Here is a 56,029-nt window from a genome sequence, read left to right on the forward strand (position 1 = left end):
GTGCCGGGCAGGGCTTTTTTTACTTCAGTAACGCGAGCGCTATTACAACAGCGGGATCGAATAGCTGAGGATCAGGCGGTTTTCGTCCTGCGAACGGGTGTTCGGCAGGTCGGTGCGCCAGGTAGCATTTTTCCACATGAAGCCTACGTTTTTCAGCGGGCCTTCTGGTACCACGTAAGCCAGGGTGAAGTCGCGTTCCCACTCGGAGGCACCCGAAGCGGCCTGCTGACGGTTTGCACCAACGGTGTCGATATCGTCACCCTTGAGGTACACAGCACCAGCAGTCAGACCAGGCACGCCGACTTTAGCGAAGTCATAGGAGTAGCGTACTTGCCAGGTTTTCTCGCCAGCACGGCCGAATTTCTGGATCTGCATGTCAGTGATGGTGTAGTTCGACGAACCGTCGCCCTGGTTCAACCAAGGGAAATCGCTACTGCCGTTGCTGACCTGGTAACCGCCACCGAAGGTGTGACCGGCAACGGTGTACAGGAACAGGCCGCTGTACAGGTTGTTATCGACCGGGCCTTTACCGCTTGGCACGCCGTTGTAGTTACCGTTGCTGAAGTAAGCAGCGGTATTGGAGTTGGCACCGTCATCCGAGCTATTGAAATAACGCAGGTCAGATTTCAGAACGCCCGGGCCGATTGCCCAGTTGTGCACCAGACCCAGGAAGTGTTGCTTGTAGAAATCTTCCAGGTTGCCGTAGTAGTACTGGGCAGTCAGGTCTTTGGTGATCTTGTAGTCACCGCCGGCATAGATGAACTTGTTGCTGTTGGCGACACGAGCGTTGGCACCGCCGATCGACAGTTGTTCATTGTTGCTGGAGTTACGACCTTTGACGTGCTCGATCTGGCCACCGACCAAGGTCAGGTCCTTGATCTCGCCAGAAGTGATCTGGCCACCCTGCCAGGTTTGTGGCAGCAGGCGACCGTCGTTAGTGACAATGACCGGGTTCTTCGGCTGCAAGGTACCCAGCTTCAATTCAGTCTGGGAGATCTTGGCCTTGGCCGTCAGGCCCAGGCTGGAGAAGTTATCGACCGCTTCACCGTTGGATTTGCTAGGGAACACGGTGCCGCCATAGGAAGTGGCCGTCGCACCGTTAGTACCGCCACCGGAATCGAGGCGTACGCCCAGCAGGCCAATGGCATCGATACCGAAGCCAACAGTTCCTTGGGTGTAGCCGGAGATGAAACGCAGGTCGAAGCCTTGGCCCCATTCTTCGTTTTTATTGGCGCCGGTACCGTCACGGTTATCGGTGTTGATGTAGAAGTTGCGCAGGCCCAGGGTGGCCTTGCTGTCTTCGATGAAACCGGCGGCGCCTGCCTGCTGCGCCAAAACCCCTACGGCCACAGCCAGGGCCAAAGTGGACTTGTTCATTGTTTCGCTCCTATCGTCTCTAATTTTTTTTCGGTCCAGAGTCGAATGCTCTGGATCCTGAAATGCGCGGTGACCGCAAACCACGGGTCATCGCGTGATGCGTCTACCCCGGGCGTCTGACCAAGGGAAATGGGGCCCGCATGGTAAACGGATAAAAAATAATTTCATTCTTTTAATGCCATTCAGGAATAAGGGATGGCATTTAATCGTGTCAGGCCACCGGTATCGGCCCCAGCGGGACGCACTTTAGGGCTTCGCGTTAAAAGCCAAAAGGAATAATAAATTACATAGTAAGACCCAATTTGAATATAAGAAAAAATCCGAAAAAAAGCCCCGCCAGCTGGCAGGGCTTTTTCCGCGCTGGGTGTTACAGGAAGCTATAGGTGTAGTTGAAAATCACGCGGGTCTGGTCTTGCGCGGAGATGTTGGTGTCGCCGCGGTAGGTGCCGTGACGCAGGGTCGTGCCGAACCCCTTGAGCGCGCCGGTTTGAATCACGTAGTCCACGCGCAGGTCGCGCTCCCACTCGGTCTGGTCTTTGCCAACGCCGTTGGTGGCCTTGATGTCCTCGCCGCGCAGATAAGCGGCCGAGGCCTTCAGGCCTGGAACGCCCAGGGATGCGAAGTCGAAGGTGTACTGACCGAATGTGGTGTTCTCACCTGCACGCACGAAGCCGTTGATCATGGCGTCGGTGAACGAGTAGAAGCTCGAACCGCCGGCTCCTTCGTTGCGACCATTGCCGTCGACCACGCTGCCCTGGTTCAGGTAGACGAAACCACCGTCATCGCTGACTCGCTGATGGCCCAGCAAGAATGCGTTCGGACCCAGGGTGTAGGTGAACATGGCGCTCCAGGTCTGGTTATCCACCTCGCCCGGGTTCTTCGCATAACCGCCGTTGTTGTTGAAGCGGTAACCCGCATCACCGTTCTTGCCGTCGGAGCTGCTGTCGAAATAGCGCAGGTCAGTCTTGAACGACTGGGTGGCGCTGATCGGGTAGACGTGTACCAGGCCCAGGAAATGCTGCTTGTAGTAGTCTTCCAGATTGGCGTAGTAGTACTGCAGCATCAGGTCTTTGGTGACCTTCCAGTCAGCACCACCGTAACGGAATTTGTTGCTTTCTTCAGTGCCGCCAGCGACTGCCAGACCGGTGGTGTTCGACGACGCTCGACCCGCGGCGTGCTCGAGCTGGCCGGCGTTGAACGTGACGTTGTCGATTTCCTTCGAGGTGATGGTGCCGCCTTCGAAGGTCTGTGGCAGCAGGCGGCTGTCGTTCGCGATCAGTACCGGCATGCTCGGTTGCAAGGCACCACCGAGGTGGGCTTCGGTTTTCGAGATACGTGCCTTGACGTTACCGGCTACCCGGCTCCACGGGTCGGATGCCGAGCCGTCAGTGTCACTTGGGAAGAATGAGTTGTTGTCCGGGTGATGACCGCGACCACCGTCCAGATGAATGCCGACCAGCGCCTGGGCGTCAAAGCCGAAGCCGACCGTGCCTTGGGTGAAGCCCGACAGGTAGTCGAACTTGAGACCCTGAGCAGCTTCGCGCTGATCATTGGCGGCGCCTTCGCGAGTGTCGGCGTTGTAATACATGGTGCGAGAACTGACGGAAGCCTTGCTGTCTTCAATGAATCCGGCGGCGCCTGCCTGCTGCGCCATTACCCCTACGGCCACGGCCAAGGCCAAGGTGGACTTGTTCATTTTTTAAGCTCCTCTCGTTTCTAATTTTTGTATTCCTGGCCCTGGGTCAAATGCCCGGGATCCTAGGATTTGCGATTAGCGCCAGACCGTGACCTGCAAGTCAATCGTAACCGTATGTGACTACGACCATGGTCTAATCCCCGTGAATCCAGCGTCGGCAGATAAATGCGCTTTGCATAAATCCAATACGAAGCATCCGATGTTTTTTAATAGCCTTTAGGAACTGACCACAGCGCGCGGTCCGGTGAACGCGAGCCTATAAGCTAATACCTAAAAGATATTTATTGGCCGTTTTTTAGATCGATTAGATTTAACGGAAATCCGTATTCCCTCTCATCGAAGACCAGGCCATGACAATCAAGCGCGCACTATCCAATCCAATTGTTACAGTTTGTGTATCGGCTTTAATTTCTTTTAACGCCGTCGCCGCCAACCTCACCGTGGGATATCAGACCGGGATTGATCCCAGCAAGGTGCCGCAGGCCGACGGCCTGTATGAGAAAACCATTGGCCAGAAAATCGATTGGCGCCGCTTCAACAGCGGGCCGGAGGTGGTCACGGCCATTGCTTCCGGGGATGTGCAGATCGGGAATCTGGGCTCCAGCCCGCTGGCCGCCGCGGCTTCGCGGAACCTGCCAATCGTTGCCTTCATCGTTTCGGCGCAGATCAATGCCGCCGAGGCGCTGGTGGTCCGTAACGGGAGCGGGATCAATAAACCGGAAGATCTGATCGGCAAGACCATCGCCACGCCCTTCGTTTCCACCTCTCATTACAGCCTGCTCGGCGCACTGAAGCATTGGGGCCTGAGTGCTTCGCAAGTGAAGGTGGTGAACCTGCAGCCGGCGGAAATTGCTGCTGCCTGGAAGCGTGGTGATATTGACGGGGCCTTCGTCTGGTCGCCTGCCTTGGGCGAAATCCGCAAGACCGGCAAGACCCTGACCGATGCGGCCGAGGTTGGCCAATGGGGCGCTCCGACTTTCGAAGTGTGGGTGGCGCGCAAGGATTACGCGGAGAAGCACCCGGAAGTGATTGCCAGGTTCGCCAAGGTCACCCTGGACTCATTCGCTGACTACGCCGCGCATAAAGACACCTGGACTGCCGATTCGGTGCCGGTGCAGAAAATCGCCAAATTGACCGGGGCCAATGCCGCCGATGTGCCTGAACTGCTGGCCGGCTCGGCTTTCCCGGACGCCAAGGCACAGCAGACCACCGCGCTGCTGGAGGGCGGCACGGCCAAGGCGATTGGCGAGACCGCGAAGTTCCTGAAGGAACAGGGCAAGGTCGAGACGGTGCTGCCGGATTATTCGGCGTACGTCAGCTCTAAATACGTGGAATAAACGCGATCCCCCGTAGGAGCTGCCGCAGGCTGCGATCTTTTGACTTGTTTTTAGATCAAAAGATCGCAGCCTGCGGCAGCTCCTACAGGGGGATTGCGTTACAGGGTTTTTTCGAAGATCTTCGAATTACGCTGATAGTTGTACAGCGACGCTCGCGCCGACGGCAGCCGGTCCACGCTGCTTGGCACGAACCCGCGCTCGCGGAACCAGTGGGCGGTACGGGTCGTGAGGACGAACAGGGTTTTCAGGCCCTGGGCCCGGGCGCGGGTTTCGATGCGCTCCAGCAGTTCATCGCCACGCCCGCCGTGGCGGTACTCCGGGTTGACCGCCAGGCACGCCAGCTCACCCGCATCCGAATCGGCAATCTGATACAGCGCCGCGCAGGCGATGATCATGCCTTCGCGCTCGACCACGCTGAATTGCTCGATCTCGCGCTCCAGCACCTCTCGGGAACGACGCACCAGGATGCCCTGCTCTTCCAGCGGGCTGATCAGGTCCAGCAAGCCACCGACGTCCTCAATCGCCGCTTCGCGCACGATTTCGAATTGCTCCTGGGCCACCAGGGTACCGCCACCGTCGCGGGTGAACAGCTCGGTCAGCAGCGCACCGTTTTCGGCATAACTGACGATATGACTGCGTGCTACACCGCCACGGCAGGCCTCAGCAGCGGCATCGAGCAGTTCCCCCTGATAATTGCTGCCCAGGCGCAGCAGGTGCGCCGGCACTTGCTGAGGACGCAACTCACGCACCAGGCGTCCGTTTTCGTCGATCAGGCCCAGGTCGGCACCAAACAGCAGCAATTTGTCGGCGCCCAGGTCGATGGCGGCGCGGGTCGCGACGTCTTCGCAAGCCAGATTGAAGATCTCGCCGGTTGGCGAATAGCCCAAAGGCGACAGCAACACGATGGAGCGCTCGTCCAGCAGGCGATTGATGCCTTTGCGGTCGACCCGACGCACCTCACCGGTGTGGTGGTAATCAACCCCTTCGAGCACGCCGATCGGCCGTGCAGTTACCAGGTTGCCGCTGGCCACCCGCAGGCGCGAGCCCTGCATCGGCGAAGATGCCATGTCCATCGACAATCGCGCTTCGATGGCGATCCGCAGCTGGCCGACGGCATCGATCACGCATTCAAGGGTGGCGGCATCGGTGATACGCATCCCATGGTGGTAATGCGGGGTCAGGCCACGGGCAGCCAGGCGCGCTTCGATTTGTGGACGGGAGCCGTGAACCAGCACCAGCCGCACGCCCAGGCTGTGCAGCAGCACCAGGTCATGGACGATGTTGCCAAAGTTTGGATGCTCCACGCCATCGCCGGGCAGCATGACAACGAAGGTGCAATCGCGGTGGGCGTTGATGTAGGGGGAAGCGTGACGAAGCCAATTAACGTATTCGGGCATGAACCTGGGCCTGTAATAAATAGCAGCCAAAAAATGGGCGAAACGGAACAACGCACAGCGGGCTGATGGTTATCGTCGGAACAGGCTTGGCGACACGCGCGCTCTCCTCATGAATACGGGATTGATGACCGGCAATTTACACGGCGAACGGTGTAGGAGCTGCCGCAGGCTGCGATCTTTTGATGTTGCTCCTAAAAACAAGATCAAAGATCGCCGCCTGCGGCAGCGCCTACGGCGATAGCGTTCAACCGACAGATTTGGCCGGTGTCAGGCAGTAATGTTCAATCAGTTGTCGTAATAGATGCACCGTAGGCTGCAAACGTGACATTTCGAGGTATTCCCCCGGCTGGTGGGCACAGGCTATATCCCCAGGACCAAGCACCAGCGTTTCACAACCAAGGCGCTGAAGATAAGGCGCTTCGGTGCCGAACGCCACTGCTTCGGCTATGTGACCTGTGAGCTTTTCGGCGACGCGTACCAGTTCAACGTCTTCAGCCTGCTCGAACGGCGGCACTTCAGGGAATAGCGGCGCGTAATCGATTTTTACCTGATGCCGTTCGGCAACCGGCATGAGCCGCTGCAAAATCTCCGCGCGCAAGGCCTTCGGGTCCATGCCTGGAAGCGGTCGCAAATCGAACTCCAGGGAGCACTGCCCGCAAATCCGGTTGGGATTGTCGCCGCCGTGGATGCACCCGAAGTTCATCGTGGGCGTAGGTACGCCGAACTGCGGGTTGCGAAACTCGCGTTGCCAGAGCAAGCGCAGGCCACGCAGCTCACCGATGGCATCGTGCATCGCTTCGAGGGCACTGTGTCCCAGGCGGGGGTCGGAGGAATGGCCACTCTGCCCGAGTATGTCGATGCGCTCCATCATGATGCCCTTGTGCATGCGGATCGGCTTCAGGCCGGTCGGTTCGCCGATCACTGCCGCGCGCCCCAGCGGCCGTCCGGCTGCGGCCAGCGCGCGGGCACCGGACATCGAGCTTTCTTCATCGCAGGTGGCGAGGATCAGCAGCGGCTGTTTGAACGGCTGGTCGAGCAAGGGTATGACGGCTTCGATCGCCAAAGCGAAGAAACCCTTCATGTCGCAACTGCCCAAACCCACCCAGCGGCCGTCGACTTCGGTCAGCTTCAGAGGATCGGTCTGCCACAAAGCGCCATCGAACGGCACGGTGTCGCTATGCCCGGCCAATACCAGGCCACCAGGACCGGAACCGAAGCTGGCGAGCAGATTAAATTTGCCGGGGCTGACCTGCTGGATGTCGCAGGCAAAACCCAGGTCGCCCAGCCAGGTGGCCAGGAGGTCGATGACAGGGCGGTTGGTCTGATCGAGACTGGCCTGGGTGCAACTGACGGACGGTGCAGCGATCAGCGCAGCGAACTGATCTTTCATGGACGGCAAAGGCATCGCTGACTCCAACTCCCGAATTGAAGTCCATCATAGAGCTATCTGGCGGCAGGAATAAACCGTCGCGGGGCGTAGGATGGACGAGTCCTGTACACTGCACGGCCTTGGCAGCCACACATTCCCCCGGCTGCGCTCCCGATCCTGGATTTTCCGGCCATGCAGAAAGAAACCGAAATCAAACTCCGCGTCAGCCGCGAAACCCTCGCAGCTCTGCGCGAGCACCCGCTACTGAAAAAACGCAACAAAAGTGGCTGGGAACGCCGTGAACTGATGAACCAGTACTTCGACACGCCTGAGCGCGACCTGGCCCGCGCCAAGGTTGCCCTGCGCCTGCGCCGTGATGGCGAAGAAGTGATTCAGACCCTCAAGACCCGCGGCCACAGCGTTGCCGGTCTGTCCGAGCGTAACGAATACGACTGGAAACTGCCCAAAGCCAAGCTCGATGTGAAAAAACTCGACGGCGAATGCTGGCCTGAAGAGTTGGCCGAACTGGACAAGAAGACCCTGAAAGCCATCTTCACCACCGACTTCGTTCGCGAACGTGCCGAAATCGCTTGGGGCCGTGGCAAAACCAAGGTGGTCATCGAAGCCGCGCTGGACCTGGGCCATGTAGTGGTCGGCAAGCAGAAAGAAGAAATCTGCGAGCTGGAACTGGAACTGCGCGAAGGCGAACCTGCTGCTCTGCTGGAACTGGCTGCCGAACTGGCCGCAACCCTGGCGTTGATGCCGTGTGACATCAGCAAGGCCGAGCGCGGTTATCGCCTGTACGACGCCAACAGCTATTCACTGAGCCTGCCGGCACCGCAAATCAGCGCCGAAATGTCGCTGGACGACGCATTTGCCGCGCTGTGCTGGCATTTGCTGGGCAGTAGCCAGCGCCTGGCCGAGCAGTACCGCTTCAATGGCCACTGGCGTTTGCTGCAGGACTGGGTCGAGAACCTGGCTGAAATGCGCGCACTGCTCAGCAGCCTGGGGCAAGCCGCACCGCGTCAATCGACCCACGACCTGCGAGTCGCGCTGGACGCGTTGCTCGAAGACTGGCGCCCACTGGTCCAGGCCGGGGTGGATGACGAGGATGTGCGCAAAGCCGCGCCTGAACAATTCCTGGAAGAGCTCGAAGACCCGCGCTGGGGTCTGTTCTCCCTCAACACTTCGCGCTGGTTGCTGGCCCGTACCTGGACCGCCGAGCGTAACGTACGAGGCAATCGCCAGGGCGCGGCGCAACTGGGCAGCTGGCTTCCACGCCTGCTGGGCGAAGAGGCAACGTCCTTGCAGCTGCAGCGCTATCAGCAGCAACCGGAAGACCTCGCCGAGCAACTGCCGCGCATCGAGCGCATCCAGTCCTGGCTGCACCATGCCCGCAGCGTGCTGGAGATCCCGGAAATGGATCGCCTGTACGGTGAGCTGAAACAGCTGGCGCAACTGGCCAACGAGCCGATTACCGACGAATCCCTGGATGCGCGCAAGCAGCAGGCGATTGCGGTTTATCAGAATCGTGCCTGGAAAATGTTGCTGCGAATGTAACATCGTTAAAGATCGCAGCCTTCGGCAGCTCCTACGGATATACACATTCCCCCGCAGGCTGCGATCTTTTGCTTCACCGCAACACGGGCAAACTGGTCGTCGACTTGATCTCCGATAACGCCACAATCGAGTTCACCTCCTGAATCCCCGGCACCATCGACAACTTCTCGAAGAAAAACCGCTCATACGCCTCGATGTCCGCCGTGACGATCCGCAACAAAAAATCCACCGAACCCATCAGTACATAACACTCCAGCACCTCGGGGAAACCGCGAATCGCCTCGGTGAATTCGGTGAAGTTCGAGCGCCCATGGGCGTTGAGTTTGATCTCGGCGAAAATCTGTGTGTTCAGCCCGATTTTTTTGCGATCCAGCAGCGTCACCTGGCCGCGAATGATCCCCTCCTCTTTCATCCGCTGGATACGCCGCCAGCAGGGCGACTGCGACAATCCCACCTGCTCGGCGATCTGCGCACTGGAGAGCGAAGCATCTTCCTGCAGCAGGGCAAGAATCTTGCGGTCGTAGCCATCCAGATCACTGTGCATAAATAAACCCGCTAACCCTATTAAATTGAATTGTACGATTCGAAGAATCGCCAATTAGGTCCATCATAGATAAGAAATACCCGGCTTCGAATGTAAAAATTCCTCCATTGATCCTGGAGCCTGCCCCATGCCTCACCTCGAAGCCGTAAAAAGTCCACACTTGCGCCCCGATGTCTGGAACGTCCATACCGCCCATTGCCGGGTGCACTACCAGTTGCTGGCCGAGGCCGAACCCGACCTGCTGTGTCGCGCGCTCAATCTGTTTGCCCTGCAATGCCTCACCCCGCACCAGGTCAATGTGCAGCGCAGCGACGATTTGTTGTCGATGCATATCGTCATTGATGGCTTGAGCTGGCATCGTGCCGAGGTGATAGCGGAAAAATTGCGTAATCTGATCAGCGTCTGCTCGGTCGATCTGCAAAACGCCGATTCCTCCTGGAATATCGCGGCTCAAGCGACAGGCTGAAACCCCTCGATACGGCTTCGTCGGGTAGTGGCCCAACGATTGGCGGCTGCGCGTCTATCCTTTGCGCACTGTTGTTCATGAGGAGCCCGCATGTCCGTTCAACTCGCCATTCAGGACCGCTGGCTGGATCTCAATGATTTGCTGCGCGAACTGGTCGCCCAAGGCTTTATCAGCCAGGACTCGGCCGAACTCGCACTCAATGCCAGGCGGCGCCACGCGGCTAACGGCCAACTGCACCCACTGGAGTTCATCGCCGGCCAGCATCTCGATGACCTCAGCCGCCCCGGCAAACATCTCGACCTGGAAAGCCTGACCCTGTGGCTGTCGCAGCAGGCCGGCCAACCCTACCTGCGCATCGATCCGCTGAAGATCAATGTTGCGGCCATCACGCCGCTGATGTCCTACGCGTTCGCCCAGCGCCACAAGATTCTTGCCGTCTCGGTCGACCGCGACGCCGTTACCGTGGCCAGCGCCCAGCCGTACGTCAACGGCTGGGAAGCCGACCTGACCCATGTCCTGAAGCTGCCGATCAAACGGGTGGTGGCCAACCCGGTGGACATCCAGCGCTTCAGCGTGGAGTTTTTCCGCCTGGCCAAATCAGTCAGCGGCGCGACCACCGGTGATCAACAGATCAATTCCATGGGCAACTTCGAACAGTTGCTCAACCTCGGCGCCAGCGACCAGGAACCGGACGCCAACGACGCGCACATCGTCAACATCGTCGACTGGCTGTTCCAATACGCCTTCCAGCAGCGCGCCAGCGATATTCATATCGAGCCGCGGCGTGAGCAGGGCACCGTGCGCTTTCGCATCGACGGTGTGCTGCACAACGTCTATCAATTCCCGCCGCAGGTGACCATGGCAATCGTCAGCCGCCTGAAAAGCCTGGGCCGGATGAACGTTGCGGAAAAACGCAAACCCCAGGACGGCCGAGTGAAAACCAAGACCCCGGATGGGGGTGAGGTCGAGCTGCGCCTGTCGACGTTGCCGACGGCGTTCGGCGAAAAAATGGTCATGCGGATTTTCGACCCGGAAGTGCTGCTCAAGGACTTCGATCAGCTGGGTTTTTCCGCCGAAGACCTGCGCCGCTGGCAGGACATGACTCGCCAGCCCAACGGCATCATCCTGGTCACCGGGCCGACCGGTTCCGGCAAGACCACCACGCTCTATACCACCCTCAAGAAGCTGGCGACGCCCGAGGTTAACCTGTGCACCATCGAGGACCCGATCGAAATGGTCGAGCCGGCGTTCAACCAGATGCAGGTCCAGCACAACATCGACCTGACCTTTGCCGCCGGCGTGCGCGCGCTGATGAGGCAAGACCCGGACATCATCATGATTGGCGAGATCCGCGACCTCGAGACCGCTGAAATGGCGATCCAGGCGGCGCTCACCGGCCACCTTGTGCTGTCGACGCTGCATACCAACGATGCACCCAGTGCCATCAGCCGCCTGCTGGAACTGGGCGTGCCGCACTACCTGATCAAGGCCACGGTGCTCGGCGTCATGGCCCAGCGCCTGGTACGCACCCTTTGTCCGCATTGCAAGGCGCCGCTGGCCCTGGGCGAAGAAGACTGGCAAACCCTGACCAGACCATGGCAGGCACCGCTGCCAGGTAACGCACAGCGCGCCATCGGTTGCCTGGAGTGTCGTGACACCGGCTACCGCGGACGTGCGGGCGTGTATGAAATCATGCAGCTGACCGACGGAATCAAGGCGCTGATCAGTCCCGATACCGACTTGCTGGCGGTGCGCAGGCAGGCCTTCAAGGAAGGCATGCGCAGCCTGCGATTATCCGGGGCACAGAAGGTCGCGGCGGGGCTGACGACCATCGAAGAGGTGCTGCGGGTCACGCCACAGAGCGAGCAGAAGTAATCCTTTTGTGTCTCTTGATGATGCGAGGGCCCGGTTCCGGTTCATATCCATGACCTGCACCGCTACACTTCTGCGGTCGAGAATTCATTGATGCACTCAACAGGGAATTGTTATGCAGATCGGTACCGTGCTCCTGCTTTTTGTCGGCCTGGTGGTCGCCATTCTTTTCATGGGTTTCAAAGTCGTGCCCCAGGGTTACCAATGGACGGTCGAACGATTCGGCCGTTACACCAACACCCTCAAGCCCGGCCTGAACATCATCATTCCGGTCATGGACCGCATCGGCCGCAAAATCAACGTGATGGAAAGCGTGCTGGATATTCCGCCGCAGGAAGTCATCACCGCCGACAATGCCACGGTGCAGATCGATGCGGTGTGCTTCTTCCAGGTGGTCAATACGGCGCAGGCGGCCTATGAGGTCAACAACCTCGAACACGCGATTCGCAACCTCCTGCAGACCAACATCCGTACCGTCCTTGGCTCCATGGAGCTGGATGCGATGCTCAGCCAGCGTGACGGGATCAACGAAAAACTGCTGCGCACCGTCGATGAGGCGACTGCACCGTGGGGCATCAAGATCACCCGAATCGAAATCAAGGACATCAGCCCACCCGCCGACCTGATGGCCGCGATGTCCGGGCAGATGAAGGCCGAGCGGATCAAGCGCGCCCAGATCCTCGAAGCCGAAGGCCTGCGTGCCGCAGCGATCCTGACGGCCGAAGGCAAGAAGCAGGCGCAGATCCTCGAAGCCGAGGGTGGTCGCCAGGCCGCATTCCTCGAAGCGGAAGCCCGGGAGCGTCAAGCCGAAGCCGAAGCCCAGGCCACCAAGGTGGTGTCCGAAGCGATCGCCGGCGGCAACGTGCAGGCGGTCAATTACTTCGTCGCGCAGAAGTACATCGATGCGCTGGGCAAGCTGGCCTCGGCCAACAACAGCAAAGTGATCCTGATGCCGCTTGAGGCCAGTTCGATGATCGGTGCGGTCGGTGGCATCGGCGAAATCGTCAAGGCGACGTTCGATAACAAGAAGGCCTGAGGCATACCATGTGGGCATTCCTGCAAAATCTGTCGTTCTGGGACTGGCTTGCCGTCGGCACGCTGCTGCTGATTCTTGAAGTGTTCGGAGCCGGCGGCTATCTGCTGTGGATCGGCATGGCCGCCGCGGCTGTTGGCGTGCTGACCTTCCTGCTACCGGGGATGTCCTGGGAGGTGCAGTTCCTGCTGTTCGGCTTGTTCTCGATCGCCACGGCGCTGTACTGGTGGCGACGCCAGCGCAGCGCAGTACGCCAGAGTGACGAGCCGAACCTCAACTTGCGAGGGCAGGAGTTGATCGGCAGGACCTTTGTCGTGCACGAAGCGATCGTCGACGGACGCGGCAAGATCAAGGTGGCCGACGGCGTGTGGATGGCCCGCGGACCCGATGCGGACCCCGGCAGTCGGGTGCGGGTGACCGGGCAGCAAGGGGCGATCCTGCTGGTTGAACCTACCGAGTGAGCCACCACGGAACTGGATTGCCAGATTGGCGATCAAACGGGGTAGTTAATCCAGCGGAGTCACCCATCATGCGTTTCAAGTTTGCTGTCGCTACCCTCGCCTTGCTGTCCCTTCCAGTCGGATCGGCGATGGCCGACAGCTTTTGGCGTAACGTCATCTCGTCCGGCGCCACCACCGGTTCGACTTACCTGACGTTCAAGGATCACAAGCTGATTGTCGCGGCTCAAGATGACGCAGGTAGCTTCGTCGCCAGCGACGGCGGCATCCGCGGCCCGTACCTGGAAGCCGCCATGCAGAAAGTCCGCGCCGACAATCCTGGCCTGCAGGCCACGGACATGGAACTGGCGAATGCGATTTTGGCGAAGAATGCCATTGCCTCGGAATAAGCCTGTTGGCTGAACAAAATGCCGCTCCCATGAGCGGCATTTTTTTGCCTGACATAACCTCTGCGTCCCCCGTGACATTCCTCTGTGATGCCCCATGTGCCAAGGGTTTATCAGCGGTAATCATCCACCGGCACGCACGCGCAAAACAGGTTGCGGTCGCCGTACACATTGTCCACCCGATTCACCGCCGGCCAGTATTTGTGCGCCTTGGTATGGGCATCCGGCGTCACCGCCTGCTCGATACTATAGGGCCGCTCCCAAACCCCGGTGATATCGGCCAACGTATGTGGCGCGCCCTTGAGCGGGTTGGCTTCAGCTGGCCAGTTGCCGTTCTGTACCTCGGTGATTTCCGCGCGAATGCTGAGCATCGCACCGATAAAGCGGTCCAGCTCCGCTTTCGATTCGCTTTCGGTAGGCTCCACCATCAAGGTACCGGGCACCGGAAACGACATGGTCGGGGCATGAAAACCGTAGTCCATCAAACGCTTGGCAACGTCCTCCTCACTGATCCCGGTCAACGCTTTCAAGGGGCGCAAGTCGAGAATGCATTCATGCGCAACCCGGTCGTTGCGCCCGGTGTAGAGCACAGGAAAAGCCCCGGACAGATGTTGTGCCAGGTAATTGGCCGCTAAAATCGCCACCTCGCTGGCATCGGCCAACTGTGGCCCCATCATCGCGATATACATCCAGCTGATCGGCAGAATGCTCGCGCTGCCCCAGGGAGCGGCACTCACGGCGTCATTCTGTGGCAGCGGCCCGTCAATCGGCACGACGGGGTGATTGGCCACGAACGGCGCCAGGTGCGCCCGCACGCCGATCGGCCCCATGCCAGGCCCGCCCCCGCCGTGGGGAATGCAAAAGGTCTTGTGCAGGTTCATGTGCGAGACGTCCGCACCAATGTCGGCCGGGCGCGCTAGCCCGACCTGGGCGTTCAGGTTGGCGCCGTCCATGTACACCTGGCCACCCTGGCTGTGGACAACTTCGCAAATTTCGCTGATCCCCTCCTCGTACACACCATGCGTTGAAGGATACGTCGCCATCAGGCAGGCGAGTTTGTCCCCTGCGGCGGCGGCCTTGTCTTTCAGGTCGTCGAGATCGACATTACCTGCCTCGTCGCACTCGACGATTACCACGCGCATCCCGGCCATCTGCGCCGAAGCAGGATTGGTACCGTGGGCCGAAGAGGGAATCAGGCAGATATCCCGCGCGCCCTGCTGCCGGCTCTCATGGTATTTGCGAATCGCCAGTAGCCCGGCGTATTCGCCTTGGGCACCGGAATTGGGCTGCATGCAAATAGCGTCGAATCCGGTGATCGCGCAGAGCCAGCGCTCCAGCTCCTCGATCATCAACGTATATCCCGCCGCCTGCTCCCTCGGCACGAAGGGATGCAGGTTGGCGAACTCGGGCCAGGTGATGGGGATCATTTCACTGGTAGCGTTGAGCTTCATGGTGCAGGAGCCCAACGGGATCATCGACTGGTTGAGCGCCAGGTCCTTGTTCTCCAGCTGCTTGAGGTAGCGCAGCATTTCGGTTTCGCTGTGATGGGCGTTGAACACCGGGTGGCGCAAGTAGGGAGAGGTCCTGAGCAGCGCCTCTGGAATACCGCTCGCCAGGGCTTGCGCGTCCATTTCCTCGACGATGAGCCCATGATCGGCACCCAGGAACACATCGAACAATCGGGCTACGGTAGTTTCATCGCAGGTTTCGTCCAGGCTTAGACCCAGTTGCCCGCGCCCCAGGATGCGCAGGTTGATCTGCGCCGCCCGGGCGCTTTCGATGATCGCCGTCTGGGTACCGCCGACCTCCAGGGTCAGAGTGTCGAAGAAGTGCTGATTGAGACGGATGATGCCGTGGCGCTCAAGTCCCGCAGCCAGGATGCAGGTCAGGCGATGAACCCTTTGGGCGATGCGCTTGAGCCCTTCAGGCCCGTGGTAGACCGCGTAGCAGCTGGCAATGTTGGCGAGCAGGACCTGGGCGGTGCAGATGTTCGAGTTGGCCTTTTCGCGGCGAATATGTTGCTCGCGGGTCTGCAGGGCCATGCGCAAGGCGACGTTACCGCGCGCATCCTTGGACACACCAATGATGCGCCCCGGAATCGCCCGTTTGTACTCTTCGCGACTGGCAAAGAATGCCGCATGGGGCCCGCCGTAGCCCATGGGCACGCCAAATCGCTGGGACGAGCCGAACACCACGTCGGCCCCCAGTTCTCCCGGCGCTGTGAGCATCAGCAGGCTTAACAGGTCGGTCGCGACGCAGGCCAGCGCCTGCTGTGCATGCAAGTGATCAATCAGCGGGCGCAGATCGCGAATTTCGCCATGGGTGTCGGGATATTGCAGCAGCGCGCCGAAGACCTGGTGCTGCCTGAGGTTGTCCACCGAGTCGATGATCAGCTCGAAACCGAAACCTTCTGCGCGGGTCTTCACCACCGAAATAGTCTGCGGATGACAGTTTTCATCGACGAAGAACAGGTTGCTTCGCGACTTGGCCACGCGCTTGGCCAGCGCCATGGCTTCCGCCGCCGCCGTGGCTTCATCCAGCAGCGAGGCATTGGCCAGCTCCAGCCCGGTAAGGTCGATGGTCAGCTGCTGGAAGTTCAGCAGTGCCTCCAGTCGGCCTTGGGCGATCTCGGGCTGATAAGGGGTGTAGGCGGTGTACCAACCGGGATTTTCCAGGACGTTACGCAAAATGACCGGCGGCGTGAGGGTTCCGTGATAGCCCATGCCGATCAGGCTGGTCCAGACCTGGTTTTGCCGGGCATAACCGCGCAGCTTGGCCAACGCCGCTTCTTCGTCGAGTGCGGGGGGCAGATCAAGAGCACGGTTCAGGCGAATACCCGGCGGCACCGTCTGCTCGATCAGCTCGACACGACTACCGATGCCCAGGCTGTCGAGCATGGCTTGCTGCTCGGCGGCATCGGGGCCCAGGTGCCGGCGAAGGAAGGCATTGGGGTCGCGTAACTGGCTCAGGGACGGCAACTGGGACATGACGGGCTCTCTCTTGAGTGGCGCTCGGCGTCGATGTAACACGGTCAAACCAGCATAGCAGGCACCGTCGCGGTGCCCGCGAAGATCAAAAGATCGAAAAAAAGCCCCGACAGGTCGGGGCTTTGGGGAGGTGCTGAACGCTTACTCGCCGATAGCGGCTTTGTAGGCGCCGGCATCGAGCAGCTTGTCCAGGTCAGCCACGTTGCTTGGCTTGAGCTTGAAGATCCAAGCGCCGTACGGGTCGGTGTTGAGCAACTCGGGCGAACCGCCCAGCTCTTCGTTGACTGCAATCACTTCACCGGCAATCGGGGAATAGATGTCCGAAGCGGCCTTCACCGACTCGACTACCCCCGCCTGATCTTCAGCGGCGAAGACTTTACCGACTTCAGTCAGCTCGACGAACACTACGTCACCCAGGGCTTCCTGAGCGTGGTCGCTGATGCCCACGGTAACGGTGCCATCGGCTTCAAGACGGGCCCATTCGTGACTTTCGGCAAAACGCAGGTCGGCAGGGATATTGCTCATTTCTGTGTCCTCGGGAATAAATATCAGCGGTCAGTGCCCGCCAAAAAAGTTAGATCAAGGTTTTGCCATGGCGTACGAAGGTCGGTTTGACCACTCGAACCGGGTACCACTTGCCACGGATTTCCACTTCGGCGCGGTCGGCAGTGGCCATCGGCACGCGCGCCAGTGCAATCGACTTGCTAAGCGTAGGAGAGAAACTACCACTGGTGATCTCTCCTTCGCCAACATCGGCTATGCGAACGACCTGATGAGCGCGAAGTACCCCACGCTCTTCCAGCACCAGGCCGACCAGTTTGTGTTGAATGCCACCGGCCCGCTCGGCTTCCAGGGCCGCGCGGCCGACGAACTGGCGACTGGCCGGTTCCCAGGCAATGCTCCAGGCCATGTTCGAAACCAGGGGCGAAACCTCCTGATCGATGTCCTGACCGTAAAGGTTCATGCCGGCTTCAACCCGCAACGTGTCGCGTGCACCCAGGCCGATCGGCGAAATGCCCGCGCCAACCAGGTCGTTGAAGAAGCCCGGCGCCTGACTGGCGGGCAGGACAATTTCCAGCCCGTCTTCACCGGTATAGCCGGTGCGGGCGATGAACCAGTCACCATCGCTGCGACCTTCAAACGGTTTGAGCAGCTGGATCAGGTTGCCACGGGACTGGGAGACGAGTTCGCATATCTTGTGTCGAGCCTGGGGGCCCTGGATGGCCAGCATGGCCAGTTCCGAGCGCTCAACCAGTTGCACATCGAACCCGTCGAGATGCGCCTGCATCCAGGCCAGGTCCTGGTCGCGAGTGGAAGCGTTGACCACCAACCGATAACCGTCCTCGAGTCGATAGACCAACATGTCATCGACGATGCCGCCCCGCTCGTTGAGCATGGTGCTGTACAAGGCACGGCCGGGGCTGTGCAGTCGCTCGACATCATTGGCCAGCAAATACTGGAGCCAGGCCTTGGCCTGGGGGCCGTTGATATCGATCACGGTCATGTGGGATACATCGAAAACCCCGCAATCGCGGCGCACCTGGTGGTGTTCCTCGACCTGCGAGCCGTAATGCAGGGGCATATCCCAACCGCCAAAATCGACCATCTTCGCGCCGAGGGCGAGATGAAGGTCATACAGAGGCGTACGCTGTCCCATGGGTTTCTCCTTCCGGGCGTGGCGAAGGTGCGGGCAAGTTCTGCATGGGCTGAAAGCCTTGAATTAGAGGGCTTTGAGCCGATTTCAGCGACCAGAGCTGTAGGACATGCCGCACCGAATGCCGCGCATTGTAGCTGCAAGGTGTAGGACTGGCACCTAGGCGTTTCGATGCGCCGAGCGTCTGATCAATCCGATGACCGGTAACAGCCCTACCATAACCAGCGTCAGCGCCGGCAAGGAAGCCCTCGCCCACTCGCCCTCGCTGGTCATTTCAAAGATCCGCACCGCCAGCGTGTCCCAGCCAAACGGGCGCATCAGCAGGGTCGCGGGCATTTCCTTGAGCACGTCGACGAATACCAGCAAGGCAGCGCTCAAGGTCCCCGGGAGCAATAACGGCAGATACACCTTGAAAAACAGTCGCGGGCCACTGACGCCGAGGCTACGTGCCGCTTCGGGCAAAGATGGCCGTATACGCGCCAGGCTGCTTTCCAGGGGGCCGTAGGCCACGGCTATGAATCGCACCAGGTAGGCCAGCAACAATGCACACAGGCTGCCCAGTAGCAGCGGCTTGCCCGCCCCGCCCAGCCAACCGGACAGCGGAATCACCAGTTCGCGATCCAGATAACTGAATGCCAGCATGATCGACACCGCCAGAACCGACCCGGGCAAGGCGTATCCCAGATTGGCCAGGCTTACGCCGGAACGAATTGCCCGGGTCGGCGCCAGGCGGCGGGCGAATGCCAGCACCAGCGCGACGCTGACGGTAATCAACGCAGCCATGGCGCCCAGATACAGGGTATGAACGATCAGCCCGGCGTAGCGCTCATCGAGGTCCAGGCGCCCCCGCTGCCAAAACCACACGACCAGTTGCAGCATGGGGATGACGAAGGCGCAGGCGAACACCAGCCCGCACCAACTCATGGCGGCGACCGCCTTGAAGCCGCGCAGGTGATAAAGCGCCTTGACCCGCGGCCGCTCGTTGCTCGCCCGGTTGGCGCCACGGGCCCGTCGCTCGCCGTACAGCACCACCATCACTACCAGCAGCAACAGGCTGGCCAACTGAGCCGCCGTGGACAGGCTGAAGAATCCATACCAGGTCTTGTAGATAGCTGTCGTGAACGTATCGAAGTTGAACACCGACACGGCCCCGAAATCCGCCAGGGTCTCCATCAGGGCCAACGCCACGCCGGCGCAGATCGCCGGGCGAGCCATGGGCAGTGCCACCCGCCAGAACGCCTGCCACGGGGACTGACCAAGGACGCGCGCGGCTTCCATCAAGCCTTTGCCCTGGGCCAGAAACGCAGTGCGCGCCAACAGGTAAACGTAGGGATAAAACACCAGCACCAGAACCAGGATAACGCCACCGGTCGAGCGCACTCGCGGCAGCCGCAGCCCGGTGCCGAACCATTCACGCAGCAAGGTTTGCACGGGACCGGCGAAATCCAGCAACCCGACGAAGACAAAGGCCAGCACGTACGCAGGGATCGCGAACGGCAGCATCAGCGCCCAATCCAGCCAACGACGCCCGGGAAACTCACAGAGGCTGGTGAGCCAGGCCAGGCTGACGCCCAGCAACGTAACGCCGACCCCGACGCCGACCACCAGGGTCAGCGTATTGCCCAGCAGCCGCGGCATCTGGGTGTCCCAGAGGTGGGACCAGATCTGAAAATCGATGCTCTTCCATGACAACAGCAAGACACTGAGGGGCAGCAGGACCAGCGCAGCGATGGCGAAGACCAGGGGATACCAGCGGCGTTGGGCGGGGTGGGCCAAGGAAGCGCTCTCGCGGGAAAATCGTGCAGTGTAGGGAAAACGCAAAAAGATCGCAGCCTCCCGCAGCGCCTACATTGGGATTATGTACACCCTGTAGGAGCTGCCGGAGGCTGCGATCTTTTGATCTTTAAAGAACCAGACTCAGTTCCAGCCAGCCCGATCCATCATCCGGATCGCTTCCGCCTGACGCTTGCCGGCAATTTCCACCGGCAAGGTGTCGGCGACAAACTTGCCCCAGCTCGCCACTTCAGCGGACGGCGGCACAGCCGGGTTGGCCGGGAATTCCTGGTTCACGTCGGCGAAGATTTTTTGCGCTTCAGGGGTCGTCATCCATTCCACCAGCGCCTTGGCCGCCTCCGGGTGTGGCGCATGCTTGGTCAGACCGATACCCGACAGGTTGACGTGCACCCCGCGATCCCCCTGGTTAGGCCAGAACAGCTTTACCGCCAGGTCCGGCTTCTGCTTGTGCAGGCGGCCGTAGTAGTAGGTGTTGACGATGCCCACATCGCATTGGCCGGCGTTGATCGCTTCCAGCACGGCGATGTCATCGGAGAAAACATCGGTGGACAGGTTGTTCACCCAGCCCTTGAGGATCTGCTCGGTTTTGTCGGCGCCATGGACTTCGATCATGGTCGCGGTCAGGGACTGGTTGTATACCTTTTTTGCCGTGCGAAGGCACAGGCGCCCTTCCCAGTTCTTGTCGGCCAGGCCTTCATAGGTGGTCAACTCGCCGGGTTTCACTCGCGTCGTCGAATAGGCAATGGTCCGCGCTCGCAGGCTCAGGCCGGTCCAGGCGTGAGCGGAGGAGCGGTACTGCAAGGGGATGTTGGCGTCGATCACTTTGGAGGTGAACGGTTGCAGGATGCCCATCTGCTCCGCTTGCCAGAGGTTGCCGGCATCGACGGTGAGCAGCAGGTCGGCCGTGGCATTCTCGCCTTCGGCCTTGATCCGCTGCATCAGCGGCGCTTCCTTGTCGGTGATGAATTTGACCTGCACCCCGGTTTTTGCGGTGTAGGCATCAAAAACCGGTTTGATCAGCTCGTCGATACGCGACGAGTAAACCACTACCTCATCGGCAGCCTGGGCGATGGTGCTGCCGATCAGGGTCAGGGCGAGTGCGGTCAGTAGACGCTTCGGTGCCAACATGGGAGCAGTCTCTCGATTGAAGTGTGAGGCGAAATGATAAGGACTCACATTCGCCTTCTCAATCGATGAGTGGGTGGAGGAGTTACCAGATGTTGCATGGCTTGGGATTTTGTTGAATGAGCCGACCCCTCGCGAGCAACCCCGCTCTCTTGTAGGAGCTGCCGAAGGCTGCGATCTTTTGATTTTTGCTTTTCAGCGAACCAAACACATTCAAGATCAAAAGATCGCAGCCTTCGGCAGCTCCTACAAGATCTTGGCCTTCGCCCCAACCAAAGGTTCAGATCTTGGCCAGCGCCGGCAGATCCCCGGTCAACCCCAGCGCCTCGCGCACGAACAGCGCCTTCGCCTCGGGCATCTGGTCCACCAGCTTCAACCCGGCATTGCGCAACCAGCGCACCGGCAATGGATCGGCCTGGAACAAACGTTCAAAGCCTTCCATCGCCGCCATCAGCGCCAGGTTGTGGGGCATGCGCCGACGCTCGTAGCGGCTCAAAACCTTAGGGTCCGCCAGGCGCTCGCCGCGCTCGAGCGCTTGCAGCAGGACCTCCGCCAGTACCGCTGCATCGAGGAACCCCAGGTTCACGCCCTGGCCAGCCAGCGGGTGAATGGTGTGTGCTGCATCGCCAATCAATGCCAGGCCTTCAGCGACATAGCGTTTGGCATGGCGCTGGCGTAACGGCACGCATACGCGTGGATCGGCACCCAGCACGGTGCCGAGTCGACCTTCGAAGGCCCGCTCCAGTTCGCGACAGAAACCTTGTTCGTCCAGCGCCATCAGCCGCTCGGCTTCGCCGGGGGTGGTCGACCACACAATCGAGCACCAATCCTGCTGACCGTCGCGTTCCAACGGCAGGAAGGCCAGGGGGCCATGGTCGGTGAAGCGTTGCCAGGCGGTCATCTGATGTGAGTTGGAGCTGCGCACGCTGGTGACGATCGCGTGGTGCAGGTAATCCCACTCGCGTGTGGCCATGCCGGTCAGGCGCCGTACCGCCGAATTGGCGCCATCGGCAGCGATCACCAGGGGTGCGCGCAACGTGCGACCGTCGGCCAGGGTCAGCAGCCAGTCATCCCCGGAACGACGCATCTGCTCCAGGCGTGCATTGGCCAGCAGGCCAAGGTCACAGTCGTGCAGGCGATCGAGCAAGGCATCCTGAACCACGCGGTTTTCGACAATGTGCCCAAGCACTTCGGCGTGAACACTGGCCGCCGAGAAGTGAATCTGCCCGGTGCCACTGCCGTCCCATACGTGCATGTCGGTGTAGGGGCTGGTGCGCCGGCTTGCGATGCCATCCCAAACACCCAGACGCTCCAGAATCCGCTGGCTGGCGGCCGACAGGGCACTCACTCGCGGCTCGAACGGCGCCTGGTTGTCGAAGGGTTTGACGCTCATGGGGCTGCCGTCCAGCAGCAGCACTTCCAGCCCGCTGCCCTGTAACGCCAGCGCCAGGGCACTGCCGACCATTCCGGCCCCGACAATCAGCAGATCTGCGCGCATTTCCATGCTTATGCCTGTCTCGCTTGCGGCTTGAGCCGCACATAAAGGGTTTTGCCGACCCGCGCCACCAAATGGCCGGCGCCGTCATGAATATCGACCTGCAACTGCGGCAGGTATTTTTTGCCATCGGCCGTTTGCCGGCGGATCTCATCGAGCAAGGTATCGTCAATGGTGAAGCGGGCGAATACCGGGCCCTTGCCGGGCACAATGAAATCGATATCGGCGGCCTTGTCCCAGACGATGTACCGGTGACCGAGGTTCTCCATCAGCATCAACATGAAAAACGGATCGACCATCGAATACAGGCTGCCGCCGAACTGGGTCCCGACATAATTGCGGTTGTACCAGCCCAGCCCCATGCGCACCCGCACGTCACGAAAGTCATCGCTGATGTGCTGCACACGGACGCCGGCACCGAGGTACGGCGGGTACAGGGTCATCGCCCAACGCATCAGCCGTGCCTTGCCAAAATTTTTGCTCAACCAGTCAAGCATCGGGACGGGTACCCAGTCCCATGGCCTGCCGGGCGAACCAGCGCTTGGCCGGCGGCAGCAGGTCCAGGCCCAGCAGGCCGAGATTGCGACCCAGGGAAACCAGTGGCTGGGTGCTGCCGAACAAGCGAGTGACCTGGTCCGAGAAGCCGACCGTCAAGTTTTGATCCAGGCGCTGACGCTCGCGGTAAGCCTGCAGGGTGGCGAAATCGCCGGGGGCTTTTGCGCTCGCCAGCAGCGCATCGGCCAGGGCCTGGGCATCACGCAGCGACAGGTTGAAACCCTGGCCGGCAATCGGGTGCAGGCTATGTGCCGCATTGCCGAGAATTGCCAGGTGCGGACGCACCTGTTCCTCGGCCTCAATCAGCGTCAAAGGGTACAGATGTCGCGCACCGACCTGCTTGAGGGTGCCAAGGCGATAACCGAAAACACCCTGCAGCTCACTGAGGAATGCACGCTCGTCCAGCGCCGCCAGGCGCTGCGCGTCCATACCCTGGCGCGTCCAGACCAGGGCGCAGCGGTTGTCCGGCAATGGCAGCAATGCCATCGGGCCGTCGTCGGTGAAACGCTCGAACGCCACGCCGTTATGGGATTCACTCGGGGTGATGTTGGCAATCAGCGCGCTCTGGTTGTACGGACGCTTGCGGATGCCCACGCCCAATTGCTCGCGAAGCCCGGAGCGACCACCATCAGCGAGCACGGCGAGGTCGCATTCCAAAGTGGTTTCATCGTTGAGGGTCAGGCGATAACCATCGGTCAGCGGCTCCATGGCGGTGACTTCAGCCGGGCAGCGCCAGGTGATGACGTCCTTGTCCAGCGCTTGCCAAAGGCACTGGCCAAGCCAGGCGTTCTCCACCACATAACCCAGCGCCGGCACGCCCTCCTCCATCGCGGACAGGCGCGCGGTAGAGAAGCGACCGCGGTCAGAGACGTGGATCTGCTTGATCGGCTCGGCGCGGCGGGTAATCTCCTGCCACACGCCCAGCCGTTGATAAATCTGTCGGGCGCCGTAGGACAGCGCCGAGGAACGCGCATCATAGCTTGGCTGGTAGGTGTCGCCGGGCGCGAAGGGCTCGATCAGCACGATCTTCCAGCCACGGGCCTTGGCTCCTGCCTGCAACGCCAAGGCCAGACTGGCGCCGACCAGGCCACCCCCGATGATTGCCAGGTTTGCCCGACTCATGCCGCTTGTGCCCGTGCGGCAGCCATCAAGGCCTCGATCTCGGCGACCGTCTTCGGTACGCCTCTGGTCAGGATTTCACAACCGGTCTTGGTCACCACCACGTCGTCCTCGATGCGCACGCCAATGCCGCGCCATTTTTTCGCAACTTTCTGATTGTCCGCGGCAATGTAGATCCCCGGTTCCACCGTCAGGGCCATGCCGACTTCCAGCACCCGCCACTCGCCGCCAACCTTGTACTCGCCGACATCATGCACATCCATGCCCAGCCAATGCCCGGCGCGGTGCATGTAGAAAGCCTTGTAGGCTTCGCTGGCAATCAGCTCATCGACATCGCCCTGCAGCAGACCCAACTCCACCAGGCCCGAGGTGATCACCCGGACCGTAGCTTCGTGCGCCTGATTCCAGTGTTTGTTTGGTGCTATTTCGGCGAACGCGGCTTCCTGGGAAGCCAGCACCAGTTCATATATCGCCTTCTGTTCAGCCGAATACTTGCCATTCACCGGCCAGGTGCGGGTGATGTCGCTGGCGTAGCAGTCAATCTCGCAACCGGCGTCGATCAGCACCAGATCGCCATCCTTGAGCAGCGCGTCGTTCTGCTGGTAGTGCAGGATGCAGGTGTTGCGCCCGGCGGCGACGATCGAGCCGTAAGCCGGCATCTTCGCCCCGCCTTTGCGGAACTCGTAGTCCAGCTCGGCTTCCAGGCTGAATTCGTATAGCCCTGGGCGACTGGCCTGCATCGCACGGATATGCGCCTGGGCGGAAATCCGTGCGGCCTCGCGCATCACCTTCACTTCTGCCGCCGATTTATACAGGCGCATGTCGTGCAGCAGATGATCCAGGGCAACGTATTCGTTCGGCGGCTGGGCGCCCAGGTGGGCCTTGGAGCGGATCACATTGATCCAGTCCATCAGGTGCCGATCGAATTCCGGATTGCTGCCCATGGCCGAATACACCCGGTCGCGCCCTTCGATCAGGCCCGGGAGGATGTCGTCGATGTCGGTAATGGGAAACGCATCGTCGGCGCCAAAGTCGCGGATCGCGCCTTCCTGACCCGCACGCAGGCCGTCCCACAACTCGCGTTCGGCATTGCGTTCACGGCAGAACAGAATGTACTCGCCATGTGACCGCCCAGGCATCAGCACCAGCACGGCCTGGGGCTCGGGAAAACCGCTCAGGTACTGGAAGTCGCTGTCCTGACGGTAGACGTGCTCCACGTCACGATTGCGAATGGCCACCGCTGCAGCGGGCAGGATGGCAATGCTGTTGGGCTCCATCTGCGCCATCAGGGCCTTGCGGCGACGGCTGTATTCCGATTTCGGGATATGAATCATGGGCAGATGGCTTTCCCTGGCAAACGATTAATGCAGTGACGGCTTGGCGGCAGCCGGCGCATCCGGCTTCCTGGTTTCGGAGAACAGCAGCAGCGGTGCTACTCGCAGGTACTCCATCACTTCCATGTAATCGCTTTCGCCGTCGTCGGATTCTTCCAGGGCGTCCTGCACCTGGGAAATGGCTGCCAGATCCTGTAACACTTCTGTGGCTTCGGTGCTCAGCATGCTGCTGTCACGGCAGTTCAAGCCAAAACCGCTGAGGAAACCCTGGCACCATTGGCCCAGCGCGGCGGCGCGGTCAGCCAGTGGTTCGTCATCAGTCGGCAGCAGCAGAACGACGGTAACGTCGTCGCCGGTGAGCTCGCCCTTGACCATCTCCTGCAAGCCGATCAAGGCGTTGCGGACGTTATCCTGAGGCTCGCTTTCCAGCAGCTCGGCGGCATCGATCAGCCACTCGTCGGCATTGAAGCCGGCACCGGCGCAGCTACGGCCGAGCAACAGCCCGTGCAGCTCAGCGGGAGAGACGTTATGCCCGCTGGAAGTCAGCAGGGTGGCGAAGGCTTGGTACGGGGAATTCTGAATGGGCATGGGCAGCTAGGCGCCAGACGGCGCAATGTCTAGAATGAAGGCCTTGTATCCTACATCGACTCCTCTGTAGGAGCGAGCTTGTTCCGGGCGGCGATCCGACGATGGTCGCAAACGATAACGCGGTGTGCGTGACACCCCCGCAGCGTTCTCGGGTTCACCGTCGGATCGCCGCCCCGACCAAGCTCGCTCCTGCAGTCCGACACCCATCAGACAGTGAAGACAATGGAAGACACCGACCTGCAAGCGCTGATGGCCAGACTCGAGTTGTTAATTAACCGGGTCGAGCAACTAAAGAGCCAAAACGGACTCCTATTAGCTCAGGAAAAGACCTGGCGCGAGGAACGCGCGCACCTCATTGAAAAAAATGAAATCGCTCGGCGTAAGGTCGAATCGATGATTTCGCGCCTCAAGGCCCTGGAGCAAGACTCATGAGTTCAAGCAATAGCGTTACCGTGCAGATCCTCGATAAAGAGTATTCGATCATCTGCCCCCAGGAAGAGCGCAGCAACCTGGTGAGCGCCGCCCGTTACCTGGACGGCAAGATGCGCGAGATCCGCAGCAGCGGCAAAGTCATCGGTGCCGATCGCATTGCCGTGATGGCCGCGCTGAACATCACGCACGACCTCCTGCACAAGGAAGAACGCCCGGATGTACAGGCCAGCGGCTCGACCCGGGAGCAGGTTCGCGACCTGCTCGATCGTGTCGATCTGGTGCTCGCTACCGATCCGGACGTCACCAAGGGCTGATTCGTGCGACTGCTTGGGGTATACTCGCATCACTCCCTGGGGTGCTTGCCAGTTGACCACGTCCCTGAGCCGATTCGCACTACCCTGGAGGTTGCACGTTGGGCTGGTGTGCATGTCCGCTAGACGGAAAGCCTTAAAGCCTACTGCATCTTCCACCTTGAACTTTCGGGTTCAAGGGCTAAGTCAGCAGCGGTTCATCCGGGGAGCCTGATTCCAGTCCGATGCCGGTTTCGTTACCGGCATCGGCTTTTTTACGGGTACGATTTAGTCACCCGACCCGCGAGCCCGAATCCATGACCGAACCTGCGCTGCTGCCCCGCCCGCAACTTCGACGCATGCTGCGCAAGGCTCGCCGCGCACTGACTCCCAGTCAACAGCGCCAGGCCGCTCGCGGGCTGTATAGGCAACTGGCCCAGCATCCGCTGTTTCGCCGCGCAAAACATATCTCGCTCTACTTGCCCACCGACGGTGAAATTGATCCGCGCCTGCTGCTGCGTGCGGCTCAGCAAAGGGGCAAGGTGACGTACCTGCCAGTGCTCAGCGCCTGGCCACGAACGCGCATGGTGTTCCAGCGAATTCGCCCCGGGGAAAAACTCAAGCCCAACCGCTTCCGCATCCTCGAGCCCCGAGCCAACCTCGCTTCGCAGCGCAAAGTCTGGACGCTTGACCTGGTCCTGCTGCCATTAGTCGGTTTTGACGACGTCGGCGGACGCCTGGGCATGGGTGGCGGTTTTTATGACAGGAGCCTGGCGTATCTGGCACGCCGCAAAAGCTGGCGCAAGCCGACGCTGCTGGGGCTGGCTCATGAATGTCAGAAAGTCGAGCGACTGGCTCAAGCGAGCTGGGATGTGCCGCTGCAGGGAACGGTAACGGACAGGGGCTGGTATTTCGCAGGTATCGCACCGTAGGAGCAAAGCTTGCTCACGATAGCGATCTTTCAGCAGATGGATGTTGAATGTGACGCCGCCGTCGCGAGCAAGCTTTGCTCCTACAGGTGCGGCGTCCGGAAATCAGATCAGCGCTTGAAGGCCGACGGCTGTTGTTGCTGGGTCAATTCCATAGGAGCGTCAGTCTTGTTGCTCCACAGACTTTGGGCATAACCGGTGGTCACGACGCCGAGGCCGAACAAAATAACCAAAATCCATAGTAAATCCGGTTTGCGTTTCATCGATTGCCCCCCAAAGGCATATCAACACGATGACAGCAGCGGTTTCCGTTGTAGGCCGTGCAGCAGCGTCAAGCTAAGAAGGCCGGCATTTTGCGACAACGGGACCCTACACGCAAACGCTGGCGTCAACCGACTGTCGGTTTGTCATAAAATTGCCCGACAACTTGCCCACTCACTTCGCAAGGAGCAAAACCATGGCCTATTGGCTGATGAAATCCGAGCCCGACGAACTGTCCATAAAGGACCTGGCAAAGTTGGGCACAGCGCGCTGGGACGGGGTTCGCAACTATCAGGCGCGCAATTTCCTGCGGGCCATGGCGGTGGGCGACGAGTTTTTCTTCTACCACTCCAGCTGCCCGGAACCGGGGATCGCCGGGATCGGCAGGATCATTGAAGCCGCATACCCGGACCCTACCGCCCTGGAGCCTGAAAGCCATTACTACGACCCGAAGGCCACGGCCGAGAAAAACGCCTGGAGCGCGATTGATGTCGCCCATGTGGAGACGTTTGCCAAGGTGTTGAAGCTGGACTACCTGAAACAGCAGGCGGCGCTGGCCGAGATGCCGCTGGTGCAGAAAGGCTCGCGGCTGTCGGTGATGCCGGTTACCCCTGAGCAATGGGCGGCGGTGATTGCTTTGCGCTAATGCACAAAAGATCGCAGCCTGCGGCAGCGCCTACAGGCGTTCGCGCTCACAGACAGGAACTGCCGCTGGCTGCCATTTTTTGAGGTTTAAATCAGACAAAGAAAGGCTTACTGGATAATAAGGTTGTTGAACAACAGATCCTCAACCACCGGCTTGCCCGTCTCGTCATTCATGATTTGCTGGGTCTGCTTCAAGGCTTCCTGGCGCAGTTTCTCCTTGGCCTCCACATTGTTCATCGCCTCAGTCGTCTGCTGCGCGAACAACGCCACCAGCTGATTGCGAATCAACGGCTCGTTGGCCTTCACCAGCTTGGTCGCCTCATCCCCTGTGACGCGCAAGGCGACATCCGCCTTGTAGACCTTGAGCTTGGGCGTGCCGTCCAGGCCGTAGTTGCCCACAAATGGCGGGGTCAGGGTGATGTAGTTGACCTTCGGCGCTACTTCTTCCTTGGCTTCTTCGGCCATCGCTGCCACCGGCAGACACAGGGCCAGCATCAATACGGTCCACGCTTTCACAATTCGCTCCTTATCCGGTTTGCGGCCTCTAGCATAACGACCCGCTGCGTCAGCACAAGCTTATGGCTGACTATCAGGGCGAGGCATGCTCGTTGACCCGTTGACTCACACACCTACACTTATCGGCCATCACTCCCAAAGGAATAGCCCTGATGAAAGCCGTGCTGTGCAAAGCCTTCGGCCCTGCCGAATCGCTGGTGCTGGAAGACGTCGCCAGCCCTGTCGCAAAAAAGAATGAAATCCTGCTGGACGTGCACGCCGCCGGGGTCAATTTCCCGGACACGCTGATCATCGAGGGCAAATACCAGTTCAAGCCGCCCTTCCCGTTTTCCCCTGGTGGCGAGGCGGCTGGCGTAGTGAGTGCGGTCGGTGAAAAAGTCAGCCATTTGAAGGTCGGTGACCGCGTCATGGCCTTGACCGGCTGGGGCAGTTTCGCCGAGCAGGTGGCAGTGCCAGGCTATAACGTGTTGCCGATTCCGCCGTCGATGGACTTCAACACCGCCGCTGCGTTCAGCATGACCTACGGCACTTCAATGCACGCCCTCAAGCAAAGGGGCAGCCTGCAGCCGGGTGAAACCCTGCTGGTGCTGGGCGCCTCCGGAGGGGTCGGCCTGGCCGCCGTGGAAATCGGCAAAGCCATGGGCGCACGGGTGATCGCCGCCGCCAGCAGCGCGGAAAAGCTTGCAGTGGCCAAGGCGGCCGGCGCAGATGAGCTGATCAACTACAGCGAAACCAGCCTCAAGGATGAGGTCAAACGCCTGACCGATGGCCAGGGCGCCGACGTGATCTACGACCCGGTCGGCGGCGACCTGTTCGACCAGGCCATCCGCGCCATCGCCTGGAACGGCCGCCTGCTGGTAGTGGGTTTTGCCAGTGGGCGCATTCCGGAACTGCCGGTGAACCTTGCGTTGCTCAAGGGCGCAGCGGTAGTCGGGGTGTTCTGGGGCTCGTTTGCCCAACGCCAGCCGCAAGACAATGCGGCGAACTTCCAGCAGCTGTTTGGCTGGTTCGCTGAAGGCAAATTGAAGCCTCTGGTGTCGCAGGTGTATCCGCTCAGCAATGCGGCACAGGCAATCAATGACCTTGGACAGCGCAAGGCGGTCGGCAAGGTGGTGGTGCAAGTTCGCTAAAGCTCTGGAGCGGTCTGGCCTGGACCCACCCCGTCCAGGTCAACTCCTCAGCCGGACTTCCTCCATGAATCGATTCGCGAACTGCTTCCTGCATAGGTTACGGGCCGAAAACCCGAAAAAGAACGTGATGACTTCCGGTACGCACGCAGGACATGTCCCATAAAACCTGGCTAAAACGTGCGCCCGAGTGCCTGAGCGCGGCCAAAGTAATCTTTCCTGCAACGTCCTTCACTTATGTCTGAGCGACATGTTCGTAAAAGAACATGCGATCTCGAACATTTCCGCTGTTTGGTCGATGGCTACCGGTGCTATTTTCGGTAACGAAACTGTAACATTCGCATCCGCAGTCAAAACAAGAATCTGGAGCTCTTGAATGTTTGCTTTCTTTCGTCCTGCCGCGCATCAGGCTCCTTTGCCTGAAGACAAAATAGACAGTGCCTACCGACGCCATCGCTGGCAGATCTTTGCCGGTATCTTTATCGGCTACGCCGGATACTACCTGCTGCGCAAAAACTTCTCATTGGCCATGCCCTACCTGATCGAAGAGGGTTACACCCGCGGCGAGCTGGGCCTGGCGCTGTCTGCCATCGCCATTGCCTATGGCCTGTCGAAATTCCTGATGGGCATCGTCTCCGACCGCTCGAACCCGCGCTTCTTCCTGCCGTTCGGGCTACTGGTGTCGGCCGGGGTCATGTTCATTTTTGGTTTCGCGCCATGGGCGACGTCCAGTGTGACCATTATGTTCATCCTGCTGTTCATCAACGGCTGGGCCCAGGGCATGGGCTGGCCGCCGAGTGGCCGGACCATGGTCCACTGGTGGTCGCAAAAGGAACGCGGCGGCGTGGTGTCGCTGTGGAACGTGGCGCACAACGTCGGCGGCGGTTTGATCGGCCCGCTGTTCCTGCTGGGCATGGGCCTGTTCAACGACTGGCATGCGGCCTTCTATGTGCCTGCAGCCGTAGCCTTGGCCGTGGCGGTATTTGCCTTTGCCACCATGCGCGATACGCCACAATCGGTCGGCCTGCCGCCCATCGAGAAGTACAAGAACGATTATCCGGAAGGCTACGACGCCAGCCATGAAGAAGAATTCAGCGCCAAGGAAATCTTCGTCAAGTACGTGTTGCGCAACAAAATGCTCTGGTACATCGCCTTGGCCAACGTCTTCGTCTACCTGCTGCGCTACGGCGTGCTGGACTGGGCACCGACCTACCTCAAGGAAGCCAAGGGTTTCACCGTTGATAAAACGTCGTGGGCGTACTTCTTCTATGAGTGGGCCGGTATCCCGGGCACGCTGTTGTGCGGCTGGATGTCGGACAAGATCTTCCGCGGCAACCGCGGCCTGACCGGCATGGTGTTCATGGCACTGGTGACCGTGGCCACTCTGGTGTATTGGCTGAACCCGGCTGGCAACCCGACCGTCGACATGATCGCGCTGGTTTCGATCGGCTTCCTGATCTACGGCCCGGTCATGCTGATCGGCCTGCAGGCACTGGAACTGGCGCCGAAGAAGGCAGCCGGTACGGCAGCGGGCTTTACCGGCCTGTTTGGCTACCTGGGTGGATCGGTGGCGGCCAGTGCGGCGATGGGCTACACCGTGGACCACTTCGGCTGGGACGGCGGCTTCGTGCTATTGATCGGCGCGTGCCTGCTGGCCATGGCCTTCCTGGCACCCACGCTGTGGCACAAGCAAGTGGCCAGTCAGAGCCGCGAAGCGGTCGCCTGATCCACTGAGGACTTGCAGCGCTTGAGCCGCGCCTCCAGATTTCGGTCTGGCATGGCGTGGCTACGCAGGGCGTGGGCGGTCTGCTCGACGTAATCGCGAGTAGTGCCGTAGCGCCCGCAAGCATTTTCGAATACCTGACTCAGCACGTGGTCCGGCAAGTTGCCGGCGTAGCTGGGCAAGTGTCGCTCCAACACGAACCCCAATGCCTGGACCTGACTTCCGTCTTCGAGACGGCAGTTGAGCCAGTGTGGGCGATAGGAAGGGAATGGCATTTCGCGCTGCCAGAGCGCATACAGCGAGGCATCCAGCTGTTCTTCCGGCAGGCGATAGGCGAAGCCGCTGCAGGAGCCGCCGCGATCCAGGCCAAACACCAGCCCGGGCACTTCAGGCGTGCCGCGATGTTCGTGCGACCACAGGTACAAACCGCGATGATAGCCATGCACCCGACCGCGTACCCGCTCTACAGCCGGGCACTCGGGCCGCCAGATCAAGGAACCGTAAGCGAACAGCCATACCGGCCCACCTTTGTGGCGCGCCATGGTGGACTGCATTGAGCTGAGCAATTGTTCGTGAGTGAGCTGCGGCCCCAGATCGAGCCGCGGAGGGTAAGCCAGATTCAAAAAAGCAGATTCAATGGCGCTCATGGCGATTAGCGTTCAGCTCCCCGCGAGTGAAGAATTACTTAATAGAACGCACCGCTGTAACAATAAGGCACATATGTTTTAAGGCAATTTAAGTGCCATGGCAGAGTTCTTAAATAATTGCCTTAATGAGATATAACCTACCGGTATTTACAGTTTTCTATAAATACCGATCAGCTATATAGGGAGATATAAGCAAGCTAACCGTAGGAGCTGCCGCAGGCTGCGATCTTTTGATTTTCAAAACAGAGTCAAAAGATCGCAGCCTGCGGCAGCTCCTACAAGGGCAAGGTCAAATCGCAGGTCAAGATCGAGAATCAAGATCGCGGCGCATACGCAAATACATCCGCACGCATCTGATGCGCATCCATCCCGGCTTCTACCAGCGCGTCCAGCGTGCCGTACACCATCGCTGGCGAGCCACTCGCGTAGACATGCAACGGCTTCAGGTCGGCGAAGTCCTCGCAGACCGCCTCATGCAGCATGCCGCAACGCCCTTGCCAGCCGCATTGATCGCTCACGACTTTATGCAGAAACAGGTTGGGCAGCTTCAGCCATTCATCCCAGTGCTCGATTTCATAGAAATCTTCAGGCCGACGCACGCCCCAATACAGGTGGACCGGATGCTTGAAACCTGCGGCTCGACAGTGCTCGATCAGGCTGTGAATCTGGCCCATGCCGGTTCCCGCAGCGATCAGCACCAGCGGGCCGTCGGGCAACTCCGCCAGGTGGGTGTCGCCAAATGGCATCTCGATGCGCACCATCGCCTTGCGTTGCAGCTGATCTATCAGGCTCAGCGCACTGCTTTCGCGCGCCAGCACGTGTATTTGCAGATCCCGGCCCGAATGAGGCGCCGAGGCCAGGGAAAAGGCCGACTTCTCGCCATTCTCCCGCTCGATCATCAGATACTGCCCGGCGTGATAGCGCGGCGGCTTGCCGGCAGGCGCTCGCAAGCTGACGCGCCAGGTGTCGCCACCCACGTCCCGGCACTCAATGACCTGACACGCCAAGCTACGCACAGGTAATTCTCCCAGCGAGAGCACGCCATCCCACAGCACGACGCAGTCTTCCAGCGGCTGCGCAATGCAAGTGTAGAACTCACCGTGATCGCGCACATCGCCGCTCTGCTCCACGCGACCTTCCACCAGCAGCGCGGCGCACACATGACAGTTGCCGTTGCGACAGCTTTGCGGGCAGTCGTAGCCCAGGCGCCGCGCCCCATCGAGAATCCGCTCGCCGGGCAGAATCTCTAGCACCGCTCCGGAAGGCTGCAAAGTTACACGCATCAATCTATTCCTAACTGATTCCAGATGGCATCGACCCGTTTGGTCACGGCTTCGTCCTTGACGATGACCCGGCCCCACTCGCGAGTGGTTTCACCCGGCCATTTATGCGTGGCATCGAGCCCCATCTTCGAACCCAGGCCGGATACCGGCGAAGCGAAGTCGAGGTAGTCGATCGGCGTGTTGTCGATCATCACCGTATCGCGCTTGGGGTCCATGCGCGTGGTGATGGCCCAGATCACGTCGTTCCAGTCTCGCGCGTTGATATCGTCGTCAGTGACGATAACGAACTTGGTGTACATGAACTGTCGCAAAAACGACCAGACACCCAACATTACCCGCTTGGCATGGCCGGGATATGACTTCTTCATGGTTACGATAGCCATGCGGTACGAGCAGCCTTCGGGCGGCAGGTAGAAGTCGGTGATCTCCGGGAACTGCTTTTGCAGAATCGGCACGAACACTTCGTTCAGGGCCACGCCGAGAATCGCCGGTTCATCCGGCGGACGGCCGGTGTAGGTGCTGTGGTAGATCGGCTTGATGCGGTGAGTGATGCGCTCCACCGTGAACACCGGGAAGCTGTCGACTTCGTTGTAGTAGCCGGTGTGGTCGCCGTACGGACCTTCATCCGCCATCTCGCCCGGATGGATCACACCTTCAAGGATGATCTCGGCGGTGGCCGGCACTTGCAGGTCATTGCCACGGCACTTCACCAGCTCGGTGCGGTTGCCGCGCAGCAAACCGGCGAAGGCGTATTCAGACAGGCTGTCCGGCACTGGCGTCACGGCGCCGAGAATGGTCGCCGGATCAGCGCCAAGCGCTACGGAAACCGGGAACGGCTGCCCAGGATGCTTCTCACACCACTCGCGGTAATCCAGCGCACCACCCCGGTGACTGAGCCAGCGCATGATCACCTTGTTGCGGCCGATCACTTGCTGACGGTAAATGCCGAGGTTCTGGCGGTCCTTGTTCGGACCTTTGGTGACGGTCAGGCCCCAGGTAATCAGCGGGCCGACGTCGCCTGGCCAGCAGGTCTGCACTGGCAGCATCGCGAGGTCGACGTCGTCGCCTTCAATGACCACTTCCTGACACACCGCATCCTTGACGACTTTTGGCGCCATGGCGATGATCTTGCGGAAAATCGGCAGCTTGGACCAGGCGTCTTTCAGCCCCTTGGGCGGCTCGGGCTCCTTGAGGAAGGCCAGCAGCTTGCCGATCTCGCGCAACTCGCTGACGGCTTCCGCCCCCATGCCCAGCGCCACGCGCTCTGGCGTACCAAACAGGTTGCCGAGCACCGGGATGTCATAACCCGTCGGGTTTTCGAAAAGCAGCGCGGGGCCCTTGGCGCGCAAGGTGCGATCGCACACCTCGGTCATTTCCAGCACAGGGGACACCGGAACCTGGATGCGCTTGAGCTCGCCGCGCTTTTCCAGACCGCTGATAAAGTCGCGCAAGTCGCGATACTGCATGCGTGAGCCTCGTTTTGGCCGTGGCGTTCGGGGGAGGCAGTTTAGCGCCGAACCCCGCTGTTCAGAACCACCAACTGCCAATGATCAAAAATCAGATAGCAAAAAGCCGGGTTTCCCCGGCTTTTGCTGATCTATCGACTTACTTGCGTTTCATCGACAGGAAGAACTCATCGTTGGTCTTGGTCGTTTTCAGCTTGTCGACCAGGAACTCGATGGCAGCGATCTCGTCCATCGGGTGCAGCAGCTTGCGCAGGATCCACATGCGCTGCAACTCGTCATCGGCCGTCAGCAACTCTTCGCGGCGAGTGCCGGAACGGTTGATGTTGATAGCCGGGAACACGCGCTTTTCAGCGATACGACGATCCAGCGGCAGTTCCATGTTGCCCGTGCCTTTGAATTCCTCGTAGATCACTTCGTCCATCTTCGAGCCGGTTTCAACCAGCGCGGTGGCGATGATGGTCAGCGAACCGCCTTCCTCGATGTTCCGCGCGGCACCGAAGAAACGTTTCGGTTTCTCCAGGGCGTGGGCATCGACACCACCGGTGAGTACCTTGCCGGAGCTCGGGATCACGGTGTTGTAGGCACGAGCCAGACGCGTGATGGAGTCGAGCAGGATCACCACGTCTTTCTTGTGTTCGACCAGGCGCTTGGCCTTCTCGATCACCATTTCGGCAACCTGCACGTGGCGGGTTGGCGGCTCATCGAACGTCGAGGCAACCACTTCGCCACGCACGGTGCGCTGCATTTCGGTTACTTCTTCCGGACGCTCGTCGATCAGCAGCACGATCAGATGAACTTCAGGATTGTTACGCGCGATGTTGGCTGCGATGTTCTGCAGCATGATGGTTTTACCGGCTTTCGGCGGTGCCACGATCAAACCACGCTGGCCTTTGCCGATCGGGGCGCACAGGTCGATGACCCGACCGGTGAGGTCTTCGGTGGAACCGTTGCCGGCTTCCATCTTCATGCGCACCGTCGGGAACAGCGGGGTCAGGTTCTCGAAGAGAATCTTGTTTTTCGCATTCTCGGGACGATCGTAGTTGATCGTGTCGACCTTGAGCAGCGCGAAATAACGCTCGCCTTCCTTGGGAGGGCGGATCTTGCCAACGATGGTGTCACCGGTGCGCAAGTTGAAGCGACGAATCTGGCTTGGCGAGACGTAGATATCGTCTGGGCCAGCGAGATAGGAAGCGTCAGCGGAGCGAAGGAAGCCGAAGCCGTCCTGGAGAATCTCCAGCACGCCATCACCGGAGATTTCCTCGCCGCTTTTCGCGTGCTTTTTGAGCAGGGAGAAAATCACGTCCTGCTTGCGCGAACGGGCCATATTTTCTATGCCCATCTGTTCGGCCAATTCGAGCAGTTCGGTAATCGGCTTTTGCTTGAGTTCAGTCAGATTCATATAGGAATGACGTAATCATTTATGGAGGGGGGGAAATTAAGCTTTTGGCTTAATGAGGCCGCGCCGCAGAGAAGGCGACAGGATCGCGTACTTATTCGAAAAGGAGTGCGTCGGCGACGGCTAGCAGGGGGCAAAGGAGAAACCAGTGCGGGGCCGAATGTACCACCTGAGTTTCGGAGCGTCTAGCCCTCGATAACGAAAAAGCCCCGCAAATAGCGGGGCCTTTTTTTCAGACACTTTATTACGACGCTTAGATGTTGGCGTCCAGGAAAGCGGCCAATTGCGACTTCGACAGTGCGCCGACCTTGGTCGCTTCAACGTTGCCGTTCTTGAACAGCATCAGCGTCGGGATACCGCGCACGCCATGCTTGGCCGGGGTTTCCTGGTTTTCGTCGATGTTCAGCTTGGCAACGGTCAGCTTGCCTTTGTAGGTTTCTGCAATCTCGTCCAGGACAGGAGCGATCATTTTGCAAGGGCCGCACCATTCAGCCCAGTAGTCGACCAGCACAGCGCCTTCGGCCTTCAGTACATCGGCCTCGAAGCTAGCGTCGCTAACGTGTTTGATAAGATCGCTGCTCATGGAAGTCTCCAGGTTGTAAGCAAAAAAACGTGGCCCATCATAGCCGCCCTTCCCCCGTTCAGGAAGCTGCAGATGATTGACTCTTGCTATGGTGCCGCATGAGTTTGGGTATAGCTCAATTCATCAGGCGGCGGGGGCGATGAAGGCAATTCCGGTGCGCAGCGCGGCATTGCGCACGTGTTCCTGCATCGCCTTCTGTGCGGCCCCGGACGCCCGGCGTGCCAGTGCGCGGAGAATCTTGCGGTGCTCCTGCCAGGTTTCCATGGCGCGCTCGGCCCGGATGAACGGTAGCTTCTGGCTCTCCAGGAAGATGTCGGCACTGGCGGTCAGGATACTCAGCATCGCCTGATTGCCGCTGGCCAGCAGGATGCGCCGGTGAAACTCGAAATCCAGGCGCGCCGCCGCTTCAAAGTCGCCCACCTTCAACTCGTTGCGCATCGCGGCCACGTTGTCCTCCAGCGCATCGAGCTGGACAGTACTTAACGTCACCGCTGCCAGGCCCGCAGCGAACCCCTCCAGGGCATAGCGCAACTGGAAGATGTCCAGGGGCGACGCCTGTGCCGCGAAGGGCCAGCTCAACGCCGCGTCGGACCGCGCCAGGTCCACGGGCGCCTGCACAAACACCCCTTTGCCCGGCTGGATGCTGATCAGCCCCAGGGCACTTAACGACGACAGCGCTTCGCGTAACGACGCCCGGCTCACGCCCAATTGCACCGCCAGGTCCCGTTGCGAGGGCAAGGCATCCCCCGGCCCGAACCCCTGTTCGGTGATCAGTTTACGGATGGCTTGCAGCGCCACTTCAGGAACGGCTCGGGAGATCGAATTCATGGTTTTTCAGACGAACCGGATGAATGAGCGGACAGTTTTAAAGCTATTCGCAGCGTCCGGCAAGTCGTGCCCCATGGGGGTTCGCAGAGTTATGACGATGCGCTATCAGGGTGCGAATCAGGGCTCAACTGATCAGACCAGTAAGACCGCAAACCCAGTAAACCCGGGGGCTGTGCCACCCGAAACCGATACTTGGCATGGCCCGTGCTCTGTCGATCCGCAGAAATCACTTCTCGCCGATTCGGAGATTTGCCATGACCCAGCGTTACAGCGCCCTCCTCGCAGCCCTGTTTGCCAGCCTGATGCTGAGCCAGGCGCCCGCCCACGCCGACGGCCTGGAGGACGTGGTCAAGCGCGGCGTCCTCAAAGTCGCCGTGCCACAGGACTTCCCGCCCTTCGGCTCGGTGGGTCCGGACATGAAGCCTCGCGGCCTGGACATCGACACTGCCAAGCTGCTGGCGGACCAGCTCAAGGTCAAACTCGAACTGACCCCGGTCAACAGCACTAACCGCATTCCGTTCCTGACCACCGGCAAGGTCGACCTGGTGATTTCCAGCCTTGGCAAGAACGCCGAACGCGAGAAAGTCATCGACTTTTCCAGCGCCTACGCGCCCTTCTACCTCGCAGTGTTCGGCCCGCCAGAGGCCACGATCAAGACGCTGGACGACCTCAAGGGCAAGACCATCAGCGTCACCCGTGGCGCCATCGAAGACATCGAGCTGACCAAGGTGGCCCCGCAAGGCGTGACCATCAAGCGCTTTGAAGACAACAATTCGACCATCGCGGCCTACCTCGCCGGCCAGGTCGATCTGATCGCCAGCGGCAACGTGGTGATGGTGGCGATCAGCGAGAAGAACCCCAAGCGCGTGCCGGCTTTGAAAGTGAAGCTCAAGGATTCGCCGGTCTACGTCGGGGTGAACAAGAACGAGCCGGCGCTGCTGGGCAAGGTCAACCAGATCCTCGCCACTGCAAAAACCGACGGCGCGCTGGAGAAAAACTCCCAGACCTGGCTGAAAGAGCCACTGCCGGCCGATCTCTGATCGTCGCCCGGGAGATTTGACATGGCTTATCAGTTCGACTTTCTACCGGTGGTGCAAAATACCGACCTGCTGCTGCGCGGTGCGTTGTTCACCCTTGAACTGACCGCCATTGGCGCGGTATTCGGGGTGGCGCTAGGCATCGTCGGCGCGCTGGTACGGGCGTGGAACATTCGCCCGTTCTCGGTGATTTTCGGGGTTTACGTCGAGTTGATCCGCAACACACCCTTCCTGGTGCAGTTGTTTTTCATCTTCTTCGGCCTGCCGTCACTGGGTGTGCAGATTTCCGAATGGCAGGCCGCCGTGCTGGCGATGGTGATCAACCTGGGCGCCTATTCCACGGAAATCATCCGCGCCGGCATTCAGGCGATCCCCCGAGGACAGCTGGAAGCCGCCGCAGCGCTGGCGATGACCCGCTTCGAAGCGTTTCGCCACGTCATCCTGCTGCCGGCGCTGGGCAAGGTCTGGCCGGCCCTGAGCAGCCAAATCATCATCGTCATGCTCGGCTCGGCGGTCTGCTCGCAGATCGCCACCGAAGAGCTGAGTTTCGCCGCCAACTTCATTCAGTCGCGCAACTTCCGCGCCTTTGAAACCTATGCCCTGACCACGCTGATCTACCTGTGCATGGCGTTGCTGATTCGCCAGCTCCTGAACTGGATCGGCCGTCGTTACATTGCAAGGAGCAGCCAATGAGCGATTTCACCTTCTGGGACATCGTGCGCAACCTGCTCACGGGCCTGCAATGGACGCTGGCGCTGTCACTGGTGGCGTTCATTGGCGGCGGGCTGATCGGTCTGCTGGTCATGGTCATGCGCATCTCGAAGAAAGCCTTGCCGCGCAATATCGCGCGCACCTACATCGAACTGTTCCAGGGCACGCCGCTGCTGATGCAGTTGTTCCTGGTATTTTTCGGTGTGGCGCTGGCCGGTGTGGACATCTCCGCGTGGATGGCTGCGGCCGTCGCCCTGACCCTGTTTACCAGCGCTTACCTGGCGGAGATCTGGCGCGGCTGCGTCGACTCGATCCCCGACGGCCAATGGGAAGCCTCATCGAGCCTGGCGCTCAACCCGCTGGAGCAACTGCGCTACGTGATCCTGCCGCAAGCGCTACGCATCGCCGTGGCGCCGACCGTGGGCTTTTCGGTGCAAGTGGTCAAAGGCACTGCCGTCACCTCGATCATCGGCTTCACCGAGCTGACCAAAACCGGCGGCATGCTCGCCAACGCGACCTTCGAGCCGTTCATGGTCTATGGCCTCGTCGCCCTCGGTTACTTCCTGCTCTGCTACCCCTTGTCCCTCAGTGCGCGCTACCTGGAAAGGAGACTGCATGCCTCTGCTTAGAATTTCCGCCCTGCATAAATATTACGGCGATCACCACGTGCTCAAAGGCATCGACCTCAGTGTCGAGGAAGGCCAGGTGGTGGCAATCATCGGCCGCAGTGGCTCGGGCAAATCGACCTTGCTGCGCACGCTCAATGGCCTGGAGTCGATCAATGATGGCGTGATTGAAGTCGACGGCGAATACCTCGACGCCGCCCGTGCCGACCTGCGCACTCTGCGACAGAAGGTCGGGATGGTGTTCCAGCAGTTCAACCTGTTCCCCCACCTGACCGTTGGCGAAAACGTGATGCTCGCCCCGCAAGTTGTGCAGAAGGTACCGAAGGCCAAAGCCCGGGAACTGGCGCGCGAAATGCTGGAGCGAGTAGGGCTCGGGGAAAAGTTTGATGCATTCCCGGATCGATTGTCCGGCGGGCAGCAGCAACGCGTGGCAATCGCCCGGGCACTGGCCATGTCGCCGAAGGTGTTGCTGTGCGACGAAATCACCTCGGCGCTGGACCCGGAATTGGTCAATGAGGTGCTGAGTGTGGTTCGGCAACTGGCCAAAGACGGTATGACGCTGATCATGGTCACCCACGAAATGCGCTTTGCCCGGGAGGTTGGGGACAAGCTGGTGTTCATGCACCTGGGCAAGGTGCATGAGGTGGGAGACCCGAAGATCTTGTTTGCCAACCCGCAGACAGCGGAGCTGGCGAATTTCATTGGTACTGTGGAAGCGACAGTCTGAAAGCTCTGTAGGGCCTCTGATGGCCTCATCGCGGGCAAGCCCGCTCCCACAGGGGTTGATAGTGAACGCAGCATTTGTGTACGGCGGACATCTCTGTGGGAGCAAGGCTTCCCCGCGATAGCGTCTGCATATTCGATCTTGATGTGGCAGGGGGAAGGCAGTTGCTCCCACAGGATCATGTGTTGAAACAGGATTGTGTGTTCGACACGGAAACCTGTGGGAGCGGGCTTGCCCGCGATGAGGCCGCGCAGCGGTCGTCTACAGGGTTGCGCAGGATCAAGGGTTTGAACACTGCGCGTTGGCGTCAGCCTTTGATCGTGGCACGATGTCGAGGTTATCGACCGAGACCCCCAGACCATGCCGCAATCCCAAGCCAAGAATCTGTCCCTGATCGCCGCAATCGACCTGGGCTCCAACAGCTTTCACATGGTCGTGGCCAAGGCCCAGAACGGCGAAATCCGTATTCTCGAGCGTCTCGGGGAGAAGGTTCAGCTGGCAGCAGGTATCGACGAAGAGCGCCAGCTCAACGAAGAATCCATGCAGCGCGGGCTCGACTGCCTGAAACGCTTTGCCCAACTGATCAACGGTATGCCCCCGGGCGCCGTACGGATCGTGGGCACCAACGCCCTGCGCGAAGCGCGTAATCGCAATGAATTCATCCGTCGCGCCGAGGAAATCCTCGGTCACCCGGTGGAAGTCATCTCCGGCCGGGAAGAAGCGCGCCTGATCTACCTTGGCGTGTCCCACACCCTCGCCGACACCCCGGGCAAGCGCCTGGTGGCCGACATCGGCGGCGGCAGCACCGAGTTCATCATCGGCCAGCGCTTCGAGCCACTGCTGCGCGAAAGCCTGCAAATGGGCTGCGTGAGCTTCACCCAGCGCTATTTCAAGGACGGCAAGGTCACACCGGCTCGCTACGCCCAGGCCTACACGGCGGCGCGGCTCGAGATCATGAGCATTGAACACGCTCTGCACCGCCTGACCTGGGATGAGGCCATCGGCTCCTCGGGCACCATTCGCGCGATCGGCCTGGCACTGAAGGCCGGCGGGCATGGCACCGGCGAAGTCAACGCCGAGGGCCTGGCCTGGCTCAAGCGCAAGCTGTTCAAGCTGGGGGACGCCGACAAGATCGATTTCGAAGGCATCAAGCCTGACCGTCGCGCAATCTTCCCGGCCGGCCTGGCGATCCTCGAAGCCATCTTCGACGCCCTCGAACTGCAACGCATGGACCACTGTGAAGGCGCACTGCGTGAAGGCGTGCTCTACGACCTGCTGGGCCGTCATCATCACGAAGACGTCCGTGAGCGCACCCTGAGCTCGCTGATGGAGCGTTATCACGTCGACCTGGAACAAGCGGCGCGGGTAGAACGCAAGGCGCTGCATGCCTTCGACCAGGTAGCCGAAGATTGGGACCTGGATGACGGCGTGTGGCGCGAACTGCTGGGCTGGGCGGCCAAGGTCCACGAAGTGGGCCTGGACATCGCTCACTATCATTACCACAAGCATGGCGCCTACCTGATCGAGCACTCGGACCTCGCCGGATTCTCCCGCGAAGACCAGCAGATGCTCGCACTGCTGGTGCGCGGGCATCGCCGTAACATTCCCCGGGACAAGTTTGCCGAGTTCGGCAGTGACGGCAGCAAGCTGATCCGCCTGTGCGTGCTGCTGCGCTTCGCGATCCTGTTCCACCACATCCGTGGCACCCAGGAAATGCCCCAGGTGGTCCTGCGGGCCAATGGCGACAGCCTGGATGTGTTGTTCCCGGCCAACTGGCTGGATGAAAACCAGCTGACCCAGGCGGATTTTGCCCTGGAAGCGGAGTGGCTGACCCGGGTGGGCTTCACCCTCAACGTCCGGTAGTGCCCCTGTAGGAGCGAGCTTGCTCGCGATGCACGTGAACGATAAAGCTGGCAGCCTGACACCCCGCAGCGCTCTCAGGTTTTTCGCGAGCAAGCTCGCTCCTACATTGATTGCATCGATCGCAGCGAATGCGTGATCGCAGCGAGTGTGGTGATTGCAGTTGCGGTGATTGTGACGGCAGTGACGGCAGCAAAAAAAATGGCGATCCGCAGGGATCGCCATTTTTTATGCCCCTTGAGGCTTAACGCACTGCCAGGATCGGACTGCCCAACCGCTCCAGCAACGTCGCCTGCGCACTGCGCGGGTTCTGGTTGCCGGTAGGCGTGTTGCGGATGTAACGGCCGTCCGACTGCAAGCTCCAGCTGTGGGTGTTGTCGCTCAGGTACAGCTCCAGCTCTTTCTTGACCCGCATGATCAGCTTCTTGCCTTCTACCGGGAAGCAAGTCTCGACCCGCTTGTCGAGGTTGCGCTCCATCCAGTCGGCGCTGGAGAGGAACATCTGCTCTTCCCCGCCATTGAGGAAGTAGAACACCCGCGTATGCTCCAGGAAGCGCCCGATGATAGAGCGCACATGGATGTTGTGCGAAACCCCGGCGATGCCCGGGCGCAGGCAGCACATGCCGCGCACGACCAGGTCGATGCGCACCCCGGACTGACTGGCCTTGTACAGCGCGCGAATGATCTTCGGATCAGTCAGCGAGTTGAACTTGGCAATGATGTGTGCCGGCTTGCCTTCCAGGGCGAACTGCGTTTCCCGGGCAATCATGTCGAGCATGCCCTTTTTCAGGGTGAACGGCGCATGCAGCAGTTTCTTCATGCGCAGGGTCTTGCCCATGCCGATCAACTGGCTGAATAGCTTGCCCACGTCCTCGCACAACGCATCGTCGGAAGTCAGCAAGCTGTAGTCGGTGTATAGACGGGCGTTGGCTGCGTGGTAGTTGCCGGTGCCCAAGTGAGCGTACCGCACGATCTCCCCGGCCTCGCGACGCAGGATCAGCATCATCTTGGCGTGGGTCTTGAACCCCACCACGCCGTAGATCACCACTGCACCGGCCGCTTGCAGGCGGCTGGCCAGTTGCAGGTTGGACTCTTCATCGAACCGCGCGCGCAATTCGATCACCGCGGTGACTTCCTTGCCGTTACGGGCAGCATCCACCAGCGCGTCGACGATTTCCGAGTTGGCACCGGAGCGGTAAAGCGTCTGGCGCACGGCCAATACATGCGGGTCTTTCGCGGCCTGGCGCAACAGGTCGACCACCGGGGTGAACGACTCGAACGGGTGCAGCAACAGGATGTCCTGCTTGCTGATCACGCTGAAGATGTTCTCGCTGTTCTGCAGCAGTTTCGGAATCTGCGGGGTGAACGGCAGGTATTGCAGCTCGCGCTGGCTGTCGAGGCCGGTGATGCTGAACAAACGGGTCAGGTTGACCGGCCCGTTAACCTGATACAGCTCGGTCTCGTGCAGGTTGAACTGCTTGAGCAGGTAGTCGGAGAGGTGTTTGGGGCAAGTGTCAGCCACTTCCAGTCGCACCGCATCGCCATAACGACGGGAGAACAGCTCACCACGCAGCGCGCGGGCCAGGTCTTCAACGTCTTCAGTGTCGACCGCCAGGTCGGCGTTACGGGTCAGGCGGAACTGATAGCAGCCCTTGACCTTCATGCCCTGGAACAAGTCATCGGCGTGCGCGTGGATCATCGACGACAGGAACACGTAGTTGTCACCGGAGCCGCCCACCTCCTCCGGCACCTTGATCACTCGCGGCAGCAGGCGCGGAGCAGGGATGATCGCCAGGCCAGAGTCGCGGCCAAACGCATCGATGCCTTCCAGTTCGACGATGAAGTTCAGACTCTTGTTCACCAGCAACGGGAACGGGTGAGTCGGGTCAAGGCCGATCGGCGTGATGATCGGCGCAATCTCGTCGCGGAAGAACCGGCGCACCCAGGTCTTGATCTTGGTGGTCCAGTGACGGCGACGGATGAAGCGGACCTGATGTTTCTCCAGCTCCGGCAACAGAATATCGTTGAGAATGGCGTACTGGCGGTCGACATGACCATGCACCAGCTCGCTGATGCGTGCCAGGGCCTGATGCGGTTGCAGGCCATCGGCGCCCGCCTGTTCACGGGCGAAGGTGATCTGCTTCTTCAGTCCGGCCACACGAATCTCGAAGAACTCGTCCAGGTTGCTGGAGAAGATCAGCAGGAACTTCAGCCGCTCCAGCAACGGGTAGGACTCATCCAGTGCCTGTTCCAGCACGCGAATGTTGAACTGCAGCTGCGAAAGCTCGCGATGGATGTACAGGCTGCTGTCATCCAGGCCGGGAATGGCAATCGCCGGTGCCGCCACTGCGGCTTCGACGACCACTGCGGGTGGCGCTGGCTCCAGCTCCGGCGGTGTTTCGGCGACTTGCTCCACCACGGGTTGAGCATCTTTTACGGCAACTTCAGTGAGTCCTTCGGTATTCATGGAATGTTCCTGGGAGGGCTATTTTTGCTCTCGTAACAATTGAGCGGCACGGACGGCAAAGTAGGTCAGGATGCCGTCGGCGCCTGCGCGTTTAAAAGCGGTCAGGGATTCGAGTATTACCCCTTCGCTCAACCAGCCATTCTGGATCGCCGCCATGTGCATGGCGTATTCGCCGCTGACTTGATAAACAAACGTCGGCACTTTGAATTCTTCTTTGACCCGCCACAGGATGTCCAGATACGGCATGCCTGGCTTGACCATGACCATGTCCGCGCCTTCTGACAAGTCCGCCGCCACTTCGTGCAGCGCCTCGTTGCTGTTGGCCGGGTCCATCTGGTAGGAGGCCTTGTTAGCCTTGCCCAGGTTCAGCGCGGAACCCACCGCATCGCGGAAGGGACCGTAATAGGCGCTAGCGTATTTCGCCGAGTAGGCCATGATCCGCACGTTAACGTGATCGGCCAGCTCCAGCGCCTCGCGGATCGCCTGGATGCGCCCGTCCATCATATCGGACGGCGCCACCACCTGGGCGCCGGCTTCGGCATGGGACAGGGCCTGGCGGACCAGTGCATCGACGGTAATGTCGTTCTGCACGTAGCCTTCTTCATCGAGAATACCGTCCTGGCCGTGGGTGGTGAACGGATCCAGGGCAACGTCGGTGATCACACCCAGCTCGGGGAACTGCGCACGTAATGCGCGGGTGGCGCGTTGGGCAATGCCATTCGGGTTCCAGGCTTCGGCCGCGTCCAGCGACTTGAGCTCCGCCGGCGTCACGGGGAACAGCGCGAGCGCGGGAATACCCAGCTCGACCCACTTGGCGGCCTCTTCAAGCAACAGATCAATGGTCAGGCGCTCGACGCCCGGCATTGACGCCACCGCTTCGCGACGATTCTCACCGTCCAGTACAAATACCGGCAGGATCAGGTCGTCGACGCTGAGGACGTTTTCACGAACCAGGCGGCGCGAGAATTCATCACGACGATTGCGTCGCAGACGGGTGGCTGGGAACAGGCGGTTGGCGGGGGTAAAGCTCACGGCAGACTCCTGAGCCCGCGCTGGCGGGCGAGCGTGACAGTTATAAGCTGCCATTATGACCGTCGTATTACAGTTATGTGCACACCTGTGACAGGTAGTCGCATTCCATTGTCCTTGCATGAAATGTTCACGTCGAGACACATTTGGACACTTTCATGAATGTGCCCGAAGGGTTAGGCTGCGCGTTCATTTCGCCAGCACCCAGACAATGCTCCAGCAATTTCTTCAGGAATTCGGGTATTTCGCCCTCTTTCTCGGCACGTTCTTCGAAGGCGAAACCATCCTGGTACTCGCGGGCTTCCTTGCGTTCCGCGGTTACATGGACATCAAGATCGTCACCATAGTCGCGTTCTGTGGCAGTTATGCGGGCGATCAGCTGTGGTATTTCCTTGGCCGCAAGCACGGGCGCAAATTGCTGGCGCGCAAGCCGCGCTGGCAGATGATGGGCGATCGGGCGCTGGAACACATTCGAAAGCACCCGGACATCTGGGTCCTGAGCTTCCGCTTCGTCTACGGATTACGCACGGTAATGCCCGTGGCGATCGGTCTGTCGGGCTATCCACCGGGACGTTATCTGTTGCTGAACGGGATTGGCGCGGCGATCTGGGCTTCGGCACTGTCGGCGGCCGCGTATCATTTTGGTGCCGTGCTGGAAGGCATGCTTGGCAGCGTCAAGAAGTACGAGCTATGGGTGCTGGGCGCCCTGCTCGTCCTGGGCGTGGGCCTGTGGCTGCGCCGGCGCTTCAAGAACGCCCAGCTGGCAAAAAAAGTCTATGCCGACGAGCAGGCATTGAAAGCTGAACAGGCCAAGGCTGCAGCGCCCAAGACGCCCACCGAATAAAACGGTCCCTGCACCCGTAGAGACCGCTCCTGCTCACCCGATGCGCCCCCCCCCCGCACGTCGCACCCCTGCGCGCGTCGCCACGCCGCGTGACAGACGCTCGCAAATAATGAACACCCTGGCTTCGATGCGATCCATTTAGAAAGCCTTCTGCTCCGTGCCAGCCCGATGTTGGGGCGGCGCGCCCTGGTTGTTACCGCACATTATCCCTATGGCAACGAGTGGCGAATTAGTGGACATTTAACGCCATGAACAAGGAGAAAAGCCCATGAGCAAAAAAATTGCAGTGATCCTTTCCGGTTGTGGCGTCTACGACGGTGCCGAGGTCCACGAGAGCGTGATCACCCTGTTGCGGCTGGACCAGCGTGGCGCTCAGGTGCAGTGTTTCGCCCCCAATATCTCGCAGTTGCACGTGATCAACCACCTCACGGGCGAGGAAATGCCCGAGTCGCGTAACGTGCTGGTTGAATCGGCGCGGATCGCCCGTGGGAACATCAAGGACATCCGCGAGGCCAGCGTCGAGGACTTCGATGCCCTGATCGTGCCTGGCGGGTTCGGTGCGGCGAAGAACCTGTCGAACTTCGCCATCGAAGGTGCCGGCTGTACCGTGCAGCCTGACGTCCTGGCGCTGACCGAAGCCTTTGCCGAAGCAGGCAAGCCAGTCGGGCTGATCTGCATCTCGCCCGCCCTGGCGGCGAAGATCTACGGCCCAGGTGTGACCTGCACCATCGGCAACGATGCCGATACCGCCGCTGCCATGAACAAAATGGGGGCTACCCATGCCGAGTGCGCGGTCACCGACATCGTCGAAGACAAGGCGCGCAAACTGGTGAGCACGCCGGCGTACATGCTGGCGCAGTCGATCAGTGAAGCGGCCTCAGGAATTAACAAGCTGGTGGATCGCGTGCTCGAACTGACTCACGAAAACGACGTGTGATGCAGGCATGAGTGTGGGCATGGGCAGTGTGGGAGCGAGCCTGCTCGCGATAGCGGAGTAGCCGCCGCAAGCGATGTTGATTGTGCCGGTGTTATCGCGAGCAGGCTCGCTCCCACAGGGGGCCTCTCACAGGGCTTGGTCTCAGCTTCGAGGTGGGCTCAGGGCTTGCGCGACAGTCGAGTCAGGATACGGTCCAGCGAATTGGCGAACGCTTGCTTCTCACGTTCACCAAAGGGCGCTGGCCCCCCGCTCATCTGGCCTTGTTCACGCAGGTCGGTGAACAGGTTACGTACAGCCAGCCGGTCGCCCATGTTCTGCGCGTCAAACTCCTTGCCTCGCGGATCCAGCACGGTGACGCCGTTCTTCACCAGTCGGTCGGCCAGCGGTACGTCACTGCAAATCACCAGCTCGCCCGGCACTGCGTGTTCCACCAGATAATCGTCCGCTGCATCCGGGCCGCTAGGCACCACGATCAATTTCACCAGGGACAGGCCCGGCTTGATTTGCGGTTGGCCAGCCACCAGCACCACTTCGAACTGGCGCTTGAGAGCGAACTTCACTACCAGGTCCTTGGCCGCCCGTGGGCAGGCGTCGGCATCTATCCAAACGCGCATCACATTTCCTCTGAAAAACTGAACAGATCGCAGCCTGCATCGACATGCCTACTCCCTGCAGGGGCTGCCGCAGGCTGTGATCTTTCCAGGTTTACTCGGGTCAGGAAACCTGAACCCGACGCTTCTGCGTCAACCAGCTGCGCCCATACAGCACGATTATCGCAATAATCGCCACCATCTGGGCACTCAACGAGTAGGCATCCGCGTGAATACCCAGCCAGTCGAATTCGAAAAATGGCACCGGACGCGTACCGAAAATCCCCGCCTCCTGCAATGCCTTGACCCCATGACCGGCAAACACCACCGATAGCGCGCACAACAACGCGGCGTTGATGCTGAAGAACAACGACAGCGGCAGCTTGGCCGAGCCGCGCAGGATCACCCAGGCCAGCCCCACCAGCAATACCAGCGCAGTGGCACCGCCTGCGAGCACTGCGTTATGCCCGGCAGGACCCGCCTGCAGCCACAGGGTCTCGTAGAACAGGATCACTTCGAACAACTCACGATAAACCGAGAAGAACGCCAGGATCGCAAACCCGAATCGTCCGCCGCCGCCCACCAGGCTGCTCTTGATGTAATTCTGCCAGGCCGCGGCGTGGCGACGATCGTGCATCCACACACCGAGCCACAGCACCATCACGCTGGCGAACAACGCGGTGGCACCTTCAAGCAACTCGCGCTGCGAGCCGCTGACGTCGATAACGTAGGCGGCAAGCCCCCAGGTGGCAAGGCCGGCCAGCAGCGCCAGGCACCAACCGACGTTAACGCTGCGTACCGCAGATTGCTGGCCGGTGTTGCGCAGGAATGCGAGGATCGCCGCCAGCACCAGAATCGCTTCCAGACCTTCGCGCAGCAAAATCAACAACCCGGAAATGTAGCTCAGGGACCAGCTCAAGCCATCGCTGCCCAACAGGCCGGCAGACTCTTTCAATTTACCTTTCGCGGTATCCAGGCGCTGCTGGGCCTGGGCCACCGGCAAGCCATCCTGCAGGGACTGGCGGTAGGCCATCAGGGATTTTTCGGTGTCTTTGCGTACATTGGCGTCGACGTTGTCCAGGGAGCTCTCGACCAGCTCGAACCCTTCCAGGTACGCCGCCACCGACAAGTCATAGGCCTGATCGTGATCCCCGGCCCGGTAGGCAGCGATGCTCTTGTCCAGGGTGGCTGCGGTGTAATCGAGCAGTTGCGCCGGGCCCCGTTTGACCTGCGGCGGCTGAGCGCGCTGCGCACGATAGGCCGCAGCGGCCTGCGGACCCTCGCCAGCCTGCACTTCGGCAGGCGTCTGACGGGCGAGGTCGGCAATGTTGTAGGTCTTTTCAACAGCGCCAGCATCCGGGGCGGCGCTGAAGCTGGCAATATAGGTGGCCAGGTCCCAGCGCTGGCGATCATCCAGTTGATCGGCGAACGCCGGCATGTCGGTGCCCTCGATACCCAGGCCCAGGGTGCTGTAGATCGCATAGAGGCTTAGGTGATCCATGCGCACGCTGTCGCGCAGATTCGACGGTGGCGGTGTCAGGCCGACGCCTGCCGGGCCATCGCCGGCTCCCGCATCACCATGGCACACCGAGCAATGCTGGGCGTACAACGGCGCACCACGGGTCGGATCGGGGGTAATGATCGGCGCCTGGCTGATTTCATAGGCCACTGCCAGCTTTGCCGCGAGTTGCCGGGACTGACGAGCCACGTCGGCGCCATCCTGACGCTCGGTAATGGCGTTGCGCAGCGAATTGACGCCCTGCAGCAAAGCGCCTTGCTCCGGTTTGGCCGGCATTGCACTGATCAGGCCCTGCACGGCCTTGAGCGAATCGAGCTGATCGCGATAACCAGACTCCTTGATGACCCTGCCCGCCTGCACCGTCTGCGGGTAATCCGCTGCAATGTAATCGAGCCCATGCAGCGCCTGTGGGGCGCCTTCCACGGTGTCGGCCAGCAGTCTGGTGCTGCATAAGGCTGCCAAGGGGATTAACAGCCAGGCCAGGAATCGCGACGGGGCAATCATGAATGAATCTCAGTAGGAAATACGAAGTTACATATTGTTCACTTCGAATGAGATTCATTCAAGCGTTGTTCGCAGGCTCGATGCCGATTGTCTGGTTATTTTGCGATTGCTTGTCCCGCGCACTGCGCCGTAATCAGCTTTCGGCTTCTGGTTATACGGATGGGCATTCAACAAAAAAGCGACCCGCAGGTCGCTTTTTTTCCAGCATCGGGGCTTTACGCTGCGGCTTTGCGCAACGTCGCCATGAACGCTGCCGCGCCGATAAACAAACCGGCAAATGTCCGGTTCATGCGTTTCTGCTGCTGGGGAGTACGCAACATGCGCAGCACCTTGGACGCCAGGCCGGTGTAACCGGCCATGACAATCAGGTCGACGCAGACCATGGTGGCGCCGATCACTAAATACTGGATCAGCAGTGGCGCATGGGGGTCGATGAACTGCGGCAGCACCGCCAGCATGAACACCAGGGCCTTGGGGTTGCTGATGTTCACCAGGAAACCACGGAACACCAGGGCCATCGGCTTGCCGATCTGGCGCACTGCGGCATCGTCGCTCATGTCACTGGGCAATGCGCGCCATTGCTTGATCGCGAGGAATACCAGGTAGGCGACGCCAAACCACTTGATCGCATGGAACGCTGTGGCCGACGCTGTGAGGATCGCGCCAACACCGGCACCCACAATGGCAATCTGCACCGCCAGGCCGATCTGCAGGCCCAGGGCGTTCCAGTAACCGCGCCAGAAGCCGTATTGCAGACCACTGGACATCGACGCAATGGCGCCGGCACCGGGAGACAGGCTGATCACCCAGCAGGCGGCAAAGAACGCCAGCCATGTTTGAAGCTCCATTGCACACCTCGACCGAAACTCTTTTGACAGGTCTCTAAGCTAATGCGGCTCGGGGGGAAAAGCAAAAGATCGCAGCCTCCGACAGCTCCTGCATGGAAACGCGCCTGCTGTAGGAGCTGCCAAAGGCTGCGATCTTTTGATCTTGAGGATTACTTCTCGAACCCGCTCGAAGGAAACACATCACTTCCCCGCCACCGCCGAACCGAACGCTGGAAGAACAGGCTGTTGGGCACTTGCACCATGGCACTGCCGGTGCCCAGCTCTTCGGCCTCGATCAAGGTGGTGTAGAGCAGATTGATCGCGATCACCCGCCCCTTCACGCCCGGCTTGTCGGTGGTATCGACCAGTTCGACCACGTCGCCAATGCGAAACGGCCCCACGGTGAAGATCAGGATCGCGCACAGCAAGTTGGACAGCACGCTCCACATGGCGAAGAACGCCACCGCCGCGACCGCAACAAAACCGGACAATGCTGTCCACAGCACTGTCGCGGACACGCCCAGGCGCTCCAGCACGAAAATCAGCGCACTGCCCATGATCAGCCAGCGCAGGCCGCCTCGCAGCGGCAGCAGAAGCTGAGGGGGAAACGGATAACGCTCCCCCAGGCGGTTCAGGCATTTGGCAACAAAGCGCTGGGCGATGTAACCCGCGAGCAAAATCAGCAGGATCTGCAGCACCAGCCACAGCGGCTCTATCCACATGGCAGACAGCGGCAGCCTGAAGGCCTCCATCAGGACAACGCCTCCAGCTCCGCCTGCATGCTTTCGAGCAACTCGAGGGCTTCCATCCAGGACTCCTCAAGCTCGGCTTCACGCACTTTCAGCTTTGCCTGTTCGGCCAGCAGGTCACGCAAATCGTTCTTGCGGGCCGGCTCGTAGATATCGCTGTCGCCCAGGCTCACATCGATTTTGGCCAGCTTTTCGTGCAGCTTGCCCAGTTCGGCTTCGAGCTTGTCGGCCTCGCGCTTGTGCGGCGCCAACTGCTGGCGCAAGGCAGCGGCGGCCTGGCGCTGGGCTTTCTTGTCGGTCTTGTCCGGATTGACCGGCGTGTTGCTGACCGGCGCATTGCGCTGGCGATACTCCACCAGCCAACGGGTGTAGTCGTCCAGATCGCCGTCGAACTCCTCGACCTTGCCATCGGCGACCAGGTAGAAATTGTCAGTGGTGCTTTTGAGCAGGTGGCGGTCGTGGGAGACCACCAGGACCGCACCAGTGAATTCCTGCAAGGCCATGGTCAGCGCCAGGCGCATTTCCAGGTCAAGGTGGTTGGTGGGTTCGTCGAGCAGCAGCAGGTTCGGCCGGTCCCAGGCGATCAATGCCAAGGCCAGGCGCGCTTTCTCGCCCCCGGAGAAATTCAGCACCGGCTCGTCGATGCGTGCACCGCGGAAGTCGAAACCCCCGAGGAAGTCCCGCAACGTCTGTTCGCGCTCGGTAGGCGCCAGGCGCTGCAAGTGCAGCAACGGGCTGGCCTTGGAGTCCAGGGAGTCAAGCTGATGCTGGGCAAAGTAACCAACGACCGTGTTTTCGCCACGGGTCAGTCGACCGGCCAAGGGCTCCAGCTCACCCGCAAGGTTCTTGATCAGGGTCGACTTACCGGCACCATTAGGGCCGAGCAAACCGATCCGTGCGCCAGGGGTCAGTTGCAGCTTGACCTTCTCCAGCACGGTTTTCTCGCCGTAGCCCAAGCGGGCATCAGACAGGTCGATCAGCGGGCTGGAAATCTTCGTCGACTCGCGGAAAACGAAGTCGAACGGCGAATCGACATGGGCCGCAGACAACTCTTCCATCCGCTCCAGCGCCTTGATCCGGCTCTGGGCCTGGCGGGCCTTGGTGGCCTGGGCCTTGAAGCGCGCAATGTAGCTTTCCATGTGCGCTCGCTGCGCCTGCTGCTTCTCGTAGGCCTGTTGCTGCTGGGCCAGGCGTTCGGCACGGGCACGCTCGAACGCGGTGTAGCCACCGCGATACAGCGTGATCTTGCGCTGATCGACGTGGGCTACGTGGTCGACCACCGCATCGAGGAAATCCCGGTCGTGAGAGATCAGCAACAAGGTGCCCGGATAACTTTTCAGCCACTCCTCAAGCCAGATGATGGCGTCGAGGTCCAGGTGGTTGGTGGGTTCGTCGAGCAGCAACAAGTCCGAGGGGCACATCAGTGCCTGCGCCAGGTTCAGGCGCATCCGCCAGCCACCGGAGAAGTCCCCGACCTGACGATCCATCTGTTCGTTGGTGAACCCCAGGCCGGCCAGCAGCTTGCGAGCCCGGGCATCAGCGGTGTAGCCATCGGCGCTGTCGAGTTCAGAGTGCAGGCGGGCCTGAGCGGCACCGTCGTGCGCCGCTTCCGCCGCCGCCAGGTCATGTTGCACCTCACGCAGGCGCAGGTCGCCATCGAGCACGTAGTCGACCGCAATGCGTTCGAGCGTCTCGATTTCCTGGCGCATGTGGGCGATGCGCCAGTCGGCCGGCAGGAAGCAGTCACCCGAGTCCGGGTGCAGCTCACCCCGAAGCAGGGCGAACAGGCTCGATTTGCCGGCGCCATTGGCACCGATGAGGCCGGCTTTGTGGCCGGCGTGCAGGGTCAGCTCGGCGTCTTCTAGCAGACGTTGCGGGCCACGCTGTAAAGTCAGGTTCTGAAGTCGAATCATAATGGCGGCGGAGTCTACCAGCTTCGCTCGCAACTGGCGCGAGTAGCACTATGTCCTCTGACCTGTGGAGCTTTTCCCTTGACGCTTACGCGCGGCCCGGCGCTGAGCGGGCGTGCCTGCAACTGCAATCGGCGGGCACGAACGTGTGCCTGCTGCTGTGCGGATTGTGGCTGGAACACCGAGGGGTAGTCTTTAACGAACTGCGATTGCTGCAACTGCGGGAAGTAATCGAAGGCTGGGATGCGGGCGTGATTCAGCCCCTGCGTGCATTACGCGGCCAATGGAAAGCCGCCGCAGCTGACGATACAGACCTCAATATCTTGCGTGAAAAAGTCAAGGCGCTGGAACTTGAAGGCGAGCGGATTCTTTTGTCGCGACTGGAAAAAACCGCGCAGCAGTGGCCGCAGAATGACAAGGCCGGAACAACGGCCTGGCTGGAAGGTGTCGCGGCGGACACCACCAACGTTGGCCGCGACGCGCTGCATCAGCTGCGCGTCGCGGTGACCGGCACTTAGGAAGCGCTGGTTGGGGTAGTGCCTGTGTTCGACGATGCAGCTGGCGTTGGCGCCGCTGCAGGGGTCGAAGTGCTGCTGGTAGTTGGCGAAGCCGAGTTCGACGATGAAGCAGGCGCTGCCGGCTTGGCAGCAGCGGTCGGAGTCGGCTTCGCAGCAGCGGGTTTTTTCACCGCTGGTTTGGCTGCAGGTTTCGCAGCTGGCTTGGCAGCAGCGGGTTTTGCAGCGGTGGCTGGCTTGGCAGCGGCAGCAGGTTTCGCAGCAGCCGTTCTAGCAGCAGGCTTGGTCGCCGCTTTTGCAGCAGGTTTGGCGGCCGGCTTGGCAGCAGGTTTTGCCGCGGCCGGTTTAGCTGCAGCAGGTTTGGCAGCAGGCTTCGCGGCTGCAGTTCTAGCAGCTGGTTTGGCTGCTGCGCTTTTTGCTGCAGCAGGTTTGGCGGCGGCAGTTTTCGCGGCAGGTTTGGCAGGCGCTTTTGCAGCAGCGGTTTTGGCCGCAGCTGGTTTTGCTGCAGCAGTTTTCGCCGCCGGCTTGGCTACCGGTTTTGCCGCAGCAGGTTTGGTCGCAGCCGGCTTGGCAGCACTGGCAGCCACTGGCTTTTTAGCAGCCACTTTCACCGGTGCTTTCGCGGCTGGTTTGGCAGCAGCCTTGGCGGGTGCTTTTGCAGCTGTCGATTTGCTTGCGGCTTTCTTGGCAGGTGCGGCAGCAGGCTTGGCCGAACGCAGGGACAACGCCTTGCCGACAGCCTCTTGAACACGACCGACACCCTGGGCCAGTTTCAGGCTTTCCTGAGCGTCACGCTTAAGTTGCAGGATGTAGTTGCGGGTCTCGGATTGACGACCCTTGAGGGCATCGAGCAGGTCTTCAAGTTCCTTGACTCCATCCTTGGCCTTGGCTTGCGCCTTAGCCTTGCC

52 protein-coding genes and 1 other RNA gene (1 of these 53 cut by a window edge) are annotated in these 56,029 nt (G+C 60.4%); 22 read left to right on the top strand and 31 right to left on the bottom strand.

Translation table 11 applies throughout. The features are described 5' to 3' along the window. Positions 1-42 precede the first annotated feature (42 nt). Both UB23_RS12475 and UB23_RS12480 read right to left on the bottom strand, forming a co-directional pair. Positions 43-1,377, bottom strand: coding sequence for an OprD family porin (locus UB23_RS12475; protein ID WP_045059628.1), 1,335 nt, complete (start codon positions 1,375-1,377; stop codon positions 43-45). A 367-nt stretch (positions 1,378-1,744) separates the two neighbouring features. Then, positions 1,745-3,073 carry an OprD family porin gene (locus UB23_RS12480; RefSeq protein ID WP_045059629.1) on the bottom strand — a complete coding sequence of 443 codons (1,329 nt, stop codon included), beginning with the start codon at positions 3,071-3,073 and terminating at the stop codon, positions 1,745-1,747. A gap of 350 nt (positions 3,074-3,423) precedes the next feature. On the opposite strand from UB23_RS12480, the gene tauA reads away from it, so the two are divergent. Next, entirely contained in the window at positions 3,424-4,410 is a 987-nt protein-coding gene (gene tauA, locus UB23_RS12485; protein WP_045059630.1) for a taurine ABC transporter substrate-binding protein, read from the top strand. Between the two features lie 98 nt (positions 4,411-4,508). Here tauA and argA read toward each other — a convergent pair whose 3' ends face one another. Next, positions 4,509-5,807, bottom strand: a complete 1,299-nt coding sequence (gene argA, locus UB23_RS12490) for an amino-acid N-acetyltransferase (RefSeq protein WP_045059631.1) — start codon at positions 5,805-5,807, stop codon at positions 4,509-4,511. 244 nt (positions 5,808-6,051) lie between these two features. Beyond that, on the bottom strand, positions 6,052-7,212 hold the full coding sequence (argE, locus tag UB23_RS12495) for an acetylornithine deacetylase (protein WP_045059632.1): 1,161 nt from the start codon (positions 7,210-7,212) through the stop codon (positions 6,052-6,054). A 156-nt stretch (positions 7,213-7,368) separates the two neighbouring features. Between argE and UB23_RS12500 the strand changes: the two genes are divergently transcribed. Next, positions 7,369-8,736, top strand: a complete 1,368-nt coding sequence (locus tag UB23_RS12500; protein ID WP_045059633.1) for a CYTH domain-containing protein — start codon at positions 7,369-7,371, stop codon at positions 8,734-8,736. 73 nt (positions 8,737-8,809) lie between these two features. On the opposite strand, the gene UB23_RS12505 is transcribed toward UB23_RS12500, so the two are convergent. Further along, positions 8,810-9,280: an Lrp/AsnC family transcriptional regulator gene (locus tag UB23_RS12505; protein WP_045059634.1), complete on the bottom strand. Its 471-nt coding sequence runs from the start codon at positions 9,278-9,280 to the stop codon at positions 8,810-8,812. 127 nt (positions 9,281-9,407) lie between these two features. Between UB23_RS12505 and UB23_RS12510 the strand changes: the two genes are divergently transcribed. From UB23_RS12510 to UB23_RS12530, 5 genes are all read left to right on the top strand, one after another. Then, positions 9,408-9,746 carry a hypothetical protein gene (locus tag UB23_RS12510; protein WP_045059635.1) on the top strand — a complete coding sequence of 113 codons (339 nt, stop codon included), beginning with the start codon at positions 9,408-9,410 and terminating at the stop codon, positions 9,744-9,746. 90 nt (positions 9,747-9,836) lie between these two features. Beyond that, a complete protein-coding gene (locus UB23_RS12515; RefSeq protein ID WP_045059636.1) occupies positions 9,837-11,621 on the top strand; it encodes a GspE/PulE family protein in 1,785 nt (594 codons plus the stop codon). 112 nt (positions 11,622-11,733) lie between these two features. Then, on the top strand, positions 11,734-12,654 hold the full coding sequence (locus UB23_RS12520) for an SPFH domain-containing protein (RefSeq protein ID WP_045059637.1): 921 nt from the start codon (positions 11,734-11,736) through the stop codon (positions 12,652-12,654). A gap of 8 nt (positions 12,655-12,662) precedes the next feature. After that, positions 12,663-13,112: an NfeD family protein gene (locus UB23_RS12525; protein ID WP_045059638.1), complete on the top strand. Its 450-nt coding sequence runs from the start codon at positions 12,663-12,665 to the stop codon at positions 13,110-13,112. A gap of 68 nt (positions 13,113-13,180) precedes the next feature. Then, positions 13,181-13,498: a DUF2388 domain-containing protein gene (locus tag UB23_RS12530; protein ID WP_045059639.1), complete on the top strand. Its 318-nt coding sequence runs from the start codon at positions 13,181-13,183 to the stop codon at positions 13,496-13,498. A gap of 110 nt (positions 13,499-13,608) precedes the next feature. On the opposite strand, the gene gcvP is transcribed toward UB23_RS12530, so the two are convergent. The 10 genes from gcvP to UB23_RS12580 all read right to left on the bottom strand — a co-directional run bounded on the left by gcvP (position 13,609) and on the right by UB23_RS12580 (position 26,146). Continuing rightward, the gene (gene gcvP / locus UB23_RS12535) at positions 13,609-16,482 is read right to left on the bottom strand and encodes an aminomethyl-transferring glycine dehydrogenase (RefSeq protein WP_045059640.1); all 2,874 of its coding nucleotides are present in this window, start codon (positions 16,480-16,482) and stop codon (positions 13,609-13,611) included. Positions 16,483-16,623: 141 nt separating this feature from the next. Beyond that, positions 16,624-17,007: a glycine cleavage system protein GcvH gene (gene gcvH / locus UB23_RS12540; protein ID WP_045059641.1), complete on the bottom strand. Its 384-nt coding sequence runs from the start codon at positions 17,005-17,007 to the stop codon at positions 16,624-16,626. A 49-nt stretch (positions 17,008-17,056) separates the two neighbouring features. Further along, on the bottom strand, positions 17,057-18,139 hold the full coding sequence (gcvT, locus tag UB23_RS12545; RefSeq protein WP_045059642.1) for a glycine cleavage system aminomethyltransferase GcvT: 1,083 nt from the start codon (positions 18,137-18,139) through the stop codon (positions 17,057-17,059). A 156-nt stretch (positions 18,140-18,295) separates the two neighbouring features. Continuing rightward, positions 18,296-19,912, bottom strand: coding sequence for an ABC transporter permease (locus UB23_RS12550; protein WP_045059643.1), 1,617 nt, complete (start codon positions 19,910-19,912; stop codon positions 18,296-18,298). Between the two features lie 141 nt (positions 19,913-20,053). Next, on the bottom strand, positions 20,054-21,058 hold the full coding sequence (locus UB23_RS12555) for an extracellular solute-binding protein (protein WP_045059644.1): 1,005 nt from the start codon (positions 21,056-21,058) through the stop codon (positions 20,054-20,056). A 277-nt stretch (positions 21,059-21,335) separates the two neighbouring features. Beyond that, positions 21,336-22,553, bottom strand: a complete 1,218-nt coding sequence (locus tag UB23_RS12560) for a 2-octaprenyl-3-methyl-6-methoxy-1,4-benzoquinol hydroxylase (protein ID WP_177328553.1) — start codon at positions 22,551-22,553, stop codon at positions 21,336-21,338. Between the two features lie 8 nt (positions 22,554-22,561). After that, positions 22,562-23,047, bottom strand: coding sequence for a DUF4442 domain-containing protein (locus tag UB23_RS12565; protein ID WP_045059646.1), 486 nt, complete (start codon positions 23,045-23,047; stop codon positions 22,562-22,564). After that, a complete protein-coding gene (gene ubiH, locus UB23_RS12570) occupies positions 23,040-24,227 on the bottom strand; it encodes a 2-octaprenyl-6-methoxyphenyl hydroxylase (protein ID WP_045059647.1) in 1,188 nt (395 codons plus the stop codon). The genes UB23_RS12565 and ubiH overlap by 8 nt, the downstream gene beginning before the upstream one ends. After that, positions 24,224-25,558, bottom strand: coding sequence for a Xaa-Pro aminopeptidase (gene pepP, locus UB23_RS12575; RefSeq protein WP_045059648.1), 1,335 nt, complete (start codon positions 25,556-25,558; stop codon positions 24,224-24,226). Before pepP ends, ubiH begins: the two co-directional genes overlap by 4 nt. Before the next feature lie 27 nt (positions 25,559-25,585). After that, a complete protein-coding gene (locus tag UB23_RS12580) occupies positions 25,586-26,146 on the bottom strand; it encodes a YecA/YgfB family protein (protein ID WP_045059649.1) in 561 nt (186 codons plus the stop codon). A gap of 222 nt (positions 26,147-26,368) precedes the next feature. Between UB23_RS12580 and UB23_RS12585 the strand changes: the two genes are divergently transcribed. The 4 genes from UB23_RS12585 to UB23_RS12595 all read left to right on the top strand — a co-directional run bounded on the left by UB23_RS12585 (position 26,369) and on the right by UB23_RS12595 (position 27,800). Then, on the top strand, positions 26,369-26,578 hold the full coding sequence (locus tag UB23_RS12585; protein WP_003213954.1) for a TIGR02449 family protein: 210 nt from the start codon (positions 26,369-26,371) through the stop codon (positions 26,576-26,578). Next, positions 26,575-26,892, top strand: coding sequence for a cell division protein ZapA (locus UB23_RS12590; RefSeq protein WP_007942435.1), 318 nt, complete (start codon positions 26,575-26,577; stop codon positions 26,890-26,892). Before UB23_RS12585 ends, UB23_RS12590 begins: the two co-directional genes overlap by 4 nt. A 30-nt stretch (positions 26,893-26,922) precedes the next feature. Then, positions 26,923-27,101, top strand: a non-coding RNA gene (ssrS, locus tag UB23_RS28495) — 6S RNA. Between the two features lie 84 nt (positions 27,102-27,185). Beyond that, positions 27,186-27,800 (top strand): 5-formyltetrahydrofolate cyclo-ligase, encoded by a 615-nt coding sequence (locus tag UB23_RS12595; protein WP_045059650.1) that lies wholly within the window; start codon positions 27,186-27,188, stop codon positions 27,798-27,800. A gap of 107 nt (positions 27,801-27,907) precedes the next feature. Here UB23_RS12595 and UB23_RS29310 read toward each other — a convergent pair whose 3' ends face one another. Beyond that, positions 27,908-28,060, bottom strand: a complete 153-nt coding sequence (locus tag UB23_RS29310; RefSeq protein WP_122841054.1) for a hypothetical protein — start codon at positions 28,058-28,060, stop codon at positions 27,908-27,910. Between the two features lie 194 nt (positions 28,061-28,254). Between UB23_RS29310 and UB23_RS12600 the strand changes: the two genes are divergently transcribed. Then, the gene (locus tag UB23_RS12600; protein ID WP_045059651.1) at positions 28,255-28,704 is read left to right on the top strand and encodes an EVE domain-containing protein; all 450 of its coding nucleotides are present in this window, start codon (positions 28,255-28,257) and stop codon (positions 28,702-28,704) included. Positions 28,705-28,811: 107 nt separating this feature from the next. On the opposite strand, the gene UB23_RS12605 is transcribed toward UB23_RS12600, so the two are convergent. Next, the gene (locus UB23_RS12605; protein ID WP_045059652.1) at positions 28,812-29,219 is read right to left on the bottom strand and encodes a flagellar basal body-associated protein FliL; all 408 of its coding nucleotides are present in this window, start codon (positions 29,217-29,219) and stop codon (positions 28,812-28,814) included. A gap of 152 nt (positions 29,220-29,371) precedes the next feature. Here UB23_RS12605 and UB23_RS12610 point away from each other — a divergent pair, with 152 nt between their 5' ends. Then, the gene (locus UB23_RS12610) at positions 29,372-30,349 is read left to right on the top strand and encodes an NADPH:quinone oxidoreductase family protein (RefSeq protein WP_045059653.1); all 978 of its coding nucleotides are present in this window, start codon (positions 29,372-29,374) and stop codon (positions 30,347-30,349) included. Positions 30,350-30,722: 373 nt separating this feature from the next. Then, positions 30,723-32,072 (top strand): glycerol-3-phosphate transporter, encoded by a 1,350-nt coding sequence (gene glpT / locus UB23_RS12615; protein WP_045059654.1) that lies wholly within the window; start codon positions 30,723-30,725, stop codon positions 32,070-32,072. Here the strand turns inward: glpT and UB23_RS12620 are convergent. The 6 genes from UB23_RS12620 to UB23_RS12645 form a co-directional block, all read right to left on the bottom strand. Then, positions 32,048-32,716 (bottom strand): gamma-glutamylcyclotransferase, encoded by a 669-nt coding sequence (locus UB23_RS12620; RefSeq protein WP_045059655.1) that lies wholly within the window; start codon positions 32,714-32,716, stop codon positions 32,048-32,050. The two genes, glpT and UB23_RS12620, sit on opposite strands and share 25 nt — an antisense overlap. A gap of 314 nt (positions 32,717-33,030) precedes the next feature. Continuing rightward, entirely contained in the window at positions 33,031-33,999 is a 969-nt protein-coding gene (locus tag UB23_RS12625) for a CDP-6-deoxy-delta-3,4-glucoseen reductase (protein ID WP_045059656.1), read from the bottom strand. After that, positions 33,999-35,465: a 4-hydroxy-3-polyprenylbenzoate decarboxylase gene (ubiD, locus tag UB23_RS12630; protein WP_045059657.1), complete on the bottom strand. Its 1,467-nt coding sequence runs from the start codon at positions 35,463-35,465 to the stop codon at positions 33,999-34,001. Before ubiD ends, UB23_RS12625 begins: the two co-directional genes overlap by 1 nt. Positions 35,466-35,604: 139 nt before the next feature. Next, a complete protein-coding gene (rho, locus tag UB23_RS12635; protein ID WP_007942421.1) occupies positions 35,605-36,864 on the bottom strand; it encodes a transcription termination factor Rho in 1,260 nt (419 codons plus the stop codon). Between the two features lie 250 nt (positions 36,865-37,114). Next, on the bottom strand, positions 37,115-37,444 hold the full coding sequence (gene trxA, locus UB23_RS12640; protein WP_003206727.1) for a thioredoxin TrxA: 330 nt from the start codon (positions 37,442-37,444) through the stop codon (positions 37,115-37,117). Positions 37,445-37,567: 123 nt separating this feature from the next. Next, positions 37,568-38,272 carry a FadR/GntR family transcriptional regulator gene (locus tag UB23_RS12645; RefSeq protein WP_045059658.1) on the bottom strand — a complete coding sequence of 235 codons (705 nt, stop codon included), beginning with the start codon at positions 38,270-38,272 and terminating at the stop codon, positions 37,568-37,570. A gap of 254 nt (positions 38,273-38,526) precedes the next feature. Here UB23_RS12645 and UB23_RS12650 point away from each other — a divergent pair, with 254 nt between their 5' ends. The 5 genes from UB23_RS12650 (at position 38,527) to ppx (ending at position 43,233) form a co-directional block, all read left to right on the top strand. Next, complete coding sequence (locus UB23_RS12650; protein ID WP_045059659.1) at positions 38,527-39,312, top strand: transporter substrate-binding domain-containing protein; 786 nt, start codon at positions 38,527-38,529, stop codon at positions 39,310-39,312. Between the two features lie 21 nt (positions 39,313-39,333). Further along, positions 39,334-40,002, top strand: coding sequence for an amino acid ABC transporter permease (locus UB23_RS12655; RefSeq protein WP_045059660.1), 669 nt, complete (start codon positions 39,334-39,336; stop codon positions 40,000-40,002). After that, a complete protein-coding gene (locus tag UB23_RS12660) occupies positions 39,999-40,649 on the top strand; it encodes an amino acid ABC transporter permease (protein WP_045059661.1) in 651 nt (216 codons plus the stop codon). Before UB23_RS12655 ends, UB23_RS12660 begins: the two co-directional genes overlap by 4 nt. Continuing rightward, positions 40,636-41,373, top strand: a complete 738-nt coding sequence (locus tag UB23_RS12665; protein ID WP_045059662.1) for an amino acid ABC transporter ATP-binding protein — start codon at positions 40,636-40,638, stop codon at positions 41,371-41,373. The genes UB23_RS12660 and UB23_RS12665 overlap by 14 nt, the downstream gene beginning before the upstream one ends. Before the next feature lie 357 nt (positions 41,374-41,730). Next, positions 41,731-43,233 (top strand): exopolyphosphatase, encoded by a 1,503-nt coding sequence (ppx, locus tag UB23_RS12670; protein ID WP_045059663.1) that lies wholly within the window; start codon positions 41,731-41,733, stop codon positions 43,231-43,233. Between the two features lie 241 nt (positions 43,234-43,474). Here ppx and ppk1 read toward each other — a convergent pair whose 3' ends face one another. Together ppk1 and hemB are read right to left on the bottom strand one after the other, a co-directional pair. Beyond that, positions 43,475-45,697, bottom strand: coding sequence for a polyphosphate kinase 1 (gene ppk1 / locus UB23_RS12675; RefSeq protein ID WP_045059664.1), 2,223 nt, complete (start codon positions 45,695-45,697; stop codon positions 43,475-43,477). Positions 45,698-45,715: 18 nt separating this feature from the next. After that, complete coding sequence (hemB, locus tag UB23_RS12680; protein ID WP_045059665.1) at positions 45,716-46,729, bottom strand: porphobilinogen synthase; 1,014 nt, start codon at positions 46,727-46,729, stop codon at positions 45,716-45,718. A gap of 208 nt (positions 46,730-46,937) precedes the next feature. Between hemB and UB23_RS12685 the strand changes: the two genes are divergently transcribed. Next, positions 46,938-47,570 (top strand): DedA family protein, encoded by a 633-nt coding sequence (locus UB23_RS12685; RefSeq protein WP_045059666.1) that lies wholly within the window; start codon positions 46,938-46,940, stop codon positions 47,568-47,570. 268 nt (positions 47,571-47,838) lie between these two features. Further along, positions 47,839-48,507 carry an isoprenoid biosynthesis glyoxalase ElbB gene (elbB, locus tag UB23_RS12690; protein ID WP_045059667.1) on the top strand — a complete coding sequence of 223 codons (669 nt, stop codon included), beginning with the start codon at positions 47,839-47,841 and terminating at the stop codon, positions 48,505-48,507. A gap of 158 nt (positions 48,508-48,665) precedes the next feature. Here the strand turns inward: elbB and UB23_RS12695 are convergent, their stop codons facing one another. The 5 genes from UB23_RS12695 to UB23_RS12715 form a co-directional block, all read right to left on the bottom strand. Next, complete coding sequence (locus tag UB23_RS12695) at positions 48,666-49,121, bottom strand: YaiI/YqxD family protein (RefSeq protein WP_045059668.1); 456 nt, start codon at positions 49,119-49,121, stop codon at positions 48,666-48,668. 100 nt (positions 49,122-49,221) lie between these two features. Next, complete coding sequence (locus UB23_RS12700) at positions 49,222-51,120, bottom strand: FTR1 family protein (protein ID WP_045059669.1); 1,899 nt, start codon at positions 51,118-51,120, stop codon at positions 49,222-49,224. 215 nt (positions 51,121-51,335) lie between these two features. Then, complete coding sequence (rhtB, locus tag UB23_RS12705; RefSeq protein WP_045059670.1) at positions 51,336-51,968, bottom strand: homoserine/homoserine lactone efflux protein; 633 nt, start codon at positions 51,966-51,968, stop codon at positions 51,336-51,338. Positions 51,969-52,117: 149 nt separating this feature from the next. After that, positions 52,118-52,699, bottom strand: coding sequence for a mechanosensitive ion channel family protein (locus tag UB23_RS12710; protein ID WP_045059671.1), 582 nt, complete (start codon positions 52,697-52,699; stop codon positions 52,118-52,120). After that, positions 52,699-54,609 carry an ATP-binding cassette domain-containing protein gene (locus tag UB23_RS12715; protein WP_045059672.1) on the bottom strand — a complete coding sequence of 637 codons (1,911 nt, stop codon included), beginning with the start codon at positions 54,607-54,609 and terminating at the stop codon, positions 52,699-52,701. The genes UB23_RS12710 and UB23_RS12715 overlap by 1 nt, the downstream gene beginning before the upstream one ends. Positions 54,610-54,659: 50 nt before the next feature. Here UB23_RS12715 and UB23_RS12720 point away from each other — a divergent pair, with 50 nt between their 5' ends. Then, positions 54,660-55,124: a TIGR02444 family protein gene (locus tag UB23_RS12720; protein ID WP_045059673.1), complete on the top strand. Its 465-nt coding sequence runs from the start codon at positions 54,660-54,662 to the stop codon at positions 55,122-55,124. On the opposite strand, the gene UB23_RS28500 is transcribed toward UB23_RS12720, so the two are convergent. Beyond that, a protein-coding gene (locus UB23_RS28500; protein WP_045059674.1) for an AlgP family protein crosses the window boundary here: on the bottom strand, positions 55,121-56,029 show its 3' portion. Its footprint extends 204 nt past the window's final position; only the last 909 of its 1,113 coding nucleotides appear in the window; its start codon lies off the right edge, out of view; the stop codon is at positions 55,121-55,123. The two genes, UB23_RS12720 and UB23_RS28500, sit on opposite strands and share 4 nt — an antisense overlap.

The organism is Pseudomonas sp. ES3-33, assembly GCF_000952175.1.
GTDB classification, from domain to species: Bacteria; Pseudomonadota; Gammaproteobacteria; order Pseudomonadales; family Pseudomonadaceae; genus Aquipseudomonas; species Aquipseudomonas gregormendelii.

Coding starts and splice junctions, on each gene's coding strand:
- UB23_RS12475 (WP_045059628.1), bottom strand. CDS start 1,377: ATGAACAAGTCCACTTTGGCCCTGGCTGTGGCCGTAGGGGTTTTGGCG.
- UB23_RS12480 (WP_045059629.1), bottom strand. CDS start 3,073: ATGAACAAGTCCACCTTGGCCTTGGCCGTGGCCGTAGGGGTAATGGCG.
- tauA (WP_045059630.1), top strand. CDS start 3,424: ATGACAATCAAGCGCGCACTATCCAATCCAATTGTTACAGTTTGTGTA.
- argA (WP_045059631.1), bottom strand. CDS start 5,807: ATGCCCGAATACGTTAATTGGCTTCGTCACGCTTCCCCCTACATCAAC.
- argE (WP_045059632.1), bottom strand. CDS start 7,212: ATGCCTTTGCCGTCCATGAAAGATCAGTTCGCTGCGCTGATCGCTGCA.
- UB23_RS12500 (WP_045059633.1), top strand. CDS start 7,369: ATGCAGAAAGAAACCGAAATCAAACTCCGCGTCAGCCGCGAAACCCTC.
- UB23_RS12505 (WP_045059634.1), bottom strand. CDS start 9,280: ATGCACAGTGATCTGGATGGCTACGACCGCAAGATTCTTGCCCTGCTG.
- UB23_RS12510 (WP_045059635.1), top strand. CDS start 9,408: ATGCCTCACCTCGAAGCCGTAAAAAGTCCACACTTGCGCCCCGATGTC.
- UB23_RS12515 (WP_045059636.1), top strand. CDS start 9,837: ATGTCCGTTCAACTCGCCATTCAGGACCGCTGGCTGGATCTCAATGAT.
- UB23_RS12520 (WP_045059637.1), top strand. CDS start 11,734: ATGCAGATCGGTACCGTGCTCCTGCTTTTTGTCGGCCTGGTGGTCGCC.
- UB23_RS12525 (WP_045059638.1), top strand. CDS start 12,663: ATGTGGGCATTCCTGCAAAATCTGTCGTTCTGGGACTGGCTTGCCGTC.
- UB23_RS12530 (WP_045059639.1), top strand. CDS start 13,181: ATGCGTTTCAAGTTTGCTGTCGCTACCCTCGCCTTGCTGTCCCTTCCA.
- gcvP (WP_045059640.1), bottom strand. CDS start 16,482: ATGTCCCAGTTGCCGTCCCTGAGCCAGTTACGCGACCCCAATGCCTTC.
- gcvH (WP_045059641.1), bottom strand. CDS start 17,007: ATGAGCAATATCCCTGCCGACCTGCGTTTTGCCGAAAGTCACGAATGG.
- gcvT (WP_045059642.1), bottom strand. CDS start 18,139: ATGGGACAGCGTACGCCTCTGTATGACCTTCATCTCGCCCTCGGCGCG.
- UB23_RS12555 (WP_045059644.1), bottom strand. CDS start 21,058: ATGTTGGCACCGAAGCGTCTACTGACCGCACTCGCCCTGACCCTGATC.
- UB23_RS12560 (WP_177328553.1), bottom strand. CDS start 22,553: ATGCGCGCAGATCTGCTGATTGTCGGGGCCGGAATGGTCGGCAGTGCC.
- UB23_RS12565 (WP_045059646.1), bottom strand. CDS start 23,047: ATGCTTGACTGGTTGAGCAAAAATTTTGGCAAGGCACGGCTGATGCGT.
- ubiH (WP_045059647.1), bottom strand. CDS start 24,227: ATGAGTCGGGCAAACCTGGCAATCATCGGGGGTGGCCTGGTCGGCGCC.
- pepP (WP_045059648.1), bottom strand. CDS start 25,558: ATGATTCATATCCCGAAATCGGAATACAGCCGTCGCCGCAAGGCCCTG.
- UB23_RS12580 (WP_045059649.1), bottom strand. CDS start 26,146: ATGCCCATTCAGAATTCCCCGTACCAAGCCTTCGCCACCCTGCTGACT.
- UB23_RS12585 (WP_003213954.1), top strand. CDS start 26,369: ATGGAAGACACCGACCTGCAAGCGCTGATGGCCAGACTCGAGTTGTTA.
- UB23_RS12590 (WP_007942435.1), top strand. CDS start 26,575: ATGAGTTCAAGCAATAGCGTTACCGTGCAGATCCTCGATAAAGAGTAT.
- UB23_RS12595 (WP_045059650.1), top strand. CDS start 27,186: ATGACCGAACCTGCGCTGCTGCCCCGCCCGCAACTTCGACGCATGCTG.
- UB23_RS29310 (WP_122841054.1), bottom strand. CDS start 28,060: ATGAAACGCAAACCGGATTTACTATGGATTTTGGTTATTTTGTTCGGC.
- UB23_RS12600 (WP_045059651.1), top strand. CDS start 28,255: ATGGCCTATTGGCTGATGAAATCCGAGCCCGACGAACTGTCCATAAAG.
- UB23_RS12610 (WP_045059653.1), top strand. CDS start 29,372: ATGAAAGCCGTGCTGTGCAAAGCCTTCGGCCCTGCCGAATCGCTGGTG.
- glpT (WP_045059654.1), top strand. CDS start 30,723: ATGTTTGCTTTCTTTCGTCCTGCCGCGCATCAGGCTCCTTTGCCTGAA.
- UB23_RS12620 (WP_045059655.1), bottom strand. CDS start 32,716: ATGAGCGCCATTGAATCTGCTTTTTTGAATCTGGCTTACCCTCCGCGG.
- UB23_RS12625 (WP_045059656.1), bottom strand. CDS start 33,999: ATGCGTGTAACTTTGCAGCCTTCCGGAGCGGTGCTAGAGATTCTGCCC.
- ubiD (WP_045059657.1), bottom strand. CDS start 35,465: ATGCAGTATCGCGACTTGCGCGACTTTATCAGCGGTCTGGAAAAGCGC.
- rho (WP_007942421.1), bottom strand. CDS start 36,864: ATGAATCTGACTGAACTCAAGCAAAAGCCGATTACCGAACTGCTCGAA.
- trxA (WP_003206727.1), bottom strand. CDS start 37,444: ATGAGCAGCGATCTTATCAAACACGTTAGCGACGCTAGCTTCGAGGCC.
- UB23_RS12645 (WP_045059658.1), bottom strand. CDS start 38,272: ATGAATTCGATCTCCCGAGCCGTTCCTGAAGTGGCGCTGCAAGCCATC.
- UB23_RS12650 (WP_045059659.1), top strand. CDS start 38,527: ATGACCCAGCGTTACAGCGCCCTCCTCGCAGCCCTGTTTGCCAGCCTG.
- UB23_RS12655 (WP_045059660.1), top strand. CDS start 39,334: ATGGCTTATCAGTTCGACTTTCTACCGGTGGTGCAAAATACCGACCTG.
- UB23_RS12660 (WP_045059661.1), top strand. CDS start 39,999: ATGAGCGATTTCACCTTCTGGGACATCGTGCGCAACCTGCTCACGGGC.
- UB23_RS12665 (WP_045059662.1), top strand. CDS start 40,636: ATGCCTCTGCTTAGAATTTCCGCCCTGCATAAATATTACGGCGATCAC.
- ppx (WP_045059663.1), top strand. CDS start 41,731: ATGCCGCAATCCCAAGCCAAGAATCTGTCCCTGATCGCCGCAATCGAC.
- ppk1 (WP_045059664.1), bottom strand. CDS start 45,697: ATGAATACCGAAGGACTCACTGAAGTTGCCGTAAAAGATGCTCAACCC.
- UB23_RS12685 (WP_045059666.1), top strand. CDS start 46,938: ATGCTCCAGCAATTTCTTCAGGAATTCGGGTATTTCGCCCTCTTTCTC.
- elbB (WP_045059667.1), top strand. CDS start 47,839: ATGAGCAAAAAAATTGCAGTGATCCTTTCCGGTTGTGGCGTCTACGAC.
- UB23_RS12695 (WP_045059668.1), bottom strand. CDS start 49,121: ATGCGCGTTTGGATAGATGCCGACGCCTGCCCACGGGCGGCCAAGGAC.
- UB23_RS12700 (WP_045059669.1), bottom strand. CDS start 51,120: ATGATTGCCCCGTCGCGATTCCTGGCCTGGCTGTTAATCCCCTTGGCA.
- rhtB (WP_045059670.1), bottom strand. CDS start 51,968: ATGGAGCTTCAAACATGGCTGGCGTTCTTTGCCGCCTGCTGGGTGATC.
- UB23_RS12710 (WP_045059671.1), bottom strand. CDS start 52,699: ATGGAGGCCTTCAGGCTGCCGCTGTCTGCCATGTGGATAGAGCCGCTG.
- UB23_RS12715 (WP_045059672.1), bottom strand. CDS start 54,609: ATGATTCGACTTCAGAACCTGACTTTACAGCGTGGCCCGCAACGTCTG.
- UB23_RS12720 (WP_045059673.1), top strand. CDS start 54,660: ATGTCCTCTGACCTGTGGAGCTTTTCCCTTGACGCTTACGCGCGGCCC.